The following is a 55,432-nucleotide window of genomic DNA, read 5'->3' as shown; positions in this document are numbered from 1 at the left end:
GGCAAGCCGTCTACCGCCTGGATGGTTTATGGCCTGCAGGATGTGATCAAACTGCGGCAGATGCTGGAAAGTTCCCAGGGCAACGATCACTTCAAGCGGGTGGAACGCCAGAAGCTGGATGCGATGCTGGGGCTTTGTGAGGTCACCAGTTGCCGCCGACAGGTGTTGCTGAGGTATTTCGGGGACGAGCTCGAGCAACCCTGCGGTAATTGCGACACCTGCCTGAATCCACCGGACACCTGGGATGGAACCGTCGCCGTCCAGAAAGCCCTTTCCTGCGTGTTCCGCACGGGCCAGCGTTTCGGCGTTACCTATCTGATTGATGTTCTGCGAGGCTCGGAAAACGAGCGGATTCTCCAGTCCGGCCACCATCAGGTCTCAACCTACGGCATTGGAACCGAACTGAGTGCCAACGAGTGGAAATCGGTCTTCCGGCAACTGGTGGCCAATGGTTACCTACGCGCAGATCCGGAGGGCTATGGTGCGCTCCAGTTGACCGAACAGTGTCGGCCACTGCTGAAAGGCCGGCAGACCATTGAGCTACGCAAGGATCCAGAAATCAAGAAAACAACCGGCCGGGCAAACGGCGGCCGGTCGGGTTCGCCGGTCTCAGACCAGATCACCGACCAGGCCGGTTGGGAGGCGCTTCGATCCTGCCGCAAGGAGCTGGCCGACAAACAGGGCGTGCCGCCCTACGTCATTTTCCACGACACTACCCTGTTTGGAATGCTGGAACGCAAGCCGCGCACTCTGGATGAGTTGGCGGAAGTCAGCGGTGTGGGTGCCGCCAAGCTTGAGAAATACGGAGAGATCTTCCTGCAAACCATCGCTGGCCTCGAACAGGCCTGAGCTTTTCAGGCCTCTGCTTTAAACCCCTTTTTCCGCACGCGGTAATGGGCGATGGAGGTCGCTACATGGTTGCCCTCTTCGTCCACCAGTTTGCCTTCCAGGGAAAATTTCGCCCGCCCGGTCGCGTCAGCGTCGGCAAGAATGGCTGCCACGGTTTCGGGATCCAGGGTGAATTCTACAGTGACATCGCTGTTGGCTGGTTGAAGAAACTGCAACGTCATTTCCTTGAGAATCGGCGTGTACGAAGGCCCCAGATCAAATAGGGTCAGCACGCCACCGGGAATTTCGGCCACCAGGAAGTACGCGCCCGCATAAAGGCTGCCGAAGTGGTTTTTGTTACCTTTCAACCGGATTTTCGCTCGTACGTATCCTGGCCTGACCTCCTCAACGCTGAAGTTGTTCCGCGGTGCAAACGGAATCGACAGACCAATGATCTTGTTCACCGCAGCGTACCCGCCCGTCTTCTTCAGCCAGGCCAGAGGGCTGGCCAATGTGGCCTTCGGGTCCGCGCTTGCCACCCATTGGCCGGTGGCCCCGATGAGATTGTCGATAATTGCCATTACCAAGCTCCGAAATTGATTGGGAACTGATGATTACAATGGACTCCGATGGTCGCAAGAAGGTTTTACAATTTTTTTGGATGTTGTCCGATTTATTTTTGAGTTTCTGTTCTAAAGTGAGGATGTCCGCCTGAATCACGACTGCTTGTTGGCCGGCTTTTCCAGTATTAAGAAAGGATTTCTGATTTGGAATATTCTCTGCCCGCTTCTCTGGCCTTCCACCGCTTCCGAAAACTGGTTCTTTGCCTGACGCTACTGGGTTTCTGCCTGGCAGCGGGGTCACTCTCAGCCACAACGTCATCGACCACTGCGTCGCAGACAGCCGAGCGCGGTTACGTACTCTGGTACCGGAACTACGACAGCCCTGCCATCCGGGCTCTGGTGGAGCTTGCCCTGAAGAAGACGCCGGAGTATGGAGAATTTCAGATCATCAGAAGTGAAGAGTTGAGCCAGGGCCGCGTATTGAGGGAGCTGACAGACGGCCAATCACGATTAGTTGACATTGCCAATGTCGCTACCTCCGCAGAACGGGAGAACTCCCTGACCGCCATACCTTTTCCGGTTGATGGCGGCTTGCTCGGCTTTCGGGTCTGCGTGGTCATGCCGGAATCCCTGCCCAGGTTTGAGGGAATCAAGACTCTGGATGACTTGAGAGACAGTCAGATCCGGATTGGCCAGGGCGCCCACTGGCCAGACACACCCGTGCTTGAAGCCAACGACATTCCGGTGGTGACTCACTCCCGCTACGAAATACTGTTCGGGATGCTGCGTAATGAACGCTTCGAGTGTTTTGCCAGGGGCGTAAGTGAAGTGCTTTACGATCTGGAACTGGAGCAGGATCCCAATCTGGTAATTGAGCCTGATCTGTTGATCGCCTACCCGATGCCGTCCTATCTCTTTGTCGGGCCCGAAGATCAGGAAACCGCCCATCGCCTGCAGCTGGGAATCGAACGGGCCATCCACGATGGCAGCTTCAATGATTTTCTCAGGCACTACTACGCCCGCGCGGTAAAAGAGCTCAATCTCGACAAACGCACGGTCATTACCCTCGAAAACCCGTACCTGAGCGAAGAATCCCGCTACGTTGGCCGCAAAACCTTCGAAAACCTGCGCCGTCGACTGGAAGTCCTCAGTCGCTAACAGTCACCTTTTGCTTACACCCGGAACCTCGACACGTTCTGGTTCAGCGCGGTGCCGATGCGTTCAATCTGGCCGCTGTAAACATCGTTTTCGGTGGCCGCGGCGGCGGCTTCCTGGCCCTGGTCCGCAATCCGGGTAATCGACGAATTCAATTCCTCGGTAACCGACGTCTGTTCTTCGGAAGCGGTGGCAATCTGCGACGTCATCTGGCTGATGGACGTGATTGCCTCGGCAATCCGGTTGAGGGCCTCCATGGCGTCCTGCGCTTTTTCCATGCTGACATTGGATACCGCGGTTGAGGCATTCATGACATCGACCGCATCATTAGCACCCTTCTGCAGACGCTCAATCATGTTGTTGATTTCCTCGGTGCTCGACTGGGTGCGCTGGGCAAGGTTGCGTACCTCGTCTGCCACAACAGCGAAGCCTCGCCCTGCTTCACCGGCCCGAGCCGCTTCAATGGCGGCATTCAATGCGAGCAGGTTGGTTTGCTCTGCAATACCCTGAATAACTTCAAGAACCGTCGTGATGGACGTAACGTCCTTGCCAAGCGTGTTGATGACCTCCGCGGCAGCATTGATCTCCTTCGAGAGCTTCTGTACGGCGTCCCGGGAGGCAGCGACTGTCTCCAGCGAAGCCCTGCTGTCCGCATCCGCTGTGTTGGCGGCATCTGCGGTTTGCTGTGCGTTCTGGGCGATCTCGCCGGCAGCGGCCGACATCTCGTTGATCGCCGTCGCAACCATATCGATCTCGGCCTGCTGGCTTTCCACGCTCGAACGACTGGTGCTGGCGGTATCTCTAAGCGAGCTGACATTTTCCCCGAGTTCGGCGCTACCCTTCTGGACATCCCGGACGACCGTCTGGATATTCTCGACAAACTGGTTGAAGCTCCGGGCCAACTCACCGAACTCATCTCTTGCACTGTCGTCCAGACGCTGGGTCAGATCTGCATCACCACTGCCAATGTCCGCCATGGCCTTGTTCAAACGGCGAACCGGTGCCATCAGGACCTTGATGCCCAGGTGCAGGATTACGAGAGAAACGAATAGGCCAATCACTGCCATGATCAATCCAGTCATTCGGGCGCTCTGGACCGGTGCGTTGATCTTGTCCGCGTTTACAAAGGTGCCCAGATACCACTGGACGCCGCGCGCTTCACTGATTGAATGGAAACTGGCCTCCCAGTTGCCCTCATCATTACTGTATTCGTGGGCGTCCCCGCCAAGATCCGGCTTGCCGCCAATGAGCTCGCTGATGTTCTTTCCGACAAGGTTTTGCCTCGGGTGGAACAGTACGGTGCCGCGCTCATTGATCAGAGCGGCGTAACCGGTGTCCGCCAGGGTGACTGTGCTCAGGGTTTTTGCAATAGCGCCCAGGCCGATATCAGCACCGGCCACGCCCTCGTATTCACCGCGTTTTACGGGCGCAAGTGTGGAGATGATCATGTCGTTGGTACTGGCATCCTGGTACGGCTCGGTGAACGAGGCACTGCCGAGGCTCATGGCCTTCTTGTACCAGGGGCGCTGGCGGGGATCGTAATCCGCCGGCAGCGTGGCATTCGCCTCCGCCGACTTCATCAGCATGTAGCCGTCGGTGCGACCCACATAGACATCCCGGAACCCGCCGCCGGTGGTAATAGCCTGAAGAATAACCCGCGCCTCTTCGTCATTCTCGGCATTCTCCAGGGCTTTGGCGGTGGCTTCCGTCATCACCAGCCGAGTATTGAGCCACTCGGCGATGCTCGACGTGCTCTGCTGAACAGTGTCGTCGATCAGCGCGTTTACGTAGGTTTCTGTGGTGTTTTGCAGCCGTAAATCGCCAGAGAGCGTAAAAGCCCCCATGACCAACAGCAACAGAATACCGAAAGCAGTCAGGAGCTTTTGCCCGAATGTCAGCTGCACGGTCGAATCCTCAGCAATAAAATTGATATTCGTTAATGTGTGTTTCGGCCCACGGTGCGAAGTCTTTAGCGGGTTCTGTTAAACTTTTAATGAATTGACGCAAACGTTGAGATTGTACTCATTCCATAACGAACGGGAGCCGAACTGAATGGCCCATGAAGAACTGCACCTCAACCTCCGGAATCTGAAGCTTGATGATTACGACCAGCTTCAGAAGCTTATGGATCGCGTATACGACGACATCGGAGGCTCCTGGCCCAAGGACACCATCAAGGCATTGGTGGAACAGTTCCCCGATGGCCAGATCTGTATTGAGGAAAGCGGCCAGCTTATTGCGGTTGCGCTGACGGTCTGCGTGAAGTACGAGCGTTTCAGCAACCCGCATACCTACGACGATCTGATCCTCCGGAACGAGAAGATCTGGCACAACGCCAATGGCGACTCCCTCTATGGGCTGGATGTCTTTATCCACCCCGACTACCGGGGCTACCGCCTGGGTCGTCGACTCTACGAAGCGCGAAAAGAACTCTGCCGTTCCATGAACCTGCGAGCGATTCTGGCGGGCGGGCGCATACCGAGCTACTTCAAATACGCCGAGCAGTATTCCCCTGAAGAGTACATTCAGCGGGTCGATCGCAAGGAAATCTACGATCCGATTCTGAGCTTCCAGCTCTCGAACGATTTCCAGGTTACGCGGTTGATGCACAAATACCTGCCCGAGGACGAGAAATCCCAGGGCTACGCTACGTTGCTGGAGTGGCGGAACATTCTCTACACCCCGCCTTCCCCGGTTCTGAGCGTCAAGAAAACCCAGATACGGCTGGGCGCTGTGCAGTGGCAGATGCGTGAATTCACCTCTGTTGAAGAGGTGCTCGAGCAGGTTGAGTACTTCGTGGATGCTCTGTCTGACTACAAGAGTGACTTCGCTATCTTCCCGGAGTTCTTCAACGCGCCGCTGATGGGACTGACCGATCAGATGGACCAGACCCGGGCCATCCGTTTCCTCGCCGGTTTCACCCAGCAGTTTCGCGAAGAGATGTCCGAAATGGCGGTGAGCTACAACATCAACATTATCACCGGCTCCATGCCACTGATCGAAAACGATCGGGTGTATAACGTGTCCTATCTCTGCCACCGAGACGGTCGTGTTGATGAGCAACGCAAAATTCACATCACGCCCCACGAACGCCGCGACTGGGTTATCGAGGGCGGCAACCAGTTTGAGGTCTTTGAGACCGATGCCGGCCGGGTCGCCATCATGATCTGCTACGACATCGAATTCCCTGAACTGGGCCGTATGGCTGCCAGCCAGGAGGTTGATATCATCATGGTGCCGTTCTGGACCGACACCAAAAACGGCTATCTCAGGGTTCGCCAGTGCGCACAGGCCCGTGCAATCGAAAACGAATGCTACGTGGTAGTCACTGGTAGCGTTGGCAACCTGCCGAAAGTCGAAAACCTGGACGTCCAGTACGCTCAGTCCGCCGTATTCTCACCATCGGATTTTGCCTTCCCGCACGATGCGGTGATGGCGGAAACCACGCCGAATACGGAGATGATTATGTTCTCCGATATGGACCTGGAAAAGCTGAAACTGGTGCGTAACGAGGGGTCTGTCACCAACCTGAAAGATCGCCGCGTTGATATGTATGAATTGAAGACCAAGTAATCTGGCCCGATCAGCCAGATGAAATTGTTAAATAACTGCCTTAGCGGTCGATCGTATAGCACTGATGGCGTTGCAAAACTAAAATTCAGTGTCTATTGTTTAACCAATATCCAGCCTGTCTCCCAATGAGACAGGCTGCTGTGGATACGGAAATCACCAGAGAACCCGATTCATGAACGAAGCACTGCCGGACCTTGTCGCCCGATTCCGAATCAGACAAGGCCTTTTCAGAAAGGAACTTGTCGAGGCCGCCCTGTATGAACTGGACGGCTACGGCTGTGTTATGAAAACCGACAAAGTGTTCAACCCGGGTGACACCGTGGTGCTGGACCTGGTGATGGACATGCCGTTCGACAAGATCCGCGCAGAAGGCCTCGCCGGCCTGGTGACCGAACGCAGAAAACACTGCAGCAATTTCTTCTATTCAATCGATTTTGTAGAGCTCGACTCCAACGGCAGCTCGTCGCTGGCGGAAAAGCTCCGCAGAATCCGGGAAGTGCTATCCAAGAAACAGTCGCTCAAATCACGTCGTTCCCCAGGCCCCATGTCCGGTTTCCGGCAAATGGCCTGATCCTGATTTTCGTTGAAACCTGCCCGTAAGGAGACATTCCATGGCGAAGAAAGCCAAACAGAACGTTGATAAAATCGTGAAGAAGGTCAACAAGGAGTTTGAAAAGACTTCTTCCCAGATCGAAGGCCTGGTGAACGATGCGCTGAAGCAGTTCGACAGCCTTCAGAACCAGGTTCAGGAGCCTGTCCGCAAACTGCTCAAGGAAATCGATGAGCTTCGCGACCGCGAGATGAAGCGTTTCCACGAAGAGTTTGAGCGCCGCCTGGAGGAGTTCCATGAACTGCAGAGCAGCATTCTCGAGCGGCTTGGCGTGGCTTCAAAAGAAGCGGGTGAAGAGGTCAAGAAGCTCACAGATGGAGTGAGTAAAGAGGCCAGCACAGCGGCCAAGAAATCAGCGCCGAAGAAAACCGCCAAAACAGCTTCCAAAGCAAAAGCCTCGACCAGCAAGCCGGCAGCCAAAAAACCGGCTGCGAAGAAGCCTGCTGCCAAGAAAGCGCCAGCGGCCAAGGCTGCTAAGCCGGTAGACAAGAGCAACCTGACCTTGGTCAAAGGCATTGGCCCGGCGACGGCAAAGAAGATGAAGGATGCAGGCATCACTTCCATCGACCAGATCGCCAACCCGTCGGCGGCGGATCAGGAAATACTGAAGGCTTTTTCAAACGTGAAGGGATACAGCCAGTTCAGCGCTGAAGCCAAGAAAATTAGCTGATGCGAACGCCTGACCAGCCTGTATTACGGGACATTGTCCTGATTGGCGGCGGGCACAGCCACGTCGGGGTCCTTAAGCGGTTCGCCATGAACCCTGTCCCCGGCGTGCGCCTGACCCTTATCTGTCGCGACACACACACACCCTATTCCGGCATGCTGCCTGGCTACGTGGCCGGGCACTACAGCTACGATGATGTTCACATTGATCTGAGTCGCCTGGCCGAATACGCAGGCGCCCGGTTTTATCGTGCCGAGGCCATGGGTATCGACCGCGAACGGAAACGGGTTATCTGCCGTGGTCGTCCGGATGTGCCCTACGACATTCTTTCCATCAACATTGGCTCGTCGCCCCGGGTCAATGAAGTGGAAGGCGCTTCCGACCACGCAGTCCCGGTGAAGCCTATCACCGGCTTCAACAACCGATGGCTTGCACTGCTTTCCCGTATCGAGAATCACGACGGGCCGCTGGCGGTTGCGGTGGTTGGCGCCGGTGCCGGTGGCGTTGAGCTGACCCTCGCCATGCAGTTTCGCCTGAAGAATGAACTGAAGCAGCGTGGTAAGGATCCCGATCAGCTGCATTTCCACCTCTTTGACGCCGCCGACCAAATTCTGCCGACCCACAATCCTAAGGTGCGTGAGGTTTTCCGAAAGACACTGTCGGAGCGCGGTGTGAGGGTTCACCTGGGATCGCCAGTAAGCAAGGTTCAGGAAGGGTTATTGATTACGGAATCCGGCGAAACTCTGCAAACGGACGAAGTGCTGTGGGTGACCCGGGCTGGTGGCCCGGAATGGCTCAAGGACACAGGCCTGGCGCTCGATGATGGCCTGTTCCTGAGAGTGAGAGACACCCTCCAGGTGGAAAATGACGACAGTATTTTCGCGGCCGGCGACATCGCCAACGTAATGAACCACCCCCGAGAAAAAGCGGGGGTGTTTGCGGTAAGGCAGGGACCTCCCCTTGCTGACAATCTCAAGCGGCTTGCAACCGGCAAGGACCCCAGGGATTTTCACCCTCAGAAAAAATGGTTAGCGCTAATCAGCACCGGCGATAAATACGCGGTGGCCTCTCGGGGAGATCTGCAGTTCGACGGCTCCTGGGTCTGGCGCTGGAAAGACTGGATCGATCGCCGGTTCATGAAAAAGTTTAACGATCTGCCTCCGATGGAGGAAGAATCCAAGCTGCCGGATACGGCTGCTGCACAGAACGCCGAGGAAGCCTCCCAGGCTATTTCGGCGGTTGCCATGCGTTGTGGTGGTTGTGGTGCCAAGGTAGGCAGCACGGTTCTTTCACGTGCCCTGGGAGAGCTGAAACCCATCGAGCGGGACGATATCCTGATCGGCCTTCACGCCCCGGACGATGCCGCCGTTTTGACAGTACCGCCGGGCAAGGCCGTGGTACACACCGTTGATTTCTTCCGTGCTTTCATTGACGACCCTTACATCTTCGGCAAGGTTGCGGCCAATCATAGCCTCGGTGACGTCTTTGCCATGGGCGCCGAGGCCCAGAGTGCCACGGCTGTTGCGACGGTGCCCTACGGCATTGAATCCAAGGTTGAGGATGTCGTCTACCAGATGATGTCAGGTGCCGTTGAAGTACTGAACGAGGCAGGATGCGCGCTGGTGGGTGGGCATACCGGCGAAGGCAAGGAACTGGCTCTGGGGTTTGCAGTCAATGGCCTGATCGACCCGGAAGAGGTCATGAGCAAAGGTGGCCTGAAAGCCGGCGATGCCCTGGTTCTCACCAAGCCCATCGGCACAGGCACCCTGTTTGCCGCTCACGCAAAGCTGGCTGCTAAAGGTCGGTGGATTGATTCTGCACTCGCCTCCATGGTTCAGTCCAATAAGGCGGCAGCAGACTGTCTCCGGAGGTTCGGTTCCAAAGCCTGTACAGACGTTACCGGCTTCGGCCTCCTCGGGCATCTGGTTGAAATGACCAAGCCCTCGGGTGTGGATGCCGAGCTGGATCTTTCTGCCATCCCGATCCTTCCCGGCGCGGAGGAAACAGCGGCTGCAGGGATCCTTAGTTCCCTGCAACCAGCAAACATCCGCTTGCGCCGGGGTATCCGGGATCAGGAAAAATGGGTCAATCATGCGCGGTACCCGCTGATCTTTGATCCACAAACGGCAGGTGGGCTTCTGGCCAGCGTTGCGGCAGACAAAGCCGAGGAATGCGTTCGGGAGCTGAAGTCGTTGGGTTACCCGCATACCGCCATCATCGGCCGGATTACCGCCCAGGATGAATCTGGGCCCATCGAGCCTATTTCCCTGCGGGATTAACGTCCCTCTGAGCAGCGCTGCATTGCAAGGTGTAGCGCCTGCTCCAGGGATGCCTGTTCTTTTTCGGGCAGGAAACGCTCGGCCAGATTACCAACCTGCGCTTTGAGGCTCTCGAGAAACGCAGGTTCGGTCTCTGCGTGTTGCAGCAGACCGGCCAGCGCCTGTTCGTCGCCAACGGGAAAATATCCGGCATAGTCCCGACCCAACAAACCAACATTGCCCGGAATGTCGGATGCCAACACCGGCAAGCCAGCCCGACAGGCCTCGGAGACCACGTTTGCGCCACCCTCCATTACCGAGCTGATCACCATTAACTGGCTGTTCGCCATCAACTGCCGGGTACGGGTTTTATCCAGCTCGCCGAGCCAGTGGAAGCGAGGGTTTTCAGTCATTTCCCGCTCTGCTTTGTTGTGCCATGCGTCGTTCTGGGCCTTGCCGGCACAAAAAACCTGTACCTTCGAGTCCCTCGGAAGCAATCGCGCGGCATAAGCCGCCCGCAGAGAATCCTTTTCGTCCCGAAGATGACCAATCACACAAGCGCCAAAACTCTCCTTCGTGAGATCCGCTTGCCGCGCCGGAAAGGCCTCCGGCCCCTCAGCCGATTGGTATAGCGTGACCAGTTTGCTGGCAAAGTCGGCGGGTATGTCGTGCGCTACCAGGTCGTGCAGACCAATAAGCGCATCGGCCGCGGCCATGGAATACCGGGTGTCTTCCGGATATTCGTGCTGGTGGTGATAGATGTCCGTGCCGGTAAGAGCCACGATGAGCGGCTTTTCGGGCCAGGTTTCGCGGAAATGTCGTATGGCATCGACACTACGCCAGGCATGCAGGGCTATGAACGCATCGCAGGGTTCACCGTGGTATTCAGTAACCACGTCGACCGAGTGCCCGGCAGTTTCCAGCAAGGTCTCCCACCGTTCCGCCGTTGCCCGGTTTCCTGCTTTCGAACCCGGCTGCGCCGGCGTGATCATTATGAGATGCATTGTCTTTGATTGAACCCAGCTTACTGAAAAATGAAGTGTTCGGCCCTGAGCCAATTAAACCCGCAAACCGTATAGCTGTTCAGAGTTAACCCAAATCAAGGTATCCTTCTGAAGCAGGAGTCGTTCGCTTTATCTCTGCACTGTAAATATCCATTCCAAAAAGGAAAAACCATGACCCACAATCTTATACGGAAATTGCTGATTATTGGTCTCTGTTCTCTTTTCTCAGCCGCCGCGACCGCGCAAACGTTCATTTTTACGGCAATACCGGACGAAGATGAAACCAAGCTCGTCGAGCGTTTTCGCGGCATTGCGGACTACCTTTCCGAGGAACTGGATGCCGATGTGAAGTATATCCCCGTGAAATCCTATGCGGCTGCCGTTTCCGCCTTCCGGAATAACCAGGTGCAGCTGGCGTGGTTCGGCGGCCTGTCGGGTGTTCAGGCGAGATCACTTGTACCCGGTTCGCAGGCGATCGCACAGGGCACTGAAGACCAGGCCTTCTACGTCTATTTTATTGCTCATGAAAGCACCGGCCTGGATCGTCAGGATAGCCTGCCAGAAGATGTGCGTGGTAAGACCTTTACCTTCGGATCAAAGGGCTCAACGTCGGGACGATTGATTCCGGAGTACCACATCCGCGAAACGTTTGGCGAAGCACCTGAAGATGTCTTTTCTCGGGTCGGCTACAGCGGCAACCACACTCGCACCCTTCGTCTGGTCGAGTCCGGCACCTACGAAGTGGGCGCGATGAACTTCGCGGTCTGGGAAAAAGAACTGGAAAACGGAAACATTGATACCGACGCCGTGAAGGTTATCTGGAAAACACCCGGGTTCCCGAATTACCAATGGAGCATCCGTGGCGACGTGGATGAAAACTACGGCGAAGGCTTTACCGATCGCGTTCGCGAAGCCCTGCTCTCGCTTGATGATCCCGAGCTGCTTGAGAGCTTCCCGCGTTCTGATTTTATTCCCGCTTCAAACGACGATTATGAGCCGATTCGCAAAGTAGCGAAAGAAATCGGAATCATTGATTGATGTCAGGCTTTGATCTCTCAGGCCTGACGGCCTCTTTTGGGGGTGAGCGGGTAATCGGGCCCCTCACCCTCAAGGTAAAGGAAGGAGATCAGGTTGCCCTGGTCGGTAAGAGTGGTGCAGGTAAATCCACTCTTATCCGGCTTATTCACCAGCGAGTGGATGGCCAGTCATCTCTTGTGCCTCAGGAGCTTGGCCTGGTAAACGCCCTTCCTGTGTTTCACAACGTTTTCATGGGCCAGCTCGACAAGCATGCCACCTGGTACAACACCATTACCCTTGTGCGGCCATTCAAACAGGACAGAAAACAGGTCCTGGAGCTTCTGGACGCATTGAGAATGTCTGAAAAACTCTGGATTCCCACAGCTTCGCTCTCGGGCGGGCAGCGTCAAAGGGTGGCCATTGCCAGAGCCCTTTATCGCAACGCCCCGGTCTTATTGGCAGATGAACCCATCTCCGCACTGGACGGCCCCATGGCGCATCACGTTATGCAATTGCTGCGAGATCGCTTCAAAACCAGTGTTATCGCTCTTCACGATGTGGAAATGGCGATGAAGTACTGTAACCGCATTGTTGGCATACAGAATGGGCAGGTTGCCCTTGATGAGCCTACTGACCAATTGGCGGCCGCAGACATCATGTCGCTGTATTAGGATCTGTCAAGCGATGCTCTCCTACCCAACGGTTCGCACCAGCCTGATCTTTCTTGCTATTGCGCTTGTGGGGCTCTTGTTTGCCGATATTGCGATCACCGCAAACAATCCCTGGCGGGATCTGGGCAACTTTTTCCTGGGTGTACTCACTCCGAATTTTTTCAGCAGCGAAGGTCTTCTTACCGCCTTATTGCGAACAGTGGCCTTCGCCTTTGTTGGGGTGACCGTTGGCGGGGTTTGCGGATTTTTTCTGGCTCTCGTGTACCGATTCCTCCCGGTGCGAGTGTTCTGCGCTTTCATCAGGGCGATTCATGAGCTCTTCTGGGCTCTTATTTTTTTGCAGTTTTTCGGTTTCCACCCCCTGACGGGCGTGTTGGCGATCGCGATACCTTATTCCGGCATCTTCGCCAAGGTTTACTCCGAGATTCTCGATGAAGCTGACCCGGAACCGGGCAGGCTCTTGCCACCGGGAACAGGAACTATCGCGGCCTTTCTGTATACCAGGATTCCCGATTGCTGGGTCCAGTTGAGAACCTACACCGCCTATCGCCTGGAATGCGGGCTGCGTTCGAGTGCCATACTCGGATTTGTGGGCCTGCCAACTCTGGGGTTTTATCTGGAAACCTCTTTTTCCCAGGGGATGTACTCCGACGCCGGCGCAATGTTGATCCTCTTTTACGTGCTCATTGCCACAATTCCCCTATGGGTAAGACCCAAGTTGTTACCCGTGTATATCGTGGGGGCGCCGTTTTTCCTTGGCGATGGCTTGCCCATCGTCTGGGGTAATGTTGAACGGTTTTTCACCGAGGACATTGTCCCCAGCCCACTCAGGGATGGAGAGGGCCTGGCCGGCCTTTTACCGTGGCTGAATGAACTGATGATCGAGCAGGCACTGCCCGGCATCTGGAATACTGTGATTCTCACTCAGATTGCGCTGGTGGCCACGGGTATCCTCACGCTGCTAGCGTTCCCCCTGATCTCAAATCACTTTGGCGGCCCGATACGTCGAACCTCCGGCCATATTTTTCTGGTAATTGCCCGATCAACCCCTGAGTACATCCTGGCCTACATACTCCTGCAGCTCTGGGGACCTTCCATGCTTCCTGCGGTGGTTGCATTGGCCCTTCACAATGGCGGCATCATAGGCCACCTGATTGGCCGGCAAACCAACACGATCCGTTTGAGATCCGATGCTCCCAAAGGCTTTAATCGCTATAGCTGGGAACTCGTGCCCCGGGTCTACCGATCATTTCTGGCGTTTCTGTTTTATCGCTGGGAAATTATCATGAGAGAAACCGCCATCCTTGGTATTCTCGGCATCTACACCCTTGGCTTTTACGTTGATAGCGCTATACAGAGTATCCGGTTCGACCAGGCAATGGTTCTGATCCTGATAACGGCCATGCTTAACATCGGCGTAGACATCCTCGGCCGCTATATTCGCCGCAAGCTGGCCTTGCAGACCATGCCCACCTGCTAACCCACACTGCGATCCCCATCACAGTTCCGTCATTCCGGCCAACGCTAAACCGGTAATTGGCGACCGGTTGGCGGTATCGTGTGGATACATTCCGTTACACTCTGATCACCTATTGCAACATTCAGAGTTCTGGTGATGATGGTTAACGGGTTGATTCTCCTCATTCAGGTCGGGCTGCTGGCGCTGCTTGTCCTGTTAGCTTTGCGGGTTATCTCGCTGGTGCGTTCTGAACCCATGGCCGTTGGCCACCAGGAAATCTGGCGAGCAAAGAAAGACCCGGTGGGTACCGACCTGCCCTCAAACAGTTCCGAATGGCCGGTTGCCAGCAGAAAGCCGGTCACTGAAGCTGCTCCGGACCGGGCTGAGCTCATCACCGGACTGCACATTCTGGCTGGCCTTCAGGAACGGGATTGTCGTGTAAAGGGTCTGGCGCTATCGAGCGCACCGGAGGCGGTCAAAGCCTACGCCACGGCGTGGCTGTACGGTGCCGGGTGCGCCCTGAGCGACAAAGGCAGTCGGCATTCCGAGGAACTGGCCGGGATGGTTGCCCAGACCATCAATCGAAAAACGGGGATTCGGCAACCGGAGGCGATGCAGGCGATCAGCACATTAACAGACAGTGCGGTTTACCTCGCTTGCTTCCGGGCGGGTCTGGAGGGTGCGGAGTTCTGGCGATACAACCATTTCGTACCGCCCACGTCGAGTCTTTACGACGCCATTACTGCCAACGCGTTTATTTAGCAGCCTGTCTGTTTGCGGTTTCAAGTACCCAGTCGGTACCCAGGGCAACGGGTTCCGCATGATCCTGCTCGTCCACTCGGGTTCCGGTTATTTCAGGCCGGCTGAAGCCGCCATCATCCGTATTGGCCATGCTGTCCACATCCACCGAACGGACCACATAGGTTTCACCGCCGGCCAGTACTTTCGCACGATGAGTCAATCCGAAAACAAACCGGCAGTAATCAAGCTTTAGCTGAATCAGATCCTGTTCGGCTTTGCGAATTTTTCTGAGCAGAACCTTCTGAACGCTATCTCCGTAATCCATCACGTTGTCCCTGCTAGTGGCGATGAAATGATTTTACACAATCCCGGCCCATTGTCAGCCGAAGGGTACCCGGCTCACCGGTCCCGGCGTCATTCGGCCTGAAAAACCAGCTTCACCGGAATGTTTTTGATGGGCTCCTGGCCTTGCTGCAGATCAATGCGCCAGGTCATTGTGGCATCCACGGTGCAAAACGGCGCTGTGAAGCGGGCGGAGTATTGGTTTTCAGCCTGTTTGCCGAGTGGCACCGGGTACTCGCCCATGTACATGGACTCGCCCCGGAGAACGGCCAGAAAGCGCTCCGGACGTTCCGGCGTGGCAACGGTAAGCTGGTATTCGGTGCCCTGAGCGCCCACGTCCAGGGTGCTGAGGGCAACCTGCCAATCTCCGGCCCCGCTTGACCATTGGCATGGACCACTTTCCAGCAGATCACACTGAACGGTCTGGCTTTCTCCGCCGGGCTTTTCGCCTGTGTCTCCGAGCAGACGCCAACCGAACACACCGGCAACAACCGCAGCCAGAATCAATCCTGTAACAGCAATAGCGCGTAACATAACCGCATCCCGAACAAACCTGGCCGGCATTATGGGGTTTTCTCCGGCCCAGGCAAAGGTTTCTAAACTGGCGCTACTCATGAGAAAATACCGCGCCTTCAATTCGACCCATTCTGACCACAGGACACGCCCGTGCAGCCGGATATTTCCGTAAAGCACCTGAGCAAGGTATATGGCGACGGTTTTCAGGCCCTGAAAGACATTAACCTGGACATCCGCCGTGGCGAGATCTTCGCCCTCCTCGGCCCCAATGGCGCTGGCAAGACCACGCTCATCAGTATCATCTGCGGTATCGTCAATGCCTCCTCCGGACAGGTAACGGCCGCCGGTTACGACATTGTCAAAGACTACCGCAAGGCCCGCGAGACCATCGGCCTGGTGCCACAGGAACTCAACACCGATTCATTCGAGACGGTCTGGAATGCCGTTTCCTTCAGTCGTGGGCTATTCGGCAAGGCGCCGAAACCTGCGCACATCGAGAAAGTCCTGAAAGATCTTTCTCTGTGGGACAAGCGCAACAACCGGATCATGTCTCTCTCCGGTGGCATGAAACGCCGCCTGATGATTGCCAAGGCGCTCTCCCATGAGCCCCAGATACTGTTTCTGGATGAGCCCACGGCCGGCGTCGACGTTGAGCTGCGCCGGGACATGTGGGAAATGGTACGCAAACTTCGGGAACATGGCGTGACCATCATCCTGACCACCCACTACATCGAAGAAGCCGAGGAAATGGCGGATCGCATCGGTGTCATTCGCGGTGGCGAGATCATTCTGGTCGAGGACAAGGCCCAGTTGATGACCAAGCTGGGCAAGAAAGAGTTGCGACTGCAGCTGCAGCACAAACTGGACAAAGTGCCCGGAGAACTCACTCTGGAGCCGATAGAGCTGTCAGAGGATGGTTACGAGCTGATATACACCTTCGATTCCCAGCGAGAGCAGGCAGGGGTAACCCGATTGCTCCGCACGCTTGGCGATCTCGGTATCGAATACCGAGACCTTCAAACCCGCGAAAGCTCCCTTGAAGAGATTTTTGTCGGCCTGGTGCACGAGTAAAGCTGCCGGCTATTCTGGAGAAAAGCATGAACCTGTACGGTATCCGCGCAATCTACAATTTTGAAATGGCCCGCATGAAGCGCACCGTGATGCAAAGTGTGCTCTCGCCGGTTATCTCCACCTGCCTGTATTTCGTGGTGTTCGGCTCAGCCATCGGCTCGCGGATGGGCGACATCGACAACATCGCCTACGGCGCTTACATCATCCCCGGCCTTGTGATGCTTTCACTGCTGATGCAGAGCATTTCCAACGCCTCCTTCGGGATCTACATGCCCAAGTTCTCGGGCACGATCTATGAAGTGCTCTCTGCACCGGTCTCCTATGTGGAAGTGGTGCTCGGCTATGTCGGTGCCGCTGCCACCAAGTCCATCATTCTGGGGCTAATCATTCTGGCAACCGCCAAGTTTTTTGTGGACTACGACGTACTGCACCCCTTCTGGATGCTCTCCTTCCTGGTGCTTACCTCGGTCACCTTCAGCCTGTTCGGTTTCATTATCGGCATCTGGGCCGACGGGTTCGAAAAACTCCAGATCGTGCCGATGATGATTGTCACACCCCTGGTCTTCCTTGGCGGCACCTTCTATTCAATCGACATGCTGCCTGACGTTTGGCAGACGGTAAGCCTGTTCAATCCGGTGGTCTACCTGATCAGCGGCTTCCGCTGGGCGTTTTACGGCGTGTCTGACGTTCACATTGCCATCAGTGTGGGAATGACCCTCATATTCCTCACGGCCTGCATGGTCGGCATCTGGTGGATTTTCAAGACCGGCTACCGGTTGCGCTCGTGACCTGCGCATCAAGCCCGGTTCGGGGGGCGGAAGTCTGGGCCCTCCTTGCAGCCAGCTTATTGCTCTACGGCTGCTCCTCGGGCATTGCAGCGCCTCAGGACGGCCTGCCGGTTGTGGAGGCCTGCTTTGTGTCTGCGTCGGGCGTAGTGCCAGTGCAACTCGAGATTGCCAGCACTTCCGAGCAACGCCAGAAAGGACTGATGGGCCGTACGTCCATGGCTCCCGATGCCGGGATGCTGTTTAAATACCGCGAGCCGAGATCAGCCAGCCACGGATTCTGGATGTACAAGACCCTGATTCCCCTCGACATCGCCTACCTGAACGAGGATGGCAAGATTGGCAGCATTCGCAAGATGGTGCCCTGCCCCTCGGCCAGCGGCTCCGGTTGCCCCACCTACCCGGCCGGTGTGCCATTCATCGAGGCCGTGGAGATGAACGCCGGCTTTTTCCTGGAACATGGAATCGGAACGGGCGACCGGCTTGCCATCGGAAAGGACAATTGCCCGGCAAATTAGGCCGGGCAATGTCTCAGCAACCGGTTCAGCTGTCCTGCCACTCTGGCTTGCGCTTCTCCAGAAATGCGCAGATACCTTCCTGGGCATCGTTCGCCATCATGTTGTCTGCCATCACCTTTGAGGTGTACTCATAAGCGTCCTCCAGCGGCATTTCCAGTTGCCGGTAGAAGGCTTCCTTACCAATCTTCAGAGTATGGCCAGACTTGTCGGCAATGGTACGCGCCAGCTTGTAAACCATTTCGTCCAGGTGCTGCTCATCAACAATCTGATTGACCAGTCCGATGCGTTCAGCTTTCACGGCACCAATCATCTCACCGGTCAGCAGCATTTCCATGGCGTGCTTGCGTGACACATTCCGGGACAGCGCCACCATCGGCGTGGAACAGAACAGCCCGATATTCACGCCAGGCGTCGCAAACCGGGCGGTATCGGCCGCCACGGCCAGGTCGCAGCTGGCCACCAGCTGGCAGCCGGCGGCGGTCGCAACACCCGCAACCCGCGCAATGACTGGCCGGGGCAGGTTCACGATCTGCTGCATCACCTTGCTGCACTGGTTAAACAGGGCCAGCTGGAATTCATGGCTATCGAACTGCTCACGCACTTCCCGGAGGTCATGGCCGGCACAAAACACGTTGCCATGAGCCGCAAGGACGACAACCCGCGTTTCCGAATCGGAGGCGATGATCTCCAGCTCTTCAGACAGTGCCTCAAGCATGGCCATGGAAAGGCTGTTCTTCTTCTCCGGCTGGTTCAGTGTAAGCGTGGTAATGCCATTTTCGCTGTACTTGTGCACCAGTTCTTTTGTTTGTTCAGTCATGTGGAAACTCCATTTGAATCGTTGCTGCGCCAAGCATTCTGCAAACTTACTCAGAGTATTGCTGACTGCGTCTATACTGTCGAAGCGACTTTTGTAGGATGCTCAGTTTTCAATGCCTTGCGGTTGTTATAGACCTCTGCTGCCCATAGGCTGTTGTTAGAAGCCAAAACTGCAGAGAGGAAGAACGCATGTCGAAATCGATAATCCTCAAAGCCATCTTCGCCATCGCGGTTATCGGCGGAGCAATCTTCATCATTGTAAAAGACGAGCCAGCAACACCGACCGGCGACATCAACAGCATCCAGCCGCTGCCGGAACAGGACAACCCATAAATTAACCGAACCAACACACCGGAACAGGCGAAGCCACGTTGCAGACAACCAGAATCAAAGGACTGACCATTGCAGCCCTGGGCGTGCTGTTTATCGTGCCCGATGCGTTGCTGGTGAAAATCACCTCTGTGGATCCTGTGGTATTTCTGTTCTGGCGCGGCCTGTTATTGGCGATCAGTTTTTTTGTGATCAGCTGGGCGCGATACCGTTCCCGGCTGGTGCCTGAAATTCGAAAATGCGGCCGTAAAGGCCTGTTCTGTGCCGGTGCCTTTGCCATCAGTACCCTCGGGTTTGTGGTTGGCATGAAGAACACAGCTGCGGGCAATGTGCTGGTCATCCTGAACACTGCGCCGGTCATCGCGGCCGTGATTGCCTGGGCGGTCTGGAAAGAGACGCTGCCTCTTCGCACCTGGGTGGTCATTCTGGTGTGCGTCACCGGCGCCACCTTCATGGCCGTGGGCGAATTCGGCAAGGGGGACCCTCTGGGCCTGCTGATGGCCGTGGTTGCCGCCACTGCCCTGGCCTCCAACCTCAACGTAGCGCGCTCCAAACCCGACAGCGATATGAGCGTGATGCTCATGTTCGGCGCGCTGGTGCTGGCAGGTGTTGCGGCATTGCTTGGTGGTGCGCAGATGCCCTCGGCCCGTGATTTCTTTTTTATCGCCCTGCTCTGTCTGGTGTTCCTGCCCACTGCGTGCATCCTGATCCAGATTGGCCCCCGCTATATTCCGGCGGCGGAAGTCAGCCTGATGCTGCTTCTGGAAACCGTGTTCGGGTCTTTCCTTGTTTGGCTATTCCTCGGAGAAGTACCGCCAAAGCTCAGCCTGGTAGGCGGTGTTATTGTATTCTCCGCCCTGGCGGTACACGGCTGGACGGAAGTAAGCCGGTACCGAAAAGCGCGGGTGGCAGTTGATTAACCCGGTTCCCGCGCGCGAAGATACGCGCTGATCAAAAACAAGGAACCGCAACAATGACCACCGTACCCAAGCTCACCGATGCCCTGTTGACCCTCGAAAACCGTGTCGCCACGCTTACTCTGAACCGTCACGACCTGCGCAATGCGCTGACCGGCTCAAACCTGATCGACGACATCGTGACCACCACGGAATGGGTAAACCAGTGCGAAGACGTGTCGGTTCTGGTGATCACCGGAGCGGGCTCTGCGTTCAGTGCAGGCGGCAACATCCGGGACATGGCCAACCGCAGCGGCGATTTTGCCGGCGACGTGGCCGAATGCGCCGACCGTTACCGCAAAGGCATCCAGCGCATTCCCCTGGCCCTGCAGAATGTGGAAGTGCCCATCATCGCTGCCGTAAACGGCCCGGCCATCGGCGCCGGCTTCGATCTGGCCAACATGGCGGATATCCGCATTGCCTCGGAAAGCGCAAAGTTCGGCGAAACCTTTCTAAACCTGGGAATCATTCCAGGTGACGGCGGCGCCTGGTTCATGCAGCGCCTGATCGGTTACCAGCGCGCCTTCGAGCTGACATTCACCGGCCGGGTGATCGACGCAGCCGAAGCAAAAGAGTTGGGTATTGTTCTGGAAGTGGTGCCAGCGGACGAATTGATGAACGCCGCCAATGCCATGGCAAGCCGCATGGCCAGCCAGCCACCGAAAGCCACACGCCTCACCAAACGCCTGATGAAAATGGCGCCGAGAATGGAACTGAAGGATTTCCTGGACGTGTGTGCGAACTTCCAGGGCATGTGCCATAACGAGCCGGAGCATCTGGAAGCGGTGAATAAAATGCTGGAGGCAATGTCGAATAAATAGTGGTGCTCCGGGCCGGAATCGAACCGGCACGACCTAACGGTCGAGAGATTTTAAGTCTCTTGTGTCTACCAATTTCACCACCGGAGCATTCGGGGAAGGTTTTGACGGGCAGAATTGTATAAGTCTGCGTGGGGTAACGCAATTCGGATTCTGCCCGCACTATCAGACCGCCGGGCCGGTCTCTACCGGGTTGATTGCCCTGCCCTTATAAATGTATCCCGCGATTTTCGGTGCCTTTGGGATGTAGAGGTTTTCCAGCTCCTGGATTTCAAAGCCGGCGTGGCGGATCAGGTCGGCAATGTGCCGGTTCAGGTGGCAACCGCCGGCCAGCTTTTTCCAGCCTGGGGTGATGCGGTTTTGCCATTTTCGCGTGCCATCGTGGGGCGATTCGCCGTGCTCCAGGAACAGGAGTTCACCGCCGGGTTTGAGCACTCGGCGCATTTGTTGAAGAGCGGCGTTCCAGTCGGGGATGGTGCAAAGCGTGAAGGTCAGCAGAACGGTGTCCACGGAGTTGTCGTCCAACGGGATTTTCTCCCCGGGCAAGTCCAGCCATTCCACCTTTATGGGAGTTCTTGCGAGGTTCGGCTGGGCCTTTCGACGCATGCCTTCTGAGGGCTCGAGGCCGTAGACCATGTCAACCTGGCCGGCGTTGTAGAACTCCATGTTGATAGCAGAGCCCATACCCACTTCCAGAACCACACCTTTGGCATGGGGAACCACCTGGCTACGAAGTTTCATCACCTGTCCCATTGAGCAGGCCCGGTCTATGATGTGAGGCAGTATTCTGTCTTCGTAAAAGCTCATCGGCATCACCATAATTGTTTTAAATCAAGGGTGCGACATTCGGCCCTATCGAATCTGCTACCATATTTAATAGCATAGTAACCATCTGCCGGTAATAACAATATAACAATCAGAGCTAAGGCAGCGGCTGAACGGGTTCGCTGGGCCCGTTTGTTATGATGTGAACGTTACCGGAGGGTTCCCATGGAACTTGATCCTCTCATCCTTTCGCGAATCCAGTTCGCGTTCGTGGTGTCATTTCACGCCATTTTTCCGGTGTTTACCATCGGCCTCGCTTCCTACATCGCGGTACTTGAGGGCCTGGCCTTCAAAACCGAGAATCCTGTGTGGGTGAAGCTCTCTGCCTTCTGGACCAAGGTGTTTGCCGTGGTGTTCGGCATGGGGGTGGTATCAGGCATCGTGATGTCGTTCCAGTTCGGAACCAACTGGAGTAATTTCGCCCAGGCCTCTGCCAATTTCCTTGGCCCAATCCTGAGTTACGAGGTGGTCACGGCGTTCTTCCTTGAGGCGGCGTTCCTTGGCGTGCTCCTGTTTGGTCGCGACAAGGTGCCCGCTGGTGTTCACCTGTTTGCCGCTATCATGGTTGCCACCGGCACCTTCATTTCGTCGTTCTGGATTCTCTCGGCGAACAGCTGGATGCAGACTCCGGCCGGCACCGAACTTCGCGACGGCGTGTTCTACGTCACTTCCTGGAGCGAGGCGATCTTCAATCCCTCATTCCCCTACCGATTCGCCCACATGGCACTGGCCTCCTTCCTGACCGGCGGCTTTGTGGTGGCCGGTGTGAGCGCCTGGTACCTGCTGCGCGGTCGCGAGGTTGAGGCCAACAAGAAAGCACTTTCCATGTGTCTGTGGCTGTTGCTGTTCATTGCGCCTGCCCAGGCAGTCCTGGGGGATTTCCATGGCTTGAATACTCTGGAGCATCAGCCGACCAAAGTAGCGGCCATGGAAGGTAACTGGGAAACCTCCCGCAACGTGCCGTTGCTGCTGTTTGCCATTCCCGATCAGGAAAACCAGCGCAACCTGTTTGAGATTGGCATTCCCAACCTGGCCAGTTTCATTCTCACCCATGAATGGGACGGTGAAGTGCCGGGTGTAAGCGCGGTTCCTGTTGACGAGCAACCACCCGTCGCAATCGTGTTCTGGTCGTTCCGCATCATGGTGGGCATTGGCCTGCTGATGATCGCCTTCGCGGTTACCGGACTGGTTCTGCGTGCCGGCGGTAGATACTGGCGCACCAACTGGTTCCTGCAGGGCATGCGCTTTATGAGCATTGCACCTTTCTTTGCGGTGCTGACAGGCTGGTTTGTGACCGAGGTAGGTCGGGCGCCCTGGCTGGTGTACGGCCAGATGACCCAGGCCGAGGCATTGACTCCCTCACTGACGGGCGGCATGGCATTGTTCACACTCATCGGCTATATCGTTGTGTACGCTCTGGTGTTCTCTGCCGGCGTGTATTACTTGATGCGCGTGTTGTATGTAGGTCTCGAAGACCAGGATGAAGACGAGCACGAGACAGATCGGCCGAAGCGTCCGTTCTCTGCCGCACACGTGCCTTTCGAAATTAATCACAACTCCGGCGATACTGTTGGTACTGCCAAGCCCGCAAACCAGGGAGGGCACTGATTATGGAACTGTTTGATCTGCCTCTTATCTGGGCATTCATTATTGGCTTCGGCATCATCATGTATGTGTTGATGGACGGTTTCGATCTGGGCGTCGGGATTCTCTTTCCTTTCGCCCCGAACGAGGAAGCCCGGGACACCATGATGAATTCGGTGGCGCCGGTGTGGGACGGCAACGAAACCTGGCTGGTGCTGGGTGGTGCCGGCCTGCTTGCAGCGTTCCCGATGGTGTATTCCATCTTCCTGCCGGCACTGTACATTGGTGTGTTCCTGCTGCTGGCCGGGCTGATCTTCCGGGGCGTGGCCTTCGAGTTCCGCTTCAAGGCCCGCACTTCCCGCTATCTTTGGAACTGGGCCTTTGCGGGCGGTTCCACTGTCGCCTCATTCGCCCAGGGCGCTGTGGTTGGGGCGTATATCCAGGGCTTTGAAACCGCCAACGGCGTGTATGTGGGCGGCGCGCTGGACTGGCTGACGCCATTTACCGTTCTCACAGGCCTGGGAATGCTGGCCGGCTACTCGCTGCTGGGCTCCACCTGGCTGATCATGAAAACCGAGGGGTACCTGCAGCAGTGGGCGTACAAAATCACCCTGCCGCTGCTCCTGGCTGTTCTTGTGGTCTTTGGCATCATCGGTGTCTGGACGCCCTTTGTGGACGAAATGGTCCGAGAGCGCTGGTTCTCGAACCTGAGTATCATCTGGGTTCTGCCGGTTCTGACTCTGCTTTGTGCCATCCAGATTTACCGTTCGGTTCGTGATCGCAAAGACGGCATGCCGTTCGTGGCGACCATGGGGCTGTTTATCACCACCTATCTGGGCCTGGTGGTCAGCCGCTGGCCTTATGTGGTTCCGCCGGAATACACGCTCTGGGACGCAGCGTCCGCCTATGAATCCCAGCTGTTCCTGCTGTTGGGCCTGCTCTTTGTGATCCCGATCGTACTGGTGTACACCGCATGGACCTACTGGGTCTTCCGCGGCAAGGTGCGCGCCGGAGAGGGATACCACTGAGTGGCGGAGCCTCTGGCCAATGATGGTGGAGGAGGTTCCTCCGCCACTGACCAGAAAGCCGTCAAAGGCTGGCTCGCGCAGCTTGCCCTTGGCAATCGCCTCTGGATCCGCAGTGCTGTAGCTGCGGGCACAGTAGCCGGCATAGCGACCATCATTCAGATGGTATTGTTGGCCCGGATAATTCATCTGGGCGTTATTGACGAGGTCCCGGTCACGGACCTCACTCCGCTCTTCCTTTGGCTGATTCTCGCGATGATGGTTCGGGCACTTGGCCAGGGCTTTCAGACGCGTTTTTCTGCCCGTTGCAGCGAACAGGTGCGGCGGGATGCACGGCGTCAGCTCCACAAACACTGGCAGGCCACCGGCCCGGTAGAGCTGGGCCAATCCTCGGCAGGCACGCTTGCCCGGGAATGGATTGACCACGTGGAAGCACTGCACGGTTATTTCGCCCGTTTTCTTCCGCAAATGACGCTGTCGATGATCGTGCCTCTGCTGATCCTCGTCCTCGTGTTCTGGCTGGACTGGCTGGCGGGTATTTTTCTGCTGTTGTCTGCACCGCTGATTCCGCTGTTCATGGCGCTGGTTGGCATGGGTGCGGAAAAGCTAAACCAGCAGCACTTTGAAACCATCAGCCGGCTGTCTGGGCAGTTTCTCGACAAGGTGCGCGGGCTTACAACGCTTCAGTTGTTTGGCCAGACGGCGGGCGCTGCCGAGCTCATCCGCAAACGGTCGGATCACTATCGGCGCGTTACCATGAAAACGCTGCGGATTGCCTTTCTCTCGTCGGCGGTCCTGGAGTTCTTTGCCTCGGTGGCCATTGCCGTTATCGCCATTTACATCGGTTTTGGTTTGCTGGGGTACATCACTTACGGCCCGTCCCAGGATCTCACGCTGTTTTCCGGGCTTCTGATTCTGTTACTGGCCCCGGAGTTCTTCCAGCCCCTGCGGACGTTGTCCCAGCATTATCACGATCGAGCAGCGGCCATGGGCGCCGGCACAGAAATCCTTGAACGGCTTGGTTCGCCAGTGCACTTCGACAAGTCCACCGATAGCGGACCGGTGGCGGGCGCCGATGACCGCATCGAGTTGCGGTCCGTCAGCAAACGCTTTCGGTTGGATCAGACCGTTATTCAAGATCTCTCGCTGACCATTCAAAAAGGGGAAGTGATCGCCCTCACCGGCCCCTCGGGCGGTGGCAAATCCACTCTGTTGCATTTACTGGCGGGCTTTATGGCACCGGATACAGGTGAGCTCCACCTGTTTGGCGAACCGCCGGGCAGTTTCCGGTTCGGTTGGCTGGGGCAGAAAGGCTTTCTGGTTCAGGGTACCTGGGCTGATAACCTCAGGCTGACTACGCCGGACGCCTCCGATATTGCCATTGAAACCGCCCTGCGCAACGTTGGCCTTGGTTCCCTGCTGGACAACCGCCAACAGGGTATCTACAGCCAGGTATCCGAGGAGGGCCAGGGGCTCTCCGGCGGACAGGCCCGGCGGCTGAGCCTGGCACGTATTTTCCTGGCCGATTATGACCTGATTCTGCTGGATGAACCCACCGCAGGCCTCGACAGCGACAGTGAGGTGTTTGTGCTGGAAGCGCTGCACAAACTGGCGGTAGCCGGCAAAACCCTGATCTTCTCCACTCATCACCAGGCGTTGCTCACACTGGCAAACCGGGTTCTGCTCGTCTCCGGCGGGGAGGTTCGGGATGCGTGAGCTGAAACCGTGGCTGGAGCTGATATTCAAGCGGCCCGGGCGTTTGGTGGTGGGTGGTTTCCTGATTGTTGCCACCCTGCTCTCCGGCATTGCCCTGTTGGCCGTTTCCGGCTGGTTCCTTACCAAAACGGCGCTGGTGGGATTGCTTCTGGCTGCCGGAGCGGCGGCCACCATCAACCTCTATGTGCCCGGTGGCGCTATCCGGTTTTTCGCAGTTTCGCGAACGGTGTTCCGGTATCTGGAACGGGTATATAACCACGATACAGTTCTGAGACTGCTTACAGATATCCGCGTGAACCTGTTTTCTCGGCTGTCCCGCGCCACACGCGTACGCCGGGGCGAGCTGAGCGGCGCCCAGTGGCTCTCGCGCCTGACCAGCGATGTCGATGCTCTTGATACTCTGTACCTTCGCTTGATCGCACCTACGTCTCTTGCCGGCCTGGTAACCCTTCTGGTGGTGGTGCTGGCTGCCATTCTGTTTGATGTCGGTACAGCCGTACTGGTGGGCCTGCTGCTGGTGATTGCACTGGCCGTGGCAACGGTTGGTGTTTACCTCAGAACCTGGCAACTTGCGGCCCGGCAAAGCGACCGTCAGGAAGAGTTGCGAACGGCGGTCATCGAACATATTGAAGGTTTCTCCGAACTTACTGCTGCCGGTCGCACTGGCAAACATGCTGCCTGGCTTATGCGCCAGGCCCACCAGGTAACTTCAGAGCAGGCAAAAGCGGATACTCGCGTAGGCTGGCACCTGGCCGGAACCCATCTGCTGGTAAATCTCTCTGCGGCCCTGGCGGTCTGGGCGGGCTTTGCTCTGTTCCAGGCGGGCACGCTATCCGGGCCTGTGTTGGTTTTACTGCCCATTGCTCTGCTTGGGCTGACTGAGGTCTATGCCATGCTGCCTGACGCCTTTGGCAAGCTCGGGGCGACCATCGCTTCTGCGGCGCGGCTGAACCGCGATTGCCGCGAAGAGGAACGGCAGGTTGTGCACCAAGAGAAGGAATTGCCTCAGAAAACTGCTCTCTGTGCAGAAAATATTGCGGTAAAACACGCGGGGTACGCGCCCTTGTTCACGCGCTTCAATCTTGAGATTGAGGATGGCCAACGCATCGGTATTCTGGGCCGCTCCGGCAGTGGAAAGTCTTCACTGGCCGATGTGCTCGCCGGCCTTTTGCCGGTTGCCCAGGGAAGCCTGGCGCGGAGGGGTTGCGTTTACCTGACCCAGAAAACCGTGCTGTTTGAAGATACGTTGCGGGCCAACCTGTTACTGGGCTCACCGGAGGCTACGGATACCGAACTCTGGAGCATGCTGGAGCAGATGGAACTGGCTGAACGCTTCGCCACCGAACCGGATCAACTCGATACCTGGCTGGGCAGCGCCGGAAGCAGGCTCTCAGGCGGCGAGGCACGAAGGGTGGCCCTGGCAAGGGTGTTACTGAATCCAGCTCCCCTGGTGATACTGGATGAACCGTTCACTGGCCTGGATGCCGACACCCGGTCGAGAATAGCAAAACGGATGGAATCGCTTCTGGAAGGGAAAACCGTGGTCAGTCTCGCACACGGGTCGGATGCCCTTCCGGGCACCGACCGTGTGATCTACCTGAGTGGTTAGCGGGTTTCGAGAACTTCGAACGTCAGGCCTGCCTTGCTGGTGAGCCTGTCCATCAGCTTGCCATCCAGCAGAGAGGACGGTGTCCAGAATCCACCCGGCTGATCCGCCGGAATATCGAACGCCAGGCACATGCCCGCTTCGCCCAACATCTTCCCGGTAGAACCGTAGCCCGGATCCTGATCCCCGGTCACTTTGGTGATGATGGTCTTTCCGTCCTCGGTGCGACCAACAAAGCGCAGATCATAAAACCCGGCTTTCTGGGCTTCAGGGCTGGGGCCTTCGCCCGGCTGAGGGACAAATTTCTCCACCAGCCAGCGAGTCGGCTTGATGGCCGAAGCCATCAAGAACGCCCCCAGGCCGCCGGTGACGGCATACGCTGCGAGACGCCCCTTGGTGCCTCGACCGGTCATCATGGCCTCGTCGTAGGTAAATTCCTTGCCATAGCGCGCGTTCTGCATGGCGTTGGAACGATGCACCACCCGCGTGTTGATCGCTGCCATTACGAAAGGCGCGAGCCAGGCGTTAAAGGTCTTGTCGAATTCGGCTCCTTTAAGACTGGGCTGGCGGGTCTTGGAGCGATGCTCCGGTGGGCAGATCGAGAACGGATTGGCCATTTGCTTTCGCAGTTTCGGGTCGGCCGCCGCTTCCTTCACCGCGTTCATCAGGGAAGCAACGGTACCTCCCGAGAATTCGCCTTTCGCGGTCTTCACGCGCATACGGACATCTCGGCATGGCGCACCGAAAGTCTGCTCGGCCTGATTCTGCAGGAACCAGACGCCCATGTCAGACGGAATCGAATCGAAACCGCAGCAGTGGACAATACGCGCTCCGGAGGTTTTCGCCTCCGCCTCGTAACGCTCCACCATCTTGCGAATCCATTGAACTTCGCCGGTGAGATCGCAGTAGTCCGTGCCGGTCTGTACGCAAGCCTTAACCAGCGGCTCGCCGTAAAGCGCATAGGGGCCGACCGTGGATATAATCACACGGGTCTGCTCGCACATGGACTTGAGGGCGGCGTCGTCTGCGGCATCGGCCAGAATCACTGGCAGATCCTTGGCTTTATCGCCAAGGTTGCTCTTGAGCGTGTTGAGTTTGCTCTCCGAGCGCCCTGCAATCGCCCATTTTACCGATTGGCCCACACCGTAGGTCTCGAGCAAGTAACGGGTAAGAATCTGGCCGACGAAGCTGGTGGCACCGAACACCACCAGATCATAGGCTGTTTCTGCGGATTTGGTCATTGCTCTTCCTTAGTAAACAGTGATGACAACAGAAATTGATAACGAATCAATGGTATTTCAGCGGAGCCCGGGAACAGCTTTTTCGCCCATCAGACGCATGAATACGGCAACACCGAGGCCCCAGAAACCGTTAAGGAGCAAGCCGCCCACCCAGGTCTGGGCAGAGACATCAAGCCCTTTCAGGGGGAATACCACCAGCATGGCGACTGCCGTGGGACCTACAGCCCCTACAATGACATGCCCCAGCCAGAACTTCACCCCTGCCAGGCGCCCAAGAATCAGCCACAACAACATGCCCCACAGGCCACCAAAGAACGCCAGTGACACAACCTGGGGCACACCCAGTGGCGGCACCGGTGACAGGTTGAAGGGCGCTGCGGGCACGATGCCCCCGAGCCAGAACAGTGCGAACAGGCCCTGATGAAACACCAGGGTAGCGAGAAAACCACTTGCAAACGCCTTGAACCAAACCATGAACGATCCTCTGTTGGTATGAATAGTCGGCCTTAACCCGTTGATTCTGCTTAGCTCATTGAACAACTGCAACCAATGTTAACAGTTTTGAGCGCTCGTTCTACTTTCCCGTCTACACCAGGAAATCCGTCTTCACGGCCAATCGTTTGTCATACTGCTTGGGGCACACTGGCAGGCAGAGCAAGAAACGATTTCCGGAGGTTCGAATTGATCACCTTTTTGACAGTCTTGAGCATCCTGCTTGTCCTGTTCAGTGGCTTTGTCTGCTGGCAGGTTCTTGAACAGCGCAAAGTGATTGCCCGAATGATGGAGAACGATGATATCGCAGATTCCGAGCAGGAACCGGAGCTGGTTATTACGCTTCGGGTACTGGATCCGATTGCCCTGGCAAAGCGGGAATCACGCTCTGCCCGCGTACTTGCCGACAAACTCCCGGTGATGGTCCGTAAAATGGTGTACCAGGAAGTAATGAAAGAACTCGAGGAAGAGATGACCGAGCGCGAAATCGACGTGGATATGCAGATTGAGTATCGATGATCGCAATGAATGACTGGAGGACCCTGTCATGAATCTGGCCGCAATCGTATTGTTGCTGCTACTGGCCCTGGGGGGATTCTGCATCGCTTACTGGCAGTTGCTGCTCTGCCGCCGGGAAGCCCGGATTCTCAATTCCCATCGTGTGTCGGCGCACAGCGCCATCCAGAAAAGCAGAATGGATCTTCTCGAAGTCCGGAACCGGGCGCGGTTGCTGGAGGACTCGGTCTCGGGTGGTGCGAGCGCGGTAGAAAAGCTGCACAAGGCAATCTCGAACACGACTTTCGGGCTGATTGATCTGTTCTCGAAGGATGAGGAGTTCCGACAGACTGCCCGTAAAGCGCGAGCCAGCCATGACCAGACGAGTCAGCAGATCTACAAAACCGTACGGACTACCAACAAGGCCCTGCACATCCTTGCCGACACCCTGATCATCGGAAAAGCGGAAAAGCGGATCGCGTCCCGCAAGCACGGCAAGGCTCAGGGTTCCGACGAAGGGCAATGAATTTCAGTGGTTAGCGCTTTTCCAGACGTTTCAAAACCACGTCGACTGTCACCTCCAGTGATTCGAGCGCCGCAGCCTTATCAAGGCCCTCTGAGGTGGCTCGGTACAGATGCGGCGTCATGGCCAGAAGATCAGCAATGGTGTCCTGGTCTGGAAGGGTCAGCGGGAAACGAACGACGGTGGGATCCAGCTGTCCGAAACCCTCCGGGGCATCGCTTTCATTGTCTCCGGGCGGCTTCAGCTCGGGGTAAATGATTTCGCGGAGCTCCCGCAAATGGTCCGGACCCGCATCTACCTGAACCACCTCCCCTCCAGGCTTGAGCACCCGGGCAAATTCGCTGTAAACCGGAAAACCGAACAGGCAAAGCACCAGATCCAGCGAGTCCGGCAGTATTGGCAGATTTGCATTGCTGCCGACCACCCACCGTGTCTGTTTGTCCTGTTTGGCGGCGGCCAGAGCTGCCCATTTGGAGATGTCGACGCCGATCATGGAAAGGCTTCTGGTGCCAGCAAGGTTTGCAAGGTGTCGAAGGTAATAACCTTCTCCGGAACCGGCGTCCAGAACCGAACCAGTCCCCTCACTCGGCAGCGATTGCAGCGCGATTTCGCTCACAGAGTCGGCGATTGGTTTGTAGAAGCCTGCATTCAGGAACCTTTGTCTGGCCGCGACCATATCCTTACTGTCACCCGGGTCCAGAGTGCGTTTCTTCTGGACCGGTAACAGATGGACATAGCCTTGCCGCGCAACATCAAAACTGTGCCCATTCTCGCAACGCCAGGTCTTTTCGCTGTGGATGAGCGGGCAACCGTCCAGTGGGCAGGCTAGTGCGTCAAACGGCATGGTGGTCATGGTTCGTGTATCCAGTTCAACAGTCGGGACTCGGTATCATGGCAGGAATTTTGGTTTCACCCAAAAGAAAAGGCACCCGAAGGTGCCTTTTTTCAAGCCGAACAGAAAGTTACAGAACTTTCTTCAGCTCTTCTTCGAGCTGCGGAACCGCTTCGAACAGGTCCGCTACCAGGCCGTAATCGGCAACCTGGAAGATCGGTGCTTCTTCATCCTTGTTGATCGCAACGATCACTTTGGAGTCAGACATACCGGCCAGGTGCTGGATGGCACCAGAAATACCCACAGCGATGTACAGCTGCGGAGCAACAATCTTACCGGTCTGGCCAACCTGCATGTCGTTCGGTACGAAACCGGCGTCAACTGCAGCACGGGATGCGCCAACAGCAGCACCCATCAGATCGGCAACCTGCTCCAGCATCTTGAAGTTGTCGCCGTTCTGCATGCCGCGACCACCGGAAACAACGATACCGGCGCTTGCCAGATCAGGACGGTCAGACTTGGCCAGCTCTTCATTAACGAACTGGGACAGGCCAGCGTCTTTTACTACGTCCAGCTGTTCGACGGCAGCGGAGCCACCTTCGCCAGCAACCGGATCAAACGCCGTCGGACGAACGGTAACCACCTTGATGCTGTCACTGGATTTCACAGTGGCAATCGCGTTACCAGCGTAGATCGGGCGAACGAAGGTGTCTTCGGACTCCACACGCATGATGTCGGAAACCTGGGCAACGTCCAGCAGTGCAGCAACGCGCGGCATGAAGTCTTTACCCACGGTGCCAGCGGCGGCCAGGATGTGGCTGTAGCCCTTACCTACTTCGGCAACCAGCTCACCCAGGTTCTCACCCAGGAAGTGACCATAAGCAGCGTTATCGGCAACCAGTACCTTGTTAACGCCTTCGGCCTTGGCAGCTGCTTCAGCAACGGCACCACAGTTCTCACCGGCAACCAGTACGTCGATGTCTCCGCCGATGGCCTTGGCAGCCGCTACAACATTCAGGGTAGCCTGTTTCAGGCTGCTGTTGTCATGTTCAGCAATTACAAGGATGCTCATTTAGATCACCTTCGCTTCGTTCTTCAGTTTATCGACCAGCTCGGCAACGTCGGCCACTTTCACACCCGCCTGACGGGAAGCAGGTGCTTCAACCTTCAGGGTGGAAAGGCGCGGAGCGATGTCGACACCCAGATCGGCCGGGCTCATGTTGTCCAGCGGCTTCTTCTTTGCCTTCATGATGTTCGGCAGAGAAGCGTAGCGCGGCTCGTTCAGACGCAGGTCGGTAGTAACAACGGCAGGCAGATTCAGAGCAACGGTCATCAGACCACCATCTACCTCACGGGTTACGTTAACCTTGTCGCCCTCAACAACCACTTCGGAAGCGAAAGTGCCCTGACCCATGCCGGTCAGTGCGGCCAGCATCTGGCCAGTCTGGTTGTTATCGGAATCGATGGACTGCTTGCCAAGAATGACCAGCTTGGGCTCTTCTTTCTCAACAACAGCCTTGAGCAGCTTGGCCGCTTCGAGAGACTGAACCTCCTCGTCGGTTTCGACGTGGATACCACGGTCCGCACCCAGCGCCAGCGCAGTGCGAATCTGCTCCTGAGAGGCTTTCGGGCCAATGGATACCACCACGATTTCACTGGCAACACCCTTCTCTTTCAGGCGAACGGCTTCTTCTACCGCGATTTCGCAGAACGGGTTCATTGCCATCTTGACGTTGGCGAGGTCAACACCGGTGTTGTCCGGCTTGACGCGCACCTTTACGTTGTAGTCGATTACTCGTTTTACAGCGACCAGAACCTTCATAGATTCCTCGTTCTTCTACGATGGGTTTATGACTTGCAGTCCTCGCGCAGAGCCTGCCTGAATTCAATGCGCACTAATAATGGAGGCAACACTCAGCAGAATCAATAGCCTCAAACGACGCGCCAGGACTGAACTTTCAGCCAATTCCCCGGTATTGACCGGGGACGGCAATGAGACGATACTAGATTTCGACTCAAAACACACGATGTTTCAGTGTGCTCTTACAATGCCAAAGGACAGAGCGAATTTCAAACAAACGTTTGTTTGATTCTTCAAATACGGTATCCTTTTGGTTATGCGAGTCGGGAAAAACGGCTTGGGGCAGTCGTCTATAGGCACTTTTACCGGTATGATGGCGGCCCAGAATAATTGGCCTGCGGGCACATAATATCCATTAAAGATGTTTGAGGAGACCAACGTGGAACGCGAATCGATGGAATTTGATGTTCTGATCGTCGGCGGCGGCCCGGCGGGCCTGTCGGCAGCGTGCCGTGTCATGCAGCTGGCACAGGAAGCTGGCGAGGAACTCACCGTATGCGTTGTTGAGAAAGGTTCTGAGATCGGCGCCCACATTCTGGCCGGTACCGTATTCGAGCCCACTGCCCTCAACGAACTCTTCCCGGACTGGAAAGAGAAAGGTGCTCCGCTCAACACGCCGGTTACCCGTGACGACATTTTCCTACTGAAGAACCAGGAAGGTGCCACCAAAATCCCCAATGCGTTTGTGCCCAAAAACATGCACAACCATGGCAACTACATAATCAGTCTGGGCAACCTGTGCCGCTGGCTCGCCGAGCAGGCCGAAGGCCTGGGCGTCGAAGTGTATCCCGGATTTGCCGCGTCCGAGACCATCGTTGAGGACGGTCAGGTGAAAGGCATTATTACCGGCGATATGGGTGTGGCCCGTGATGGTTCCGAAAAAGACGGCTACATGCCGGGCATGGAACTGCGCGCCAAATACACTCTCTTCACCGAGGGCTGCCGTGGCCACCTGGGCAAACGCCTGATCAACGAATTCAATCTGGATGAAGGCAAGGATCCCCAGCACTACGGTATCGGCATCAAGGAACTCTGGGATATTGATCCGGCCAAACACGAGCCAGGCCTGGTAGTTCATACCACTGGCTGGCCGCTGAAAGAGACCGGTTCCACCGGCGGCTCCTTCCTGTACCACCTGGAAAACGGCCAGGTTTACGTGGGCCTGATTACGGATCTTTCCTACAGCAACCCGCACCTGAGCCCGTTCGAGGAATTTCAGCGCCTGAAGCATCACCCGGAGATCAAGAAACACCTGGAAGGCGGTAAGCGCGTATCCTACGGCGCCCGTGCAATCACCAAAGGTGGCTACAACGCTCTGCCCAAGATGAGCTTCCCGGGTGGTCTGCTGCTGGGCTGTGATGCAGGCACACTGAACGGCTCCAAGATCAAGGGCTCCCATACTGCCATGAAGTCCGGCATGCTGGGCGCCGAAGCGGTTTTCGAAGCACTCAAGGATGGCAAGAGCGGCGAGGAAATCAGCAGCTTCCAGAAGAAGTTTGAAGACAGCTGGCTGTTCAAGGAACTCTACGCCGAGCGTAACTTCGGCCCGGCCATGCACAAGTTCGGCAACATTGTTGGCGGTGCCATCGCCTTCTTCGAGCAGAACATCCTGCGCGGCAGTCTGCCGATCACCTTCCATGACACCACTCCGGACTACGCTACCCTGAAGCCGGCGGCCGAGTGCAAGAAGGTGACCTATCCCAAGCCGGATAACACTCTGACCTTTGACCGCCTGTCATCGGTGTTTATCTCCAACACCAACCATGAGGAAGATCAGCCGGTACACCTGAAGCTGACAGATTCGGAGCTTCCGATTCGCGACAACCTGCCGAAATACGACGAGCCTGCACAGCGCTACTGTCCGGCTGGCGTGTACGAGGTTGTTGAGAAAGACGACGGCAGTGGTAAGCGCTTCCAGATCAACGCCCAGAACTGTGTTCACTGCAAGACCTGCGATATCAAGGATCCTGCCCAGAACATAAACTGGGTGACTCCGGAAGGCGGCGGCGGCCCGAATTATCCGAACATGTAAGTTCGGCTTCCGGTGATAAAACGGCCCCTCGCGGGCCGTTTTTTTTGGGGCTGTCGGAATGTCGGAATACGGCTGCGCCTATTCCGACCTACGGGGTTGGTGTGAGGCTTCGAATGGTGTCTTTGTAGGTCGTATTAGGCACAGCCGTAATCCGACATGATTATTGTGGGCATAAAAAAACGGCTCCCTCGGGAGCCGTTTTTGATCGCGCTTCAGAAAAGCTTAGTGAGCGTGGCCGTGCTCTTGCTCTTCGTCAGTCGCTTCGCGAGCTTCTACTACTTCTACGTCGAAGTGCAGGGTCTCGCCGGCGAGCGGGTGGTTAGCGTCGATGGTGACGGTCTCGTCGCCAACTTCAACCACGCGAACAACCTGGGGGCCGCCCGGGGTCTGCGCCTGGAACTGCATGCCCGGCTCGATGGTATCGACGCCTTCAAATGCAGACCGCGGAACCGGCTGGATCAGCTCTTCGTTGACTTCGCCGTAGCCTTCGCCGGGTTCTACAGACACCTTAACCTGATCGCCTGCGTTCTTTTCGTTCAGTGCACTTTCCAGTCCACCGATAATGTTCTGTGCACCTTCCAGGTAAGACAGAGGCTCACGACCTTCTACACGGGAGGAGTCAAGCTGCTCTCCCTGATCGTTGGTGAGCGTGTAATGGATGGTGACAACACGAGGTTGGGCCATGTGATCTCCTTGCGTGTCGCAATGACTGTTTAATTGATTTAGGCAATCGAAAGTGATCGTGAACAGCCAGACTGCACAGAGGGACTAACGACCACCGGGCCTCGTTAGAGAGCCAGGCTCATAACAAGTATGAAAACACAGTTTAACAACTGAGCTAATGCGTTTTCTACCGTAATTCTGGGGCCGCGGTACGGGTTTTCAACCACCCTGCCCGATTTTGTAGAAAATTCCGTGGCTGAACACCCCAAGAACCGGGTGCCCGTCTTCATTCCGCTCCACAACATGCTCCGCCAGGTCGTAATAGGCTGCGGTTACCAGTCGCGCTTCAACCCCATGGCGAACCTTTACCACGGGCCTTGGTTCATCGGAGCCTGGATAGGTGGTCACTTCCAGTGGATGGTCCTGGCTGATCTCGAGCGTTTCGCCAACATTGGTGATCAGGGAAATCACCTGTCGGTCGCTCTCTCCAGCCACGGTCAGGGAATGGGCGAGAAGCGGTGCATCCTCCACCTGTATGCGCCACTTTTCAACGGGCGTCACCAGATAGTATTCGCCGTCGCTTTCCCGGCGGAGAATGGTGGAAAACAGACGTACAATCGCTTCTCGAGCCAGCGGCTCGCCTTTGAAGATCCACTGGCCATCACGGCTGATGCGAAGATCCATATCCCCAGACAGCTCGGGGTCCCACTGATCGAGGGGTGGATTCCCGGCATTCCTCACGGTTTCCTCCACCTGCTTTGCAAGATTATCCGGATTCATGCTCATAACCGTGGCTCCCGACTCTCTGAATTACAACCCGCGCATCCACTCCGCGCGCAACGGTGCAGCGCCGGGGTTGGTAATGGCGAGATTTACCTGGTCCAGCATTTTCTGCTTGTCACGGCCCAGCGTGCCCTTCAGCACGAGGTAGTTTGAAGCGTGATCGCTGCGGAAGATGGTCTTATCCAGTTCGAGATGCTCCAGGAAAAGGCGTATCTCTTCAAAGAGCCCCTTTTGAGACAGCGGCACGAAATCGTCACCAAAGCCCTCCCGAAACCGTTCTTCGCCCTGTGGGAAACTGACCACGAGGGTAGAGAGATAATCTGGCTGAGTCTCATTGCAGAGCGTTGCGGTATTGATCGCATGCTGGCGCGAAAGGTTTTCCCCGCCCAGGCCGTTCAGCACCATGACGGAGCTCGTCAGCCCCGCTTCACGGATTTTCAGCAGTGCCGAGCGGGTGGATTCCCAAGTTTCACCCTTGTTGACCCGGCGCAGGATTTCATCATCGCCGGATTCCATACCGACATAGAGAATTTCCAGGCCTGCTTCCTTCAGTTGGGCCAATTCTTCCACGGTCTTTTTGGCGAGATTGCGGGGCAGACAGTAGCTGGAAACCCGCTGAAGATCCGGAAAAGCCTCCCTGAGCTGACCCAGAATTTCCAACAGCCGACGGGTCGGCAACACCATGGCATCGCCGTCTGCCAGGAAGACCCGGCGCATGCCACCCAAGCTGCGAGCTGCATTCCGGATGTCCTGGAGCACGTCTTCAGGCTTGCGGGCCCGAAATTTCTTTTGCGGCTGCGTATACATCTCGCAAAACGTGCACTTATTCCAGGAGCAGCCGTTGGTGACCGGCAGGATCAGTGACTTGGCTTCACTGGGAGGCCGGAAGACCGGCTCTACGTAGTCGATGGGAAAGCTGTACATAGTCGGGCTCGGATTCAAGGATTCAAAAGTGAGTTACTGGCAATATCAGGGCAGAAACTGGGCTTTCAAGTCAGCGCACCCAGGGCCGACCACCGGCATGTCCAACATTACGGCCTGGGAGGTCATGAACGGAATACCCCGGCGGTGTGCATCAACCAGAAGCGTGGCAAGCCCCCCAACCAGGGGCATGTGGGAAACAATCAGCAGGGGTGATTCGTGATGCTCAATCAGTGAATCAAGGCACTCTCCAGGGTCGTCGTCCGGAGTGATAAACATCTTTTCTTCAACGGGACAATTGAGAATTTCGGAGACAATAGCGGCCGTTTGCCGGGCCCGCACGTAAGGGCTGCTCCAGATCAGCTTCGGTCGCCAGGGCGACTCCGCAATACGGGCGGCAACCTCGGCCACGCCTAGCCGGCCGGCCTCTGTCAGTTCACGTTCCTGATCCAGCGTATGCCAGCCAGCTTCCCCATGGCGCATGATGAGCAGTTGCAAGGGCTCTCTCCTTTCCGGCCTGGTCCCGGTTCAGCGGGCCCGTTACTGGCTGATGGTCCGCGGCAGTATAAATTCTACGTCGGAATTCTGGACCGACATCATCAGGCTATTGATGACCGCTTTAATTGAAGCGTTGTCATACAGGATCTCATAAAGCCCACGAACCAGTGGCATGTAGATGCCGATGGCCTCCGCTTTTTGCTTGACGAGCTTCAGGGTATAGATGCCCTCGGCCACCTGCCCGAGTTCCGCCACGGCATCGTCCAGTTTCTGGCCCTGGCCAACGGCATAGCCCACTCGATAGTTCCGGCTCTTGGACGAGGTGCAGGTCACGATCAGATCACCAACACCCGCCAGGCCCATGAATGTCATGGGGTTGGCGCCGAGGCTGACGGCAAACCGGCTCATCTCCGCAAGGCCGCGGGTAATCAGCATGGCCTTGGCGTTTTCTCCCATTTCCAGGGCAGAGGCAAGACCCGCAACAATTGCATAGATATTCTTCAGTGCACCGGCGAGTTCCACACCATACACATCGACGTTCGCGTACACGCGGAAATACTCGCAACCCAGGAGGTCCTGTACCGAGCGGCGCACATCCGGATCCTTCGCGGCAATCACAGTGGCGGTCAAATCCCGGTTTACGATTTCACCCGCGAGGTTGGGGCCACTCAGCACGCCGATACGACAGCGGGGGATCTCTTCCTGGAGAATCTCGCTCATCAACTTGAAACCGTGCTCTTCAATCCCCTTCGTGAGGCTGATGACGATTTGTTCGTCGCGGAATTTGTCGCTGTTCTCCCGGATAACGGCCCGGAAGGCCTTGCTCGGAATGGCAACAAATACGATTTCGGCCTTGCTGACCGCGTCTGCCAGGTCTGTGGTGGGCTGAATGTCACCGGTCAGCTCAATGCCTGGCATGTAGCGGCTATTGATCCGGGTACTGCGGATTTCTTCGGCCTGGGCTTTGCCACGCATCCAGAAATGAACACGGTGACCGTTTTCACCCAGCACCTTGGCCATGGCAGTACCAAAACTGCCGCCGCCCAGAACCGCTACATCGTGCACTGGTCCGGCTGCCTCAGTGTTCCGGGGCGTCGATTGTTCAGACATAGTTCTTCCGTTTTGTCAGATCAGGTGTGATACCGGCACAGTCGCGCTCAGGCGGCGCAATTAACCGGGCTCTTCACATTCCAGAGCGCGCACCAGATTCTTGAATTCTTCCCTGTTTCGGCTGTTCAGGCCCATCAGCACTTTATGGGCATCAAGAACCTTGTCTCGAACCTGTTGTTCGCTGGCCCTGAGTACGGGAATTTCTTCAAGCTCTTCAATTCGGGACGCGGGTTCTCGCACAATGATAAAGATCTTGTCGAACCCCATGGAAGTGATAATGCGGGTAATGTCGGGATTAGTCGAAATAAGTGTGGGCAGGAAGTTGCTCTGTTTCTGGGCCGCCATGGCGATCTTGGCAAGCAGTCCGAGCGTGGTGCTGTCGATAATCTCGGTCTCGGTCAGGTCGATCACCACGGTCTTGAACTCCGGGTCCTGGGTGATGGACTCAACCAGATTGTCCAGCGTCGAACACAGGTTCAGCCGGATTTCCCCAATAAACTTCAGGACATAGATGCCCTGTTTTTCAGCTTGCAGGATCTTGTAACCAGCCATGTTTCACACTGCCACTAATTCGCCGGGGTGTTATCTGATCCGTTCATGGTATCAGTTACCGATACGATAGCGATATCGTCCGGCAGCTCTGTGATCTGTTCCAGATGCAGAGCCTCATTAAGAGAGGCGATAGTGTGACGACCTCCCGATACGAGTTCAAGTAGTGTCCGCTCCTTTTCATCCAGTCCCTTTTCCCGGATAACTTCCAGAATTCCATCCGAAAACAGGGTCAGATGAAACGGTTTGTTCAGGGGAACCTCGTACACTTCCCATTCCGGCGTTTCGAACAGCCCTACCGGAAGCCCGCTTCCTTCAAGAAACGCAGCCTCCCCACCCTCAAAAGACAGGATGGGCATCGGGAAATGGGCGCCCACTGCATAGTTCAACTTACGTTCGCTCAGGGAAATAATGCCAACGAACACAGTTACGTGTTTACCGAGGCCGGTATCCAGCAACTCCGAATTAATGCGCTCCAGGAATCGGTCCGGGTACAGGATATCTTCACTGGAGCCCCGGCGAAGGTTCCGCTGCAACCGGTTGGTCAGGTTTTTCAGCAGTACGGTTACAAACGCGGAACTGGCGCCATGGCCGGACACATCGGCGATGTAGACCAGAACCTTGTCGTCGGAAATACGGAAGTAATCCAGAAAATCACCGCTCAGATAGAGCGATGGCTTGATCATGTGGTCTACGTGCAGGCCACTCATCACCTGTTCGTGCTCCGGCAGCATCCGCAACTGTACCTTTCGGCCGGCGCGCTGGTCTGCCCGCAGCTCGGCGATGCCGTCCCGCAGATCCCGATTTGCCTCTTCGAGCTCCTGTCGGTAAAGCTGATTCAGCCGGTTGACCCGGACCCGGTCGAACAGTTTTCCAATAACATCGTCCAGTGCGCCCTTGTCGTCGTTGCAAGGTTTGAGGACGAAATCCGCCGCCCCGGCCCTGAGGGCGCTGACCACATCGGCACTGGACTCGCTGGAGGAACACGCGACGATCGGCGTGAATGTTTCTGCTTCTTCCAGGCGGTTGGCAAGATCCCGGATGGACTCCGGAGGCAGGTCTGCAAAGATGACGTCGGGAATGTTATCGTCGAAAAGCGCCTTGGCGCTGGCGAGATCCCGGTAGCCGGTGACGTAGAACCCCCTCGCTTCAAGGTAACGGGCGAGATCCGTGCGGGCCTTTTCATCGGCGTCTAATATAAGTATGCGCTCGGTGCGCGAGGTCATGGCGACTGCCCTAAACTACCAGCGATAAACGATAAATTGGCTTGATTAAGCCTATTCTGGCACGCCCCTGTGATATAACAAGGCCAAGTTCATGAAATCGGAGGATTCCATCTGATGCGACGTGCCGTAAACGATCTACTCGGAGCCTATGACAAGCTGATCATGGATCCGGTTCACGGAGGCATTCCACTTTACCGGCACGAGATCCAGGTGATTGACCACCCGCTGTTCCAGCGACTGCGAAACATCTGCCAGAACGACATACTGAGCCTGGTCTTTCCCGGCGCAACCCATTCCCGATTTCTACACAGTATTGGTGTGATGCATGTGGGCACCCGCATGTTCCGCTCGATGATCGACGCCTACCTCAGGGAGCGCCAGCTCAGCGAGCAAACCGACCTGAGCCTGAGCCAGCTCGACGCCATCGACTATCTGGCCAAAACCATCCGGCTGGGCTGCCTGCTGCATGACAGCGGACATTCCAGCTTTTCCCATCAGTTCACCCAGGCCCGGCGTATTCGGGAACTGATGTCCCATCCCGGCCGCTTCCGGGATCTGTGGCGCGGCGTGGATTATTCCACCTATCACCCGGAGGAGCCCGAGGAACTGGAACACGAGCATTATTCGGTGCGTGTTGCCCACGATGTGCTTATGGCGGTGGATCTGGAAAGTGCCGGGCTGTTCGCCCGGGACATTATCGGCATCATGGAAACGACGGACGTAAAACCCAGTGAGACGTTCTGCCGTCACGCCCGCACATTCTGGGCGTTTATTGCGGGAGAGGACGCCGCTGCGGGATCACCGCTCAGCGAAAACATACCCGGGCTGGTGATGGATCTGCTGTCATCCATTGTATCCGGCGAAATCGATGCGGACCGGGCCGATTACATGCTGCGAGATGGCTTCCACTCGTCGGTAACCATCGGCGGCTTCAATCTGGATCATCTTTTGAGCAACCTGCGTTTTGGCTGGGATGTATCCGAACCCTGGCTGGGGCTGGCCATCACCCAGAAAGGACTGGGGGCGCTCGAAGACTTTGTCTACAGTCGCCATCAGATGTACCGCAAGGTTTACGCCCACAAGACCGCGCTGGGCTTTGACTGGCTGCTTCGAGAAGCGATCAACGAAGTGCTTGATGACCCGGAAAACTTTGAATGGGTGGATACCTGCCTGAGCGACATGACCTACTTTGCGGAACTGACCGACAACTTCTTCTGGGAGGCGTTCCGGAAAGTAGCCCGCAAACACCCTAAGAGTTTCTCGTTCTGCATTGTAAACCGTGTGAAGCTGAACCACCTGGATACGCGGGAAGACCTCTCGGCCAGAGGGATCGAACGTCACAGCGCATGGTTGGCGGGAGAGCTTTCTCTCAGTCCTGCCCAGGTGGTGACCTGCTCGATGCGGGCGCGCTTCTCGAACATCCAGGACAACTTCAACGGCATCAAGGTGCTTGTGCGCGAACCCATTCACCGCACCCGGTCGCTGAAGAAGATCACCGATGTGAGCGCCTTCTTCAGCAAATTCAGTGACGGCACCATCACGCATTTCTATACCCGGCCCGATGTGACCACCGGTAGCCAGGAGTCTCTCACTGAGTAGCGGGAGCGGCAGTCAGTTCGGCAACCAGCCCGCAGGCACTGTCGAACGCGCCCTCTACCCGGCCGCCACTAAGCCAGTCGCCGACTAGCCCGATTCGGTTCTCCGGGAACCACAGGTGCCCGGGTTGGTCACCGCCTTCAGAGCGGGCGTAAAGCCAGCGATGCGTGACAAAGTCATCCGGGCCGCTATCGAAGCCGGTGGTTTCTTGAAAAGCAGCAAGCAGCTTTTCTGCAACTGCGTCGGCGGGAGTATCAACGTGTTCTTCCGTCCACGCCGGACTGGCGTGCAACACCCACCACTGCCCGGCATCCTCCCGGCCGGGTTTGCTGGAATTGTTGGCCACCCAGAAAAGCGCCGGGTGACGGCAGCGCATACCTTCATGGTGAATCCAGGGGGATACCGAAAAATGGGCTGCAACGGCCCAGCAAGGCAGAACCCGACTCACCGGATCGTCCAGGTGGGAAGCCAGATCGTCGAGGCCGCTGTCCGCCAGCAGCTCCCGGGCCTGTGCCGGAGGCGCGGTAATGATGACTGCGTCAAAGTCACCGAGGTTCGAGCCGGAGGTGGAAAAGAGCGACCAGGACTGGTCGTTTCGGGCCAACCTGGCAACACGCGTCTCGGTAACAACATGAGCGTGTCCGGACAGTGCCCGGGTTATGGCTGTCATGCGCGGAATACCGACGTAACGGGTCTCCTGCGGGAAAGATTCCCATGTATCAGCCTTCGTCTGGAAACCAAACCGCCCTTCCCACGGTCCGAAGCTGTTAGAGCCGGCAAATTCGCGGAGAAACGGCAGGAAATCCGGGTTTCGGGAGGTGAAGTACTGCGCGCCCATATCTGCTGATCCGTCGGATACCCGCTTCGCCGCAAGCCTGCCACCCGGCCCACGGCTTTTCTCGAAGACGGTGACGTCATAGCCGAGACCGCGCAGCTGGATAGCGGCGGTCAGCCCGGAGAGGCCTGAACCGACAATGGCGATATGGCGTATAAGTGACGAATCAAAGGTTTGATTAAACATGGTTTATCGTGCATCCAATTACAGTAGTGAGATCGTACTACTCTCCATGAAACATCAGCGGCAACAAGGCTGAGTGTGCGATCAAGGTTCCATTAAAGAGAAAGGGCAGTCAGGGTATGACCCGAATGCAGAATTGGCTTACAAACATTTTGAGGTGGTTCGATTCCGAAGCAGGTTCGGATCACATAGACACCACGTCCAGATCATTCAATTTTCTACGGGTTATTCCGTTCATTGCGCTCCATCTGGCCTGCCTTCTGGCGTTCTACACCGGCGTGAGTGCGTTCGCTATCGGATTTGCGATTGTTTTCTTCCTCGTGCGGATGTTTGCGATTACCGGATTCTACCATCGTTATTTTGCCCACAAGACGTTCAAGACCAGTCGGCCTGCACAATTTGTATTCGCTGTGCTCGGCGCCAGCGCCGCCCAGCGCGGCCCGCTCTGGTGGGCCGCCCACCACCGGCATCATCATCAGCACTCCGATGACGTTCAGGATCTTCACTCGCCCCATCAGGGCGGTTTTTGGTGGTCACATATGGGATGGTTCACCTGTGACGCCGGCTTTGCAACCGATGAACGTCGGATCCGGGACTGGCTGAAATTCCCGGAACTCAAGTTGATTAATCGGTTTGATGCCCTCGTACCAGCTCTCGCAGCCGTCGGTATCTACGCGCTGGGTGAGGCACTGGCCGCCTGGGCTCCTGGGCTGGGGACCAACGGCCTGCAGATGCTCGTGTGGGGGTTCTTCATTTCAACGGTCGTGCTGTTCCACGCCACGGTATCCATCAATTCGCTGTCCCACGTCTGGGGCAACCGCCGGTTCGAAACGTCGGACGACAGCCGGAACAATTTCTGGCTCGCCCTGCTCACCCTGGGCGAGGGATGGCACAACAATCATCACCGCTGGCCCCAATCTGTTCGCCAGGGATTCCGGTGGTATGAAATTGACGTCACCTGGTATGGGCTATGGCTGATGTCGAAGCTTGGCATCATCTGGGAACTCAACCCGATACCCAAGCACATTCAGGAAGAAACACGCGAACTGGACAGAATGAGGAGGAGCAGGCAATGACAACCGCCTCAAAGATCGAAGTAGGTACGCGTAATTCCGCGGTGCCGGCAACGCTCGATACTTTCAGAGCGCTGTTCAACGAGCTCGACAAGGGGAATCTGAACAAGCTTTCCCGGGTCTATAGTGAGGATATCCTGTTTCAGGACCCACTGAGCACCGTAACGGGGCTGGATGAGCTGACTCGCTATTTCGCCGATGCCTATGCGAATGTCATCTCTTGTCGCTTCGAATTCGGTGAAGCCGTTGTTCAGGGTGAGTTTGCCGCCGTGCCCTGGGTTATGCATCTCCGTCACAAGCGCCTTCGCAAGGGCGGTGAAGTCCAGGTGCAGGGCATCAGCCACCTCGAAATCCGGGACGGAATGGTGTGCTACCACCGTGATTACTTTGACGCCGGAGAAATGCTCTACGAAAACCTGCCGGTGATTGGCAGGGCCATTCGCTGGATCAAGGATCAGGCAGGATGAGTGATCGACTTCAGGAAACCTCGAATATCTGGATTACTGGCGCCAGCTCCGGCATTGGTGAATCCGTTACCCGCGCTCTGGCACGCGGTGGTCACCGGCTTGTGATTACCGGCCGCCGTCAGGGGGCTCTGGAGGAGCTCGCTTCAGCAGCGCCAGAACGGATTATACCGGCGGCGGCAGACACTACCAGCAAAGACGACCTCCAGGCCATTGCGGGTACACTGGAGAACCACGGCGACCTGAATATGGTGATACTGAACGCCGGCACCTGTGAATATCTTGATATCGCGCGCTACAACAGCGACGTTATCGAGAAGAACATTCACACCAACGTGATTGGTACGGCGCGATGTCTCGATATTGCTCTGCCTGCCCTCAGGCGTAGCCGTGCCAAAGGACAGCCGGCGACCCTCGTGATCGTCAGTTCTTCCGCCTGGTGGTTCCCCTTTGGCCGGGCTGAGGGTTACGGCGCTTCCAAGGCGGCCCTGACCTATTTTGCCCATGCCCTCCGGGCAGACCTTGCCGCCGAGGGGATCGACGTCGTGGTGGTTTCCCCCGGGTTCGTCAAGACACCATTGACCGACCGTAACGATTTTCCCATGCCCTTTCTGGTTTCTGCAGAGGATGCGGCGGAACGCATTGTCAGTGGCTTGGCGCGTGGCAAGAACGAGATCGCATTCCCCAAGCGTTTCACCTGGATGCTGAAAGCGCTGGGCGCCCTTCCCCGGCCCTTAATCGACCGCATGTCGGCTTCCATGGCCCGTAAAAGCAACACCGAACAGGAAAACAATGGATGAGTAGTGAGCGTCAGCGGATTGCTGTCATTGGGGCCGGCGTTTCCGGCCTCACGGCTGCCTGGCTTTTGGCCGAGAAACATGATGTTCAGGTTTTTGAAGCGGGCGACTATGCCGGCGGCCACACCAACACCGAACAGGTCGAAGCCGGTGGCCGGACCTGGCCGGTCAATACCGGTTTCATCGTATTCAACGACTGGACCTACCCGAATTTCATCAAACTGATGGAGCGGCTGGGAGTTCCGTCGGAAGTCAGCGACATGAGCTTCAGCGTGGACTGCAGCAGCACCGGCCTGCAGTACAACGGCACAAGCCTGAACACCCTGTTTGCCCAGCGAAAGAATCTGCTCAACCTACCGTTCCTGAAGATGGTGCGGGAGATTCTCCGCTTTAACAAGGAAACCCGTGCAGACCTTGAAGCCGGCAACATCAGCAATGAAGAAACACTGGGGGAATACCTCAACCGGAATGGGTACTCCCGCTATTTCAGGAACTACTACATTGTCCCGATGGGTGCGGCTATCTGGTCAGCACCAGAAATTGTGCTGGAACAGTTTCCAATCCGGTTCTTCCTACAGTTTTTCAACAATCACGGCATGCTGTCTGTGGATGACCGCCCCACCTGGCGGGTGATTTCCGGAGGGTCTGCCCAGTACGTGAAGAAAATGATGGATCGGCTGGGTGATGGCATGCATCTGAACAGCCCTGTCGACAGGGTTGTCCGGCATGAGGACGGTGTAACCGTTACTGTCGGGGGCGAGGAACACCACTTTGACCAGGTGATTTTTGGCTGCCACAGCGACCAGGCCCTCGCCATGCTCGCTGACGCGACCGACAAGGAACGGGACATACTCGGTGCCATGGCCTACCAGAACAACGATGTGGTGCTTCATACAGACAGCAGCGTGTTACCGGACAATCGCCGGGCCTGGGCTGCCTGGAACTACTTTGTTCCGACCCACAGTACCGAACCGGTTTCTGTCACCTACAACATGAATACACTGCAGAATTTCCACGATGCCCCGGAAACCTTCTGTGTGACCCTTAATCGCAGCCGCGATATCGATCCCGATAAGGTCATCAAGCGATTCGAGTACGCCCATCCTGTATTCACGTTGGACGCGGTGGCAGCTCAGGAACGCTACGACGAAATCGGTAACCAAAACCGCACCCATTTCTGTGGGGCCTACTGGTTCAACGGATTCCATGAAGATGGCGTTCGCAGCGCGCTGCGGGTAACCGAAGCATTCGGGGTGGAGCTTTGACCGTGAACAGCCAATGGCTGGAGGGTACTGTCCGGCACAGGCGGAAGTACCCGGTGCAGCACGAATTCAGCTACAGCACCGGCATGCTGGCCCTCGACACCGACGAGTGGAACCAGGTTTCCGGCATTAGCCCGCTATTTTCCCTGGAACGTTTCAACTGGATGTCTCTGAAGCGCAAGGATTACTTCAGTCCGGAGACTGGCGACCTGTCTGGAGCTGTGCGTGACCACGTGGAACGGGCCACCGGCTGGCGCCCGGATGGTGAAGTCGAGCTGATCACCCATCCGCGTTACTTTGGTTACGTGTTCAATCCGGTCAGCTTCTATTTCTGCTACCGCGCCGGGGAATGCCCGGCGGATGGCGTGGTTCCAAAGGTCATCGTCGCCCAGATTACCAACACCCCGTGGCATGACCGTCATGCCTATTGCCTGGAGACGACGGGTGCGGAGCCCAACCAGGCGGGCTGGCGCACCGAACAGTTTGGCTTCAGCAAACGCTTTCATGTTTCTCCTTTCAACGGCATGAACCAGCACTACGAGTGGACGTTCAGTTTCCGGGGCCCTGACCTGAGAATTCACATAAATGTTCTGGAAGAGGGTCGCAAACATTTTGATGCCACTCTGGTAGTCCAACGCACCCCTCTCACTCGTAAAGATGTGCACAGAAGTCTTCGAAAATTTCCGCTCGAGGCATTCAAGGTTGTGGCAGGTATTTACTGGCACGCCCTGCGCCTCAAGCTAAAGGGTGCACCGTTTTACACCCACCCCGACAAGCTTTCCGAGGACGATACCGCCTACCGCCGTGGGCACGATGATTCCGGGCTGGATGTCACCAGCTCCGAGACCAATGACAAGATTCGTGGAAGGGTAAGCTCATGGAGAACCTGAATACTTCGGTTGAAAACACCAAATCCGAATCGGGCAGCCTGCCGGCTATTAGCCGCTTAGCACGTGCCCTGGTGATTCAGCAGCTCCGTTTGTTGGGCGAAGGCAAACTGACGGTTCGGGAATCCGGATTCGAAGATCTGGTATTCGGCGATGGCAGTGCCCTTTACGAGCCCGCGGAACTGATCATCCATGATCACAGCACCTGGCGGGACCTGCTGACCGGCGGCAGTGTTGGCGCCGCCGAGGCTTATGTGGCTGGTGACTGGTCGACGCCGGATCTGGTCGCCCTGCTCCGGTTCTTTACCCGAAACGTCGATCGTATGAACGAATTTGAAGACCGATTCAGCTGGGTTACCAAGCCTGCCCTCAAGGGTCTTCACTGGCTGAATCGGAACACCAAGGAAGGCTCCCGTAAGAACATCAGTGCCCATTACGATTTGGGCAATGATCTGTTCGAGACCTTCCTCGACCCGACCATGATGTACTCCTCCGCGATCTATCCCAGCGTCGATTCCAGCCTTGAAGAAGCGGCCGTGCACAAACTGGACACCATCTGCCGGAAGCTGGACCTTCAACACGGGGACAAGGTGATTGAAATCGGCACCGGCTGGGGAGGCTTTGCGATCCATGCAGCCAAACACTACGGCTGTCATGTAACCACGACGACCATTTCCAGAGAACAGCTGGAGTTAGCGAAAGAACGGGTCCAGAAAGAGGGACTGGAAGACCAGATTACCCTCCTGTTTGACGATTACCGGGACCTCGAGGGGCAGTTCGACAAACTTGTTTCCATCGAGATGATTGAAGCCGTTGGCCCTCAGTTTCTCGACAGCTATTTCTCCCAGATAAACGCCCTGTTGAAGCCCGACGGGCTGGCTCTGGTGCAGGCCATTAATATGCCGGAACAGCGGTACCAGAGAGCTCTGAAAAACGTTGATTTCATTCAGCGATTTATCTTCCCGGGAAGCTTTATTCCCTCTTTCGGAGCGATCCTCGAATCGGTTCGAAACGAAAGCAAACTGGTGCTCACCCATGCCGAGGATTCCGGCTTCCACTATGCCCGGACCCTTCATGACTGGTGCGACCGGTTCATGGCGCAGCGTGATAGGCTGGAGTCGATGGGTTACGACGAAGCATTCCGGCGCCTGTGGCACTTTTACTTTGCCTACTGTGAAGCCGGCTTCAGCGAGCGCGCCATTGGCGTGGCGCAGCTGGTGTTCGCCAAGCCCGGTAACAAACGCGAGAATATCTTGAGCGTATGATCGCCTCCGAGACTGCCCGTAACGTTCTCAATTTCCTGCTGTTCCAGGCCGGCTGGTTTGGCTGCGTGTTTTATCCCGGTCTGATCGGCGCCGGGATCGTGGTGATATTTCTGGTGCTGCATTTTGTGCTGGTTAGCCAGAACCGGATGGCCGAGCTTCAGTTCATCGGCCTGGGAACCGTCGTCGGCTCGATTCTGGACGGCATCTGGTTCCGGACCGGCATTCTGGACGACGGCACCGGGCAGGTGATGCTGACTCCGCCGTGGCTTGTGGCCATCTGGGCCATCTTTATGACGACTCTGAGCCATTCCCTCGACTGGATCAGCAAGAAAGCCTGGCTACCCTTCGTTCTTGCGCCCTTTGCCGGCCCCTTCGCCTATTGGTCGGCGAGCCAACTCGGTGCTGTGCAGCTGCCGGAACTGGTGCCGTCACTGATCGCATTGGGGGTTGGCTGGCTGGTTGTATTTCCGCTGCTGCTGTTTGCCCGAAAAGCGCTTTACCCGGAGCTGGTTCGATGAAACGCGCTACCTGGTCAGTTTACGTGGCGCTGTTGGCAGCCGCATGGCCGGCCGCGGCCGCAGATTTCAGTTTCATCGGTACCGCAACCACGGGAGACGGCAACGTCATTTACGAAGAGCGCCACTCCGTTGATGGTACCTGTGAGGAAGGCGTGTTTCGTCCCCGGCAACACCAGGTGACTTACTTCAAACCGGACGCGGACGAGTCGTTCGCCCGCAAAGACCTTGAATACGAGGTTTCAGCGATGCGTCCCTCTGTAGACTTTGTTCAGCCGACATTCAATGAAGAGATGAAGATCACCTACCCTGAACCGGACACTTTGGTGATTGACTGGCAGACGCCCGGCGGTGATTCAGAGCGATTCGAGGTGACATACCCGACCAACACCGTTGTGGATGCCGGATTCGATAATTTCGTCCGTCAGAATTGGCAGAGTGTGGTTGCCGGCGAACCGGTTGAATTTCGATTTCTCGGGCCTACCCGCGGCGAGCATTATGGCTTCGTGCTGGAGCGGGTCGAGAACGACCGGGTGAATGCCGACCATGTGGTACAGATACGCCCCACCGGCATGGTGCTGAGGTTTCTGGTCGACCCCATTGTGCTGGGTTACAGCAACTCTGGTACCCTCTCCGACTACCTGGGCCTCACCAATATTCGGAAAAACCAGGATGAAAACTACACAGCGCATATCCGCTACAGAGTGAATACCACCCCGGATTGTGAACTGACCCCCTGAAACTGTCGCCCCTGCCAAGGCTGACCCCGGGGGTCAGTGTGGTAAACTCCGACGGGAATCAACGCCGGAGAGTATTTTGAAATGATGTTCGTCTCTTTCAACGTCAACAGTATCCGCACCCGCCTGCACCAGCTTGAAGCCGTAATCGACACCCTCGCTCCCGATTTTATCGGTCTCCAGGAAACCAAGGCTCAGGACGACGACTTTCCGGTAGAAGCGATCCGGGACCTTGGCTACCACGTGCATTTCCACGGGCAAAAAACCCACTATGGCGTTGCGCTGCTCTCGAAAGCGGAGCCGGAGGAGGTTATCAAAGGCTACCCCTGGGATGGTGAGGATTCCCAGCGCAGGCTGATTACCGGCCATTTCACTGTCAATGGTGAAAAGCTGACGGTGGTCAACGGCTATTTTCCGCAGGGTGAAAGCCGTGACCATCCGGTGAAGTTTCCTGCCAAGGAGAAGTTCTACGCTGATCTGATGCGTTACCTGGACGAGCTCAAGAAAGCGGGCGGCCACGTGGTGGTCATGGGGGATATGAACATCTCTCCAACCGACAAAGACATTGGTATCGGCGCCGACAACGCCAAACGCTGGTTGCGGACCGGCAAATGCTCTTTCCTCCCGGAGGAACGGGAATGGCTGGGCCAGGTTGAATCTCGCGGTTATACCGATGTGTTCCGGCACCTTCACCCCGATGAGGCGGACACCTTCAGCTGGTTTGACTACCGCAGCAAGGGTTTCGAGCGAGACCCCAAGCGTGGTCTGCGGATTGATCTGATCATGGCCAGTGACAGCCTGCTGCCCAAAGCCCGGAAAGCGGGTGTTTCCTACGACATTCGAGCCATGGAAAGGCCGTCCGACCACTGTCCGGTCTGGGCGAGCTTCGAACTCTAGGGGCTGGCCCGGCGCGATATGAAAAAAATCAAAACCCGCGACCGCATCCTCCAGACCAGCCTGGCGCTGTTTAACACCGTCGGAGAGCCCAATGTCACCACCCTGCTGATTTCTGATGAGATGGATATCAGCCCGGGTAACCTTTATTACCACTTCAAGAGCAAAGGTGACATTGTCGAGGAAATCTTCGACCAGTACGAACACGACATGGTGGACTTGTTGGCGGTTCCGGAAGACGCCAACATCAGCCTCGACCAGCAGGGGTTCTTTCTGCATCTGCTGTTCGAGACCGTAGCCCGCTACCGGTTTCTCTACCAGGATCTGGTAAACGTGTTGTCCCGGTACGATCAGCTGCAGGTACGATTCAAGCGCATCCAAAAAAAGAAAAGACTGGCTTTCAAGACGATTTGCGAGAGCTTTCGACGCCAGGGCATTATGGCGATTGAGCAGGAAGAACTTGATTCTCTTTGTGAGCAGTTGACGCTAACCGCCTGTTATTGGAGCGCTTTCGATACGCTCTCTCACCTGGATGACCGGGAGGCAGTGGATCCGGGCCGGGGTGTTTACCAGATGATGCATCTGGTGCTGCCCTACCTTGCGCCGGCCGACAGGGAGGAAGCCCGGCTGATGAGCCGGGATTATCTCTGAGCCGTAACGTTATTCTTCGTCGTCACCGGCACGTTTCCGCAGGCGGGCAAGTTCTGATTCAAGGGCTTCAATACGCCGCTCCATAGATTCGATTTCTTCACGGCGATGTATGCCCAGACGTCTCAGGGCACCGGACACCCGTTCATCAAACATGTGCTCAAGCCGATCCCAGGTGCCAGTGGCTCGCTCCCGAACCCCTTCAACCCGATCTTCCACGGACTTGATCTGCTTTTCAACGACGCCCCGGGTTTTATTCTCGAGCTGCTCACCTTCCTGCACGAGCCGCTCGAAGAAACGGCCAGTATCTTCCTCGGCTTTGGTGTAGGCGCCCAACCCGGCCAGCCAGATCTGGCGGGCTGAACCCTTGATTTTTGCCGCCAGTTGCGGATCATTCTCCGGCTTATTGTCGTTCTCGTCAGACATGTACAACCTCGGGAGTGCGGATAGTTCTTTCTAAACGCCATTGTATTACAGCTTGGCCCGGATTTCAGTCGGCCTGGAACCCGCGCAACGAAAGGCGGCAGTATAAAGACGCATCCGATATGAAAAAATGTTTTCAAACGAAAGTGAGTCTCGCTTGAAGTGTTCAAAATATAGTCAATACTTCCCAATACCGGCGTCCCTGCTGATGCCGGTTTGTCTGGAAGTCTTTCATGGATACTACTCGCACGCCTCTGCCCGGCATCCTTTGCCGGGCTTTTTTTTGTTATTATTGCCCCAAGATATATGCTTATTCCAAAATGAAAGTCTTTAAAATTCGGAGTATCAGATGATTGAAATTGCGTGGAGTAACTTCACCCCCTGGTCAGCGTTGGCGGGTGGCATACTGGTGGGCATAGCTGCAGCCAGCTTTCTGCTTCTCAACGGGCGGATTGCAGGCATCAGTGGCATTCTTGGCGGGCTTCTTTCACCGGCAAAAGGCGATATTGCCTGGCGCGTGGCGTTCCTTGCCGGACTGATTGGTGCACCGGCAGTCTGGGTACTGGCTACCGAGCTTCCCCCTATCGAAATCGAGGCCGGCTATCCCGCGCTCATTGTTGCGGGGCTGTTGGTGGGGATCGGCACCCGATACGGTTCCGGCTGTACCAGTGGACACGGGGTTTGCGGTCTGTCCCGCCTATCGCTGCGCTCGCTGGCGGCCACGATGAGCTTCATGGCTGCCGGATTTGTCACCGTGTACGTGATTCGTCACCTGATGGGGGTGTGATGCCATGAAATTTTCTCTTGCTTCTCTGTTTGCTGGCCTTGTCTTCGGAATGGGGCTTATCGTTTCCGGCATGGCCAATCCTGAAAAGGTGCTCGGCTTCCTTGATATCGCAGGCCTTTGGGATCCTTCACTGGCGTTTGTGATGGGAGGCGCCATCATGGTGGGTGTGGTCGCGTTTGCCGTTGCCCGCAAGCGCACTCTTTCCTTCCTCGGGTTCCACATGAAAATGCCCACCAGTGTCCATATCGATAAACGATTGGTACTCGGCGGTCTTATGTTCGGTGGTGGCTGGGGTATCGCCGGCTTCTGCCCCGGGCCGGGACTGGTCGCACTCGGTGCCGGTGAAACCAAGGCGGCGGTGTTTGTTGCGGCCATGGTTGCGGGCATGGGCATTTTCGAAGCCATTGAGCGCAACCGTGCGAAAGTGTAAGTATTTTCTGTAAATTTACCCGCCGCCATTCTGACACAGCCCGGGGGCTGTGCGATCATGGCGGCAGCTCCACTACCCGATTCGGAGAACGACATCCATGGATATCAGAAAAATCGACGACAACATTTCGGTGGCCCCGCAGATTTCCATTGAAGACGTGGCAGAAGCCGCGAAGCTGGGCTTCAAGACGCTCGTAGCAAATCGCCCTGACCACGAAGAGCCGGGCCAGCCTGCCATGGCGGATATTGAAGCCGCCGTCAGGGAACAGGGCCTTGAGTGGGTATACATGCCGGTGGAGTCGGGAAACATCACTGACGACGACGTAAACCGCTTCGCGCCGATGATCCGGGACGCCGAAAAACCCGTACTGGCATTCTGTCGTTCCGGGACCCGCTGCACCGTGCTCTGGGCTCTGAGCGCGGCCAGAAACACATCAGCCGATGAGATTTTTACCAAAGCACGCAACGCCGGTTACGACATTTCCGGCCTTGCACCAAGAATGGCGCAGCAGGCCGCCGACAAAGGCTGACACTGCCACCGCCTAACCAACGTTCAGGATCTACCGCATGCAATACAAAGGTTCAGAGAATTTCAGCCACAACCAGTCTGACCGATTGGGAGTGCTGGTTACCAACCTGGGGACCCCGGATGCGCCAACAACCTCGGCCCTCCGTCGATACCTGGCTGAATTTCTCTCGGACCCCCGGGTGGTCGAGTTGCCGCGGCCGCTCTGGTGGCTGATCCTTCACGGTGTGATCCTGAGAATTCGTCCCAAGCGAAGCGCAGAGGCTTACTCCAGCGTCTGGCAGCCGGAGGGCTCTCCCCTGCTGCTGCACACTGCAAAGCAGGCTGAGGGTATCCGAGAGGCACTCAAGCGCAAGTACGGCCCTAACGTGGTCGTCGGCTTTGCGATGCGCTACGGCAACCCCTCAATTTCCCGGGTCCTGGATGAGATGCAGGAACAGGGCGTCCGAAAACTGCTGGTTTTGCCGCTGTACCCCCAATACTCCGCGTCGACCTCGGCCTCTACCTTCGATGCCATTGCCAAGGATTTCTCGAAACGGCGCTGGCTGCCGGATTTCCGTTTCATCTCCCACTACCCGGATTATCCGCCATACATTGAGGCCATGGCTCGCCATATCGAAGCGCACTGGGCCAACCATGGACGCAACCAGAAACTGGTATTTTCCTACCATGGCGTGCCGCTGAAGTACCTGACCAAGGGCGATCCTTATCACTGCGAGTGCCACAAAACCTCTCGCCTGCTGGCTGAGCGACTGGGCCTGAGCAAAGAGGACTACATGACCACTTTCCAATCCCGCTTTGGCAAGGAAGAGTGGCTCAAGCCCTATACGGACGAAACCCTGAAGTCCCTGCCAGGCAAAGGCGTCAAATCCATCGACGTATTCTGCCCCGGCTTTTCATCCGATTGCCTGGAAACCATTGAGGAAATCGACGAAGAAAACCGTGAGTACTTCATGGAGGCTGGCGGTGAAGGGTTCAGCTACATCACGGCGCTGAACGCCACGCCCGGGCACATCGAAGCGCTGGTGAAACTGATCGAAGAAAATCTGGAAGGCTGGCAGATGCCAAAGAACGAGCCTGAGGCTCTGGCAGCGTGCCAGCAGAGAGCGGACGAACAGAAAAAACTCATTTATCCAGGTCGGGACCTCTGATCTGACTTTGATCGAACACCGGGGCGGATTCAATTGCCCCGGTCTTCCCCCTTCTCTTCTTCCCCGGAAAACTCAGGCACCGCCTGGCAAAAAGCACATTCCTCCGTATCCACAGCGGCACCTCCGGCTTCCACATATCGGACTTTGTGGCTGGCCTTGCCCCGATTGGCAGATACAGAGAACATTCGGTCCCGACGTTCCACTGAACTGTTTCGTGAGTCTGTCATAACGAACCCTCATTATATCGACACTCTGATGATGAGCGTAATCGGGCATTAAA

At 56.6% G+C, this 55,432-nt stretch carries 60 protein-coding genes and 1 tRNA gene (1 of these 61 only partly in view); 38 read left to right on the top strand and 23 right to left on the bottom strand.

Translation table 11 applies throughout. The annotated features are described in order from the left end of the window. Positions 1-849: the 3' portion of a DNA helicase RecQ gene (recQ, locus tag ACWJ62_RS17105; protein WP_449287274.1), read on the top strand. 1,020 nt of this gene lie to the left of the window's left edge; 849 of the gene's 1,869 nt are visible here — the last part of the coding sequence; its start codon lies beyond the left edge, outside the window; it ends in the stop codon at positions 847-849. A gap of 5 nt (positions 850-854) precedes the next feature. Here the strand turns inward: recQ and ACWJ62_RS17100 are convergent, their stop codons facing one another. Continuing rightward, a complete protein-coding gene (locus tag ACWJ62_RS17100; RefSeq protein WP_449287273.1) occupies positions 855-1,409 on the bottom strand; it encodes a YiiD C-terminal domain-containing protein in 555 nt (184 codons plus the stop codon). A gap of 186 nt (positions 1,410-1,595) precedes the next feature. Here ACWJ62_RS17100 and ACWJ62_RS17095 point away from each other — a divergent pair, with 186 nt between their 5' ends. Further along, entirely contained in the window at positions 1,596-2,549 is a 954-nt protein-coding gene (locus ACWJ62_RS17095; protein WP_449287272.1) for a hypothetical protein, read from the top strand. 14 nt (positions 2,550-2,563) lie between these two features. On the opposite strand, the gene ACWJ62_RS17090 is transcribed toward ACWJ62_RS17095, so the two are convergent. Continuing rightward, entirely contained in the window at positions 2,564-4,450 is a 1,887-nt protein-coding gene (locus ACWJ62_RS17090) for a methyl-accepting chemotaxis protein (RefSeq protein WP_449287271.1), read from the bottom strand. 148 nt (positions 4,451-4,598) lie between these two features. Between ACWJ62_RS17090 and ACWJ62_RS17085 the strand changes: the two genes are divergently transcribed. From ACWJ62_RS17085 to selD, 4 genes are all read left to right on the top strand, one after another. After that, positions 4,599-6,119 (top strand): GNAT family N-acetyltransferase, encoded by a 1,521-nt coding sequence (locus ACWJ62_RS17085; RefSeq protein ID WP_449287270.1) that lies wholly within the window; start codon positions 4,599-4,601, stop codon positions 6,117-6,119. 172 nt (positions 6,120-6,291) lie between these two features. After that, complete coding sequence (locus ACWJ62_RS17080; RefSeq protein WP_449287269.1) at positions 6,292-6,690, top strand: hypothetical protein; 399 nt, start codon at positions 6,292-6,294, stop codon at positions 6,688-6,690. Between the two features lie 40 nt (positions 6,691-6,730). Continuing rightward, on the top strand, positions 6,731-7,399 hold the full coding sequence (locus ACWJ62_RS17075; RefSeq protein ID WP_449287268.1) for a helix-hairpin-helix domain-containing protein: 669 nt from the start codon (positions 6,731-6,733) through the stop codon (positions 7,397-7,399). Beyond that, on the top strand, positions 7,399-9,675 hold the full coding sequence (gene selD / locus ACWJ62_RS17070) for a selenide, water dikinase SelD (protein WP_449287267.1): 2,277 nt from the start codon (positions 7,399-7,401) through the stop codon (positions 9,673-9,675). Before ACWJ62_RS17075 ends, selD begins: the two co-directional genes overlap by 1 nt. Here the strand turns inward: selD and senB are convergent. Further along, positions 9,672-10,646 (bottom strand): selenoneine biosynthesis selenosugar synthase SenB, encoded by a 975-nt coding sequence (senB, locus tag ACWJ62_RS17065; RefSeq protein WP_449287266.1) that lies wholly within the window; start codon positions 10,644-10,646, stop codon positions 9,672-9,674. The genes selD and senB overlap by 4 nt on opposite strands. A 183-nt stretch (positions 10,647-10,829) precedes the next feature. Between senB and ACWJ62_RS17060 the strand changes: the two genes are divergently transcribed. From ACWJ62_RS17060 to ACWJ62_RS17045, 4 genes are all read left to right on the top strand, one after another. Beyond that, positions 10,830-11,696 carry a putative selenate ABC transporter substrate-binding protein gene (locus ACWJ62_RS17060; protein WP_273156830.1) on the top strand — a complete coding sequence of 289 codons (867 nt, stop codon included), beginning with the start codon at positions 10,830-10,832 and terminating at the stop codon, positions 11,694-11,696. Beyond that, the gene (locus tag ACWJ62_RS17055; protein WP_449287265.1) at positions 11,696-12,346 is read left to right on the top strand and encodes an ATP-binding cassette domain-containing protein; all 651 of its coding nucleotides are present in this window, start codon (positions 11,696-11,698) and stop codon (positions 12,344-12,346) included. Before ACWJ62_RS17060 ends, ACWJ62_RS17055 begins: the two co-directional genes overlap by 1 nt. A gap of 13 nt (positions 12,347-12,359) precedes the next feature. After that, on the top strand, positions 12,360-13,826 hold the full coding sequence (locus ACWJ62_RS17050; RefSeq protein WP_449287264.1) for a PhnE/PtxC family ABC transporter permease: 1,467 nt from the start codon (positions 12,360-12,362) through the stop codon (positions 13,824-13,826). A 135-nt stretch (positions 13,827-13,961) separates the two neighbouring features. Next, positions 13,962-14,567: a hypothetical protein gene (locus ACWJ62_RS17045; RefSeq protein WP_449287310.1), complete on the top strand. Its 606-nt coding sequence runs from the start codon at positions 13,962-13,964 to the stop codon at positions 14,565-14,567. On the opposite strand, the gene ACWJ62_RS17040 is transcribed toward ACWJ62_RS17045, so the two are convergent. Continuing rightward, positions 14,560-14,871 carry a hypothetical protein gene (locus ACWJ62_RS17040; protein ID WP_449287263.1) on the bottom strand — a complete coding sequence of 104 codons (312 nt, stop codon included), beginning with the start codon at positions 14,869-14,871 and terminating at the stop codon, positions 14,560-14,562. The genes ACWJ62_RS17045 and ACWJ62_RS17040 overlap by 8 nt on opposite strands. 89 nt (positions 14,872-14,960) lie before the next feature. Continuing rightward, a complete protein-coding gene (locus ACWJ62_RS17035) occupies positions 14,961-15,452 on the bottom strand; it encodes a hypothetical protein (RefSeq protein ID WP_449287262.1) in 492 nt (163 codons plus the stop codon). A gap of 102 nt (positions 15,453-15,554) precedes the next feature. On the opposite strand from ACWJ62_RS17035, the gene ACWJ62_RS17030 reads away from it, so the two are divergent. From ACWJ62_RS17030 to ACWJ62_RS17020, 3 genes are read left to right on the top strand one after another with little or no spacing between them, the layout of a single operon-like run. Next, positions 15,555-16,475, top strand: coding sequence for an ABC transporter ATP-binding protein (locus ACWJ62_RS17030; protein WP_008171591.1), 921 nt, complete (start codon positions 15,555-15,557; stop codon positions 16,473-16,475). Positions 16,476-16,501: 26 nt separating this feature from the next. Next, positions 16,502-17,263: an ABC transporter permease gene (locus tag ACWJ62_RS17025; RefSeq protein ID WP_449287261.1), complete on the top strand. Its 762-nt coding sequence runs from the start codon at positions 16,502-16,504 to the stop codon at positions 17,261-17,263. Then, entirely contained in the window at positions 17,227-17,778 is a 552-nt protein-coding gene (locus ACWJ62_RS17020; protein WP_227507779.1) for a DUF192 domain-containing protein, read from the top strand. The genes ACWJ62_RS17025 and ACWJ62_RS17020 overlap by 37 nt, the downstream gene beginning before the upstream one ends. 25 nt (positions 17,779-17,803) lie before the next feature. On the opposite strand, the gene ACWJ62_RS17015 is transcribed toward ACWJ62_RS17020, so the two are convergent. Beyond that, complete coding sequence (locus ACWJ62_RS17015; protein ID WP_449287260.1) at positions 17,804-18,595, bottom strand: enoyl-CoA hydratase; 792 nt, start codon at positions 18,593-18,595, stop codon at positions 17,804-17,806. A gap of 188 nt (positions 18,596-18,783) precedes the next feature. Here ACWJ62_RS17015 and ACWJ62_RS17010 point away from each other — a divergent pair, with 188 nt between their 5' ends. From ACWJ62_RS17010 to ACWJ62_RS17000, 3 genes are read left to right on the top strand one after another with little or no spacing between them, the layout of a single operon-like run. Continuing rightward, entirely contained in the window at positions 18,784-18,927 is a 144-nt protein-coding gene (locus ACWJ62_RS17010) for a hypothetical protein (RefSeq protein WP_449287259.1), read from the top strand. Positions 18,928-18,965: 38 nt separating this feature from the next. After that, positions 18,966-19,844 (top strand): DMT family transporter, encoded by an 879-nt coding sequence (locus ACWJ62_RS17005; RefSeq protein WP_053115334.1) that lies wholly within the window; start codon positions 18,966-18,968, stop codon positions 19,842-19,844. Between the two features lie 53 nt (positions 19,845-19,897). After that, positions 19,898-20,701 carry an enoyl-CoA hydratase-related protein gene (locus ACWJ62_RS17000; RefSeq protein ID WP_449287258.1) on the top strand — a complete coding sequence of 268 codons (804 nt, stop codon included), beginning with the start codon at positions 19,898-19,900 and terminating at the stop codon, positions 20,699-20,701. On the opposite strand, the gene ACWJ62_RS16995 is transcribed toward ACWJ62_RS17000, so the two are convergent. Continuing rightward, a tRNA-Leu gene (locus ACWJ62_RS16995) sits at positions 20,702-20,788 on the bottom strand. 75 nt (positions 20,789-20,863) lie between these two features. Then, positions 20,864-21,505 (bottom strand): class I SAM-dependent methyltransferase, encoded by a 642-nt coding sequence (locus ACWJ62_RS16990; RefSeq protein ID WP_449287257.1) that lies wholly within the window; start codon positions 21,503-21,505, stop codon positions 20,864-20,866. 183 nt (positions 21,506-21,688) lie between these two features. Here ACWJ62_RS16990 and ACWJ62_RS16985 point away from each other — a divergent pair, with 183 nt between their 5' ends. Genes ACWJ62_RS16985 through cydC form a run of 4 tightly spaced genes read left to right on the top strand, consistent with a single transcriptional unit; the run spans position 21,689 to position 27,457 of the window. Beyond that, the gene (locus ACWJ62_RS16985; RefSeq protein WP_449287256.1) at positions 21,689-23,131 is read left to right on the top strand and encodes a cytochrome ubiquinol oxidase subunit I; all 1,443 of its coding nucleotides are present in this window, start codon (positions 21,689-21,691) and stop codon (positions 23,129-23,131) included. A gap of 2 nt (positions 23,132-23,133) precedes the next feature. Then, positions 23,134-24,135, top strand: coding sequence for a cytochrome d ubiquinol oxidase subunit II (gene cydB, locus ACWJ62_RS16980; protein WP_449287255.1), 1,002 nt, complete (start codon positions 23,134-23,136; stop codon positions 24,133-24,135). Then, complete coding sequence (gene cydD / locus ACWJ62_RS16975; protein ID WP_449287254.1) at positions 24,136-25,848, top strand: thiol reductant ABC exporter subunit CydD; 1,713 nt, start codon at positions 24,136-24,138, stop codon at positions 25,846-25,848. It abuts the gene before it with no gap. Continuing rightward, positions 25,841-27,457, top strand: coding sequence for a thiol reductant ABC exporter subunit CydC (cydC, locus tag ACWJ62_RS16970; protein WP_449287253.1), 1,617 nt, complete (start codon positions 25,841-25,843; stop codon positions 27,455-27,457). The genes cydD and cydC overlap by 8 nt, the downstream gene beginning before the upstream one ends. Here the strand turns inward: cydC and ACWJ62_RS16965 are convergent. Together ACWJ62_RS16965 and ACWJ62_RS16960 are read right to left on the bottom strand one after the other, a co-directional pair. Continuing rightward, positions 27,454-28,695, bottom strand: a complete 1,242-nt coding sequence (locus tag ACWJ62_RS16965; RefSeq protein ID WP_449287252.1) for a saccharopine dehydrogenase family protein — start codon at positions 28,693-28,695, stop codon at positions 27,454-27,456. The genes cydC and ACWJ62_RS16965 overlap by 4 nt on opposite strands. Positions 28,696-28,752: 57 nt before the next feature. Beyond that, entirely contained in the window at positions 28,753-29,169 is a 417-nt protein-coding gene (locus ACWJ62_RS16960; RefSeq protein WP_449287251.1) for a hypothetical protein, read from the bottom strand. A 207-nt stretch (positions 29,170-29,376) separates the two neighbouring features. Between ACWJ62_RS16960 and ACWJ62_RS16955 the strand changes: the two genes are divergently transcribed. Together ACWJ62_RS16955 and ACWJ62_RS16950 are read left to right on the top strand one after the other, a co-directional pair. Beyond that, the gene (locus tag ACWJ62_RS16955) at positions 29,377-29,706 is read left to right on the top strand and encodes a hypothetical protein (RefSeq protein WP_041645222.1); all 330 of its coding nucleotides are present in this window, start codon (positions 29,377-29,379) and stop codon (positions 29,704-29,706) included. 28 nt (positions 29,707-29,734) lie between these two features. Further along, positions 29,735-30,208 (top strand): hypothetical protein, encoded by a 474-nt coding sequence (locus tag ACWJ62_RS16950; protein WP_449287250.1) that lies wholly within the window; start codon positions 29,735-29,737, stop codon positions 30,206-30,208. Positions 30,209-30,218: 10 nt separating this feature from the next. Here ACWJ62_RS16950 and ACWJ62_RS16945 read toward each other — a convergent pair whose 3' ends face one another. The 3 genes from ACWJ62_RS16945 to ACWJ62_RS16935 form a co-directional block, all read right to left on the bottom strand. Then, positions 30,219-31,058, bottom strand: a complete 840-nt coding sequence (locus tag ACWJ62_RS16945; RefSeq protein ID WP_449287249.1) for a putative RNA methyltransferase — start codon at positions 31,056-31,058, stop codon at positions 30,219-30,221. A 109-nt stretch (positions 31,059-31,167) separates the two neighbouring features. Continuing rightward, positions 31,168-32,109: an electron transfer flavoprotein subunit alpha/FixB family protein gene (locus ACWJ62_RS16940; protein WP_113864172.1), complete on the bottom strand. Its 942-nt coding sequence runs from the start codon at positions 32,107-32,109 to the stop codon at positions 31,168-31,170. Further along, on the bottom strand, positions 32,110-32,859 hold the full coding sequence (locus ACWJ62_RS16935; RefSeq protein WP_008171627.1) for an electron transfer flavoprotein subunit beta/FixA family protein: 750 nt from the start codon (positions 32,857-32,859) through the stop codon (positions 32,110-32,112). 418 nt (positions 32,860-33,277) lie between these two features. Between ACWJ62_RS16935 and ACWJ62_RS16930 the strand changes: the two genes are divergently transcribed. After that, positions 33,278-34,930: an electron transfer flavoprotein-ubiquinone oxidoreductase gene (locus ACWJ62_RS16930; RefSeq protein WP_449287248.1), complete on the top strand. Its 1,653-nt coding sequence runs from the start codon at positions 33,278-33,280 to the stop codon at positions 34,928-34,930. A gap of 222 nt (positions 34,931-35,152) precedes the next feature. Here ACWJ62_RS16930 and ACWJ62_RS16925 read toward each other — a convergent pair whose 3' ends face one another. The 7 genes from ACWJ62_RS16925 to ACWJ62_RS16895 form a co-directional block, all read right to left on the bottom strand. After that, positions 35,153-35,614 carry an FKBP-type peptidyl-prolyl cis-trans isomerase gene (locus ACWJ62_RS16925; RefSeq protein WP_148607078.1) on the bottom strand — a complete coding sequence of 154 codons (462 nt, stop codon included), beginning with the start codon at positions 35,612-35,614 and terminating at the stop codon, positions 35,153-35,155. A 198-nt stretch (positions 35,615-35,812) separates the two neighbouring features. After that, a complete protein-coding gene (locus ACWJ62_RS16920; RefSeq protein ID WP_449287247.1) occupies positions 35,813-36,379 on the bottom strand; it encodes a DUF1285 domain-containing protein in 567 nt (188 codons plus the stop codon). Between the two features lie 24 nt (positions 36,380-36,403). Further along, positions 36,404-37,300 (bottom strand): radical SAM protein, encoded by an 897-nt coding sequence (locus ACWJ62_RS16915; protein WP_449287246.1) that lies wholly within the window; start codon positions 37,298-37,300, stop codon positions 36,404-36,406. Between the two features lie 45 nt (positions 37,301-37,345). After that, a complete protein-coding gene (locus tag ACWJ62_RS16910; RefSeq protein ID WP_449287245.1) occupies positions 37,346-37,795 on the bottom strand; it encodes a SixA phosphatase family protein in 450 nt (149 codons plus the stop codon). A 42-nt stretch (positions 37,796-37,837) separates the two neighbouring features. Further along, a complete protein-coding gene (locus tag ACWJ62_RS16905; protein ID WP_449287244.1) occupies positions 37,838-38,905 on the bottom strand; it encodes an NAD(P)H-dependent glycerol-3-phosphate dehydrogenase in 1,068 nt (355 codons plus the stop codon). Between the two features lie 60 nt (positions 38,906-38,965). Further along, entirely contained in the window at positions 38,966-39,457 is a 492-nt protein-coding gene (locus tag ACWJ62_RS16900; RefSeq protein ID WP_008171643.1) for an STAS domain-containing protein, read from the bottom strand. 14 nt (positions 39,458-39,471) lie between these two features. Next, the gene (locus ACWJ62_RS16895; protein WP_449287243.1) at positions 39,472-40,680 is read right to left on the bottom strand and encodes a PP2C family protein-serine/threonine phosphatase; all 1,209 of its coding nucleotides are present in this window, start codon (positions 40,678-40,680) and stop codon (positions 39,472-39,474) included. A gap of 114 nt (positions 40,681-40,794) precedes the next feature. Here ACWJ62_RS16895 and ACWJ62_RS16890 point away from each other — a divergent pair, with 114 nt between their 5' ends. After that, positions 40,795-42,279 (top strand): HD domain-containing protein, encoded by a 1,485-nt coding sequence (locus tag ACWJ62_RS16890; RefSeq protein ID WP_449287242.1) that lies wholly within the window; start codon positions 40,795-40,797, stop codon positions 42,277-42,279. Here the strand turns inward: ACWJ62_RS16890 and ACWJ62_RS16885 are convergent. Further along, a complete protein-coding gene (locus tag ACWJ62_RS16885) occupies positions 42,269-43,297 on the bottom strand; it encodes an NAD(P)/FAD-dependent oxidoreductase (protein ID WP_449287241.1) in 1,029 nt (342 codons plus the stop codon). The two genes, ACWJ62_RS16890 and ACWJ62_RS16885, sit on opposite strands and share 11 nt — an antisense overlap. 116 nt (positions 43,298-43,413) lie before the next feature. Between ACWJ62_RS16885 and ACWJ62_RS16880 the strand changes: the two genes are divergently transcribed. The 10 genes from ACWJ62_RS16880 to ACWJ62_RS16835 all read left to right on the top strand — a co-directional run bounded on the left by ACWJ62_RS16880 (position 43,414) and on the right by ACWJ62_RS16835 (position 51,839). Continuing rightward, entirely contained in the window at positions 43,414-44,370 is a 957-nt protein-coding gene (locus ACWJ62_RS16880) for an acyl-CoA desaturase (RefSeq protein ID WP_449287240.1), read from the top strand. Continuing rightward, positions 44,367-44,834 carry a nuclear transport factor 2 family protein gene (locus ACWJ62_RS16875; RefSeq protein ID WP_449287239.1) on the top strand — a complete coding sequence of 156 codons (468 nt, stop codon included), beginning with the start codon at positions 44,367-44,369 and terminating at the stop codon, positions 44,832-44,834. The genes ACWJ62_RS16880 and ACWJ62_RS16875 overlap by 4 nt, the downstream gene beginning before the upstream one ends. Continuing rightward, positions 44,831-45,631 (top strand): SDR family NAD(P)-dependent oxidoreductase, encoded by an 801-nt coding sequence (locus ACWJ62_RS16870; protein WP_449287238.1) that lies wholly within the window; start codon positions 44,831-44,833, stop codon positions 45,629-45,631. Before ACWJ62_RS16875 ends, ACWJ62_RS16870 begins: the two co-directional genes overlap by 4 nt. After that, complete coding sequence (locus ACWJ62_RS16865) at positions 45,628-46,893, top strand: NAD(P)/FAD-dependent oxidoreductase (protein WP_449287237.1); 1,266 nt, start codon at positions 45,628-45,630, stop codon at positions 46,891-46,893. Before ACWJ62_RS16870 ends, ACWJ62_RS16865 begins: the two co-directional genes overlap by 4 nt. A gap of 2 nt (positions 46,894-46,895) precedes the next feature. Further along, positions 46,896-47,780 (top strand): DUF1365 domain-containing protein, encoded by an 885-nt coding sequence (locus tag ACWJ62_RS16860; RefSeq protein ID WP_449287236.1) that lies wholly within the window; start codon positions 46,896-46,898, stop codon positions 47,778-47,780. Then, complete coding sequence (locus ACWJ62_RS16855) at positions 47,768-49,042, top strand: class I SAM-dependent methyltransferase (protein ID WP_449287235.1); 1,275 nt, start codon at positions 47,768-47,770, stop codon at positions 49,040-49,042. The genes ACWJ62_RS16860 and ACWJ62_RS16855 overlap by 13 nt, the downstream gene beginning before the upstream one ends. Continuing rightward, positions 49,039-49,560, top strand: a complete 522-nt coding sequence (locus ACWJ62_RS16850; protein ID WP_449287234.1) for a DUF2878 domain-containing protein — start codon at positions 49,039-49,041, stop codon at positions 49,558-49,560. The genes ACWJ62_RS16855 and ACWJ62_RS16850 overlap by 4 nt, the downstream gene beginning before the upstream one ends. After that, the gene (locus ACWJ62_RS16845) at positions 49,557-50,297 is read left to right on the top strand and encodes a hypothetical protein (RefSeq protein ID WP_449287233.1); all 741 of its coding nucleotides are present in this window, start codon (positions 49,557-49,559) and stop codon (positions 50,295-50,297) included. The genes ACWJ62_RS16850 and ACWJ62_RS16845 overlap by 4 nt, the downstream gene beginning before the upstream one ends. Before the next feature lie 81 nt (positions 50,298-50,378). Next, the gene (xthA, locus tag ACWJ62_RS16840; RefSeq protein ID WP_449287232.1) at positions 50,379-51,191 is read left to right on the top strand and encodes an exodeoxyribonuclease III; all 813 of its coding nucleotides are present in this window, start codon (positions 50,379-50,381) and stop codon (positions 51,189-51,191) included. An 18-nt stretch (positions 51,192-51,209) separates the two neighbouring features. Next, positions 51,210-51,839, top strand: coding sequence for a TetR/AcrR family transcriptional regulator (locus ACWJ62_RS16835; RefSeq protein ID WP_088557238.1), 630 nt, complete (start codon positions 51,210-51,212; stop codon positions 51,837-51,839). A gap of 9 nt (positions 51,840-51,848) precedes the next feature. Here ACWJ62_RS16835 and ACWJ62_RS16830 read toward each other — a convergent pair whose 3' ends face one another. Further along, positions 51,849-52,262, bottom strand: coding sequence for a phasin family protein (locus ACWJ62_RS16830; protein WP_008171665.1), 414 nt, complete (start codon positions 52,260-52,262; stop codon positions 51,849-51,851). 346 nt (positions 52,263-52,608) lie between these two features. On the opposite strand from ACWJ62_RS16830, the gene ACWJ62_RS16825 reads away from it, so the two are divergent. From ACWJ62_RS16825 to hemH, 4 genes are all read left to right on the top strand, one after another. After that, a complete protein-coding gene (locus tag ACWJ62_RS16825) occupies positions 52,609-53,046 on the top strand; it encodes a YeeE/YedE family protein (RefSeq protein ID WP_014577151.1) in 438 nt (145 codons plus the stop codon). Positions 53,047-53,050: 4 nt separating this feature from the next. Next, positions 53,051-53,476, top strand: coding sequence for a DUF6691 family protein (locus ACWJ62_RS16820; protein ID WP_449287231.1), 426 nt, complete (start codon positions 53,051-53,053; stop codon positions 53,474-53,476). Positions 53,477-53,573: 97 nt separating this feature from the next. After that, a complete protein-coding gene (locus tag ACWJ62_RS16815; protein ID WP_449287230.1) occupies positions 53,574-54,005 on the top strand; it encodes a TIGR01244 family sulfur transferase in 432 nt (143 codons plus the stop codon). Between the two features lie 37 nt (positions 54,006-54,042). Beyond that, positions 54,043-55,152, top strand: coding sequence for a ferrochelatase (gene hemH / locus ACWJ62_RS16810; RefSeq protein ID WP_449287229.1), 1,110 nt, complete (start codon positions 54,043-54,045; stop codon positions 55,150-55,152). 29 nt (positions 55,153-55,181) lie between these two features. Here hemH and ACWJ62_RS16805 read toward each other — a convergent pair whose 3' ends face one another. Further along, positions 55,182-55,379, bottom strand: coding sequence for a hypothetical protein (locus ACWJ62_RS16805; RefSeq protein ID WP_449287228.1), 198 nt, complete (start codon positions 55,377-55,379; stop codon positions 55,182-55,184). Positions 55,380-55,432: the final 53 nt, after the last annotated feature.

The organism is Marinobacter sp. PE14 (assembly GCF_053566155.1).
Note: the sequence above shows the minus strand (reverse complement) of the source record. Positions and strands in the feature narration are given on the sequence as shown.

Excerpts from the sequence above, each read along its gene's own strand:
- ACWJ62_RS17100 (WP_449287273.1), bottom strand. The coding sequence starts at position 1,409 with ATGGCAATTATCGACAATCTCATCGGGGCCACCGGCCAATGGGTGGCA.
- ACWJ62_RS17085 (WP_449287270.1), top strand. The coding sequence starts at position 4,599 with ATGGCCCATGAAGAACTGCACCTCAACCTCCGGAATCTGAAGCTTGAT.
- ACWJ62_RS17080 (WP_449287269.1), top strand. The coding sequence starts at position 6,292 with ATGAACGAAGCACTGCCGGACCTTGTCGCCCGATTCCGAATCAGACAA.
- ACWJ62_RS17075 (WP_449287268.1), top strand. The coding sequence starts at position 6,731 with ATGGCGAAGAAAGCCAAACAGAACGTTGATAAAATCGTGAAGAAGGTC.
- selD (WP_449287267.1), top strand. The coding sequence starts at position 7,399 with ATGCGAACGCCTGACCAGCCTGTATTACGGGACATTGTCCTGATTGGC.
- senB (WP_449287266.1), bottom strand. The coding sequence starts at position 10,646 with ATGATCACGCCGGCGCAGCCGGGTTCGAAAGCAGGAAACCGGGCAACG.
- ACWJ62_RS17060 (WP_273156830.1), top strand. The coding sequence starts at position 10,830 with ATGACCCACAATCTTATACGGAAATTGCTGATTATTGGTCTCTGTTCT.
- ACWJ62_RS17055 (WP_449287265.1), top strand. The coding sequence starts at position 11,696 with ATGTCAGGCTTTGATCTCTCAGGCCTGACGGCCTCTTTTGGGGGTGAG.
- ACWJ62_RS17050 (WP_449287264.1), top strand. The coding sequence starts at position 12,360 with ATGCTCTCCTACCCAACGGTTCGCACCAGCCTGATCTTTCTTGCTATT.
- ACWJ62_RS17045 (WP_449287310.1), top strand. The coding sequence starts at position 13,962 with ATGATGGTTAACGGGTTGATTCTCCTCATTCAGGTCGGGCTGCTGGCG.
- ACWJ62_RS17040 (WP_449287263.1), bottom strand. The coding sequence starts at position 14,871 with ATGGATTACGGAGATAGCGTTCAGAAGGTTCTGCTCAGAAAAATTCGC.
- ACWJ62_RS17035 (WP_449287262.1), bottom strand. The coding sequence starts at position 15,452 with ATGCCGGCCAGGTTTGTTCGGGATGCGGTTATGTTACGCGCTATTGCT.
- ACWJ62_RS17025 (WP_449287261.1), top strand. The coding sequence starts at position 16,502 with ATGAACCTGTACGGTATCCGCGCAATCTACAATTTTGAAATGGCCCGC.
- ACWJ62_RS17015 (WP_449287260.1), bottom strand. The coding sequence starts at position 18,595 with ATGACTGAACAAACAAAAGAACTGGTGCACAAGTACAGCGAAAATGGC.
- ACWJ62_RS17010 (WP_449287259.1), top strand. The coding sequence starts at position 18,784 with ATGTCGAAATCGATAATCCTCAAAGCCATCTTCGCCATCGCGGTTATC.
- ACWJ62_RS17000 (WP_449287258.1), top strand. The coding sequence starts at position 19,898 with ATGACCACCGTACCCAAGCTCACCGATGCCCTGTTGACCCTCGAAAAC.
- ACWJ62_RS16990 (WP_449287257.1), bottom strand. The coding sequence starts at position 21,505 with ATGAGCTTTTACGAAGACAGAATACTGCCTCACATCATAGACCGGGCC.
- ACWJ62_RS16985 (WP_449287256.1), top strand. The coding sequence starts at position 21,689 with ATGGAACTTGATCCTCTCATCCTTTCGCGAATCCAGTTCGCGTTCGTG.
- cydB (WP_449287255.1), top strand. The coding sequence starts at position 23,134 with ATGGAACTGTTTGATCTGCCTCTTATCTGGGCATTCATTATTGGCTTC.
- cydC (WP_449287253.1), top strand. The coding sequence starts at position 25,841 with ATGCGTGAGCTGAAACCGTGGCTGGAGCTGATATTCAAGCGGCCCGGG.
- ACWJ62_RS16965 (WP_449287252.1), bottom strand. The coding sequence starts at position 28,695 with ATGACCAAATCCGCAGAAACAGCCTATGATCTGGTGGTGTTCGGTGCC.
- ACWJ62_RS16960 (WP_449287251.1), bottom strand. The coding sequence starts at position 29,169 with ATGGTTTGGTTCAAGGCGTTTGCAAGTGGTTTTCTCGCTACCCTGGTG.
- ACWJ62_RS16950 (WP_449287250.1), top strand. The coding sequence starts at position 29,735 with ATGAATCTGGCCGCAATCGTATTGTTGCTGCTACTGGCCCTGGGGGGA.
- ACWJ62_RS16945 (WP_449287249.1), bottom strand. The coding sequence starts at position 31,058 with ATGACCACCATGCCGTTTGACGCACTAGCCTGCCCACTGGACGGTTGC.
- ACWJ62_RS16940 (WP_113864172.1), bottom strand. The coding sequence starts at position 32,109 with ATGAGCATCCTTGTAATTGCTGAACATGACAACAGCAGCCTGAAACAG.
- ACWJ62_RS16935 (WP_008171627.1), bottom strand. The coding sequence starts at position 32,859 with ATGAAGGTTCTGGTCGCTGTAAAACGAGTAATCGACTACAACGTAAAG.
- ACWJ62_RS16925 (WP_148607078.1), bottom strand. The coding sequence starts at position 35,614 with ATGGCCCAACCTCGTGTTGTCACCATCCATTACACGCTCACCAACGAT.
- ACWJ62_RS16920 (WP_449287247.1), bottom strand. The coding sequence starts at position 36,379 with ATGAGCATGAATCCGGATAATCTTGCAAAGCAGGTGGAGGAAACCGTG.
- ACWJ62_RS16915 (WP_449287246.1), bottom strand. The coding sequence starts at position 37,300 with ATGTACAGCTTTCCCATCGACTACGTAGAGCCGGTCTTCCGGCCTCCC.
- ACWJ62_RS16905 (WP_449287244.1), bottom strand. The coding sequence starts at position 38,905 with ATGTCTGAACAATCGACGCCCCGGAACACTGAGGCAGCCGGACCAGTG.
- ACWJ62_RS16900 (WP_008171643.1), bottom strand. The coding sequence starts at position 39,457 with ATGGCTGGTTACAAGATCCTGCAAGCTGAAAAACAGGGCATCTATGTC.
- ACWJ62_RS16895 (WP_449287243.1), bottom strand. The coding sequence starts at position 40,680 with ATGACCTCGCGCACCGAGCGCATACTTATATTAGACGCCGATGAAAAG.
- ACWJ62_RS16890 (WP_449287242.1), top strand. The coding sequence starts at position 40,795 with ATGCGACGTGCCGTAAACGATCTACTCGGAGCCTATGACAAGCTGATC.
- ACWJ62_RS16885 (WP_449287241.1), bottom strand. The coding sequence starts at position 43,297 with ATGTTTAATCAAACCTTTGATTCGTCACTTATACGCCATATCGCCATT.
- ACWJ62_RS16880 (WP_449287240.1), top strand. The coding sequence starts at position 43,414 with ATGACCCGAATGCAGAATTGGCTTACAAACATTTTGAGGTGGTTCGAT.
- ACWJ62_RS16875 (WP_449287239.1), top strand. The coding sequence starts at position 44,367 with ATGACAACCGCCTCAAAGATCGAAGTAGGTACGCGTAATTCCGCGGTG.
- ACWJ62_RS16870 (WP_449287238.1), top strand. The coding sequence starts at position 44,831 with ATGAGTGATCGACTTCAGGAAACCTCGAATATCTGGATTACTGGCGCC.
- ACWJ62_RS16865 (WP_449287237.1), top strand. The coding sequence starts at position 45,628 with ATGAGTAGTGAGCGTCAGCGGATTGCTGTCATTGGGGCCGGCGTTTCC.
- ACWJ62_RS16855 (WP_449287235.1), top strand. The coding sequence starts at position 47,768 with ATGGAGAACCTGAATACTTCGGTTGAAAACACCAAATCCGAATCGGGC.
- ACWJ62_RS16850 (WP_449287234.1), top strand. The coding sequence starts at position 49,039 with ATGATCGCCTCCGAGACTGCCCGTAACGTTCTCAATTTCCTGCTGTTC.
- ACWJ62_RS16845 (WP_449287233.1), top strand. The coding sequence starts at position 49,557 with ATGAAACGCGCTACCTGGTCAGTTTACGTGGCGCTGTTGGCAGCCGCA.
- xthA (WP_449287232.1), top strand. The coding sequence starts at position 50,379 with ATGATGTTCGTCTCTTTCAACGTCAACAGTATCCGCACCCGCCTGCAC.
- ACWJ62_RS16835 (WP_088557238.1), top strand. The coding sequence starts at position 51,210 with ATGAAAAAAATCAAAACCCGCGACCGCATCCTCCAGACCAGCCTGGCG.
- ACWJ62_RS16830 (WP_008171665.1), bottom strand. The coding sequence starts at position 52,262 with ATGTCTGACGAGAACGACAATAAGCCGGAGAATGATCCGCAACTGGCG.
- ACWJ62_RS16825 (WP_014577151.1), top strand. The coding sequence starts at position 52,609 with ATGATTGAAATTGCGTGGAGTAACTTCACCCCCTGGTCAGCGTTGGCG.
- ACWJ62_RS16820 (WP_449287231.1), top strand. The coding sequence starts at position 53,051 with ATGAAATTTTCTCTTGCTTCTCTGTTTGCTGGCCTTGTCTTCGGAATG.
- ACWJ62_RS16815 (WP_449287230.1), top strand. The coding sequence starts at position 53,574 with ATGGATATCAGAAAAATCGACGACAACATTTCGGTGGCCCCGCAGATT.
- hemH (WP_449287229.1), top strand. The coding sequence starts at position 54,043 with ATGCAATACAAAGGTTCAGAGAATTTCAGCCACAACCAGTCTGACCGA.
- ACWJ62_RS16805 (WP_449287228.1), bottom strand. The coding sequence starts at position 55,379 with ATGACAGACTCACGAAACAGTTCAGTGGAACGTCGGGACCGAATGTTC.